57 protein-coding genes and 1 tRNA gene (2 of these 58 running past the window's edge) are annotated in these 54,800 nt (G+C 67.8%); 19 read left to right on the top strand and 39 right to left on the bottom strand.

Annotation, left to right across the window (positions count from 1 at the left end; translation table 11 throughout):
• A protein-coding gene (locus ACFQGD_RS14865; RefSeq protein WP_345398651.1) for a TerC family protein crosses the window boundary here: on the bottom strand, positions 1-487 show its 5' end (the start). It extends 500 nt beyond the left edge of the window; the window shows 487 of its 987 coding nt (coding positions 1-487); its start codon is at positions 485-487; the stop codon falls past the left edge of the window.
• Positions 488-775: 288 nt separating this feature from the next.
• Between ACFQGD_RS14865 and ACFQGD_RS14860 the strand changes: the two genes are divergently transcribed.
• Positions 776-3,703, top strand: a complete 2,928-nt coding sequence (locus ACFQGD_RS14860) for an alpha/beta fold hydrolase (protein ID WP_345398648.1) — start codon at positions 776-778, stop codon at positions 3,701-3,703.
• Positions 3,700-4,704, top strand: coding sequence for an ABC transporter permease (locus ACFQGD_RS14855; protein ID WP_345398645.1), 1,005 nt, complete (start codon positions 3,700-3,702; stop codon positions 4,702-4,704). Before ACFQGD_RS14860 ends, ACFQGD_RS14855 begins: the two co-directional genes overlap by 4 nt.
• Before the next feature lie 82 nt (positions 4,705-4,786).
• Here the strand turns inward: ACFQGD_RS14855 and uvrB are convergent, their stop codons facing one another.
• Positions 4,787-6,946: an excinuclease ABC subunit UvrB gene (gene uvrB / locus ACFQGD_RS14850; RefSeq protein ID WP_345398642.1), complete on the bottom strand. Its 2,160-nt coding sequence runs from the start codon at positions 6,944-6,946 to the stop codon at positions 4,787-4,789.
• A 67-nt stretch (positions 6,947-7,013) separates the two neighbouring features.
• On the opposite strand from uvrB, the gene ACFQGD_RS14845 reads away from it, so the two are divergent.
• Both ACFQGD_RS14845 and ACFQGD_RS14840 read left to right on the top strand, forming a co-directional pair.
• Positions 7,014-7,523 carry a ribonuclease FAU-1 family protein gene (locus ACFQGD_RS14845; RefSeq protein WP_345398639.1) on the top strand — a complete coding sequence of 170 codons (510 nt, stop codon included), beginning with the start codon at positions 7,014-7,016 and terminating at the stop codon, positions 7,521-7,523.
• A 56-nt stretch (positions 7,524-7,579) separates the two neighbouring features.
• On the top strand, positions 7,580-8,380 hold the full coding sequence (locus ACFQGD_RS14840; RefSeq protein WP_345398636.1) for a class I SAM-dependent methyltransferase: 801 nt from the start codon (positions 7,580-7,582) through the stop codon (positions 8,378-8,380).
• Positions 8,381-8,419: 39 nt separating this feature from the next.
• Here the strand turns inward: ACFQGD_RS14840 and ACFQGD_RS14835 are convergent, their stop codons facing one another.
• From ACFQGD_RS14835 to ACFQGD_RS14810, 6 genes are all read right to left on the bottom strand, one after another.
• Positions 8,420-9,127: a DUF6230 family protein gene (locus ACFQGD_RS14835; RefSeq protein WP_345398633.1), complete on the bottom strand. Its 708-nt coding sequence runs from the start codon at positions 9,125-9,127 to the stop codon at positions 8,420-8,422.
• Positions 9,127-9,768, bottom strand: coding sequence for a hypothetical protein (locus ACFQGD_RS14830; protein ID WP_345398631.1), 642 nt, complete (start codon positions 9,766-9,768; stop codon positions 9,127-9,129). Before ACFQGD_RS14830 ends, ACFQGD_RS14835 begins: the two co-directional genes overlap by 1 nt.
• Positions 9,765-10,205: a DUF6114 domain-containing protein gene (locus ACFQGD_RS14825; RefSeq protein ID WP_345398628.1), complete on the bottom strand. Its 441-nt coding sequence runs from the start codon at positions 10,203-10,205 to the stop codon at positions 9,765-9,767. Before ACFQGD_RS14825 ends, ACFQGD_RS14830 begins: the two co-directional genes overlap by 4 nt.
• Before the next feature lie 17 nt (positions 10,206-10,222).
• Positions 10,223-10,960 carry a DUF6230 family protein gene (locus ACFQGD_RS14820; protein WP_345398625.1) on the bottom strand — a complete coding sequence of 246 codons (738 nt, stop codon included), beginning with the start codon at positions 10,958-10,960 and terminating at the stop codon, positions 10,223-10,225.
• Between the two features lie 13 nt (positions 10,961-10,973).
• Entirely contained in the window at positions 10,974-11,468 is a 495-nt protein-coding gene (locus ACFQGD_RS14815; protein WP_345398623.1) for a DUF6114 domain-containing protein, read from the bottom strand.
• 111 nt (positions 11,469-11,579) lie between these two features.
• Positions 11,580-12,224, bottom strand: a complete 645-nt coding sequence (locus ACFQGD_RS14810) for a DUF6230 family protein (protein WP_345398620.1) — start codon at positions 12,222-12,224, stop codon at positions 11,580-11,582.
• A gap of 478 nt (positions 12,225-12,702) precedes the next feature.
• Between ACFQGD_RS14810 and lepB the strand changes: the two genes are divergently transcribed.
• The gene (gene lepB / locus ACFQGD_RS14805; RefSeq protein WP_345398617.1) at positions 12,703-13,317 is read left to right on the top strand and encodes a signal peptidase I; all 615 of its coding nucleotides are present in this window, start codon (positions 12,703-12,705) and stop codon (positions 13,315-13,317) included.
• Positions 13,318-13,378: 61 nt separating this feature from the next.
• Here the strand turns inward: lepB and coaE are convergent, their stop codons facing one another.
• The 3 genes from coaE to rpsA all read right to left on the bottom strand — a co-directional run bounded on the left by coaE (position 13,379) and on the right by rpsA (position 16,649).
• Entirely contained in the window at positions 13,379-14,545 is a 1,167-nt protein-coding gene (gene coaE / locus ACFQGD_RS14800) for a dephospho-CoA kinase (RefSeq protein WP_345398614.1), read from the bottom strand.
• A gap of 171 nt (positions 14,546-14,716) precedes the next feature.
• Positions 14,717-14,932 (bottom strand): hypothetical protein, encoded by a 216-nt coding sequence (locus ACFQGD_RS14795; protein ID WP_345398611.1) that lies wholly within the window; start codon positions 14,930-14,932, stop codon positions 14,717-14,719.
• Between the two features lie 202 nt (positions 14,933-15,134).
• A complete protein-coding gene (gene rpsA, locus ACFQGD_RS14790; protein WP_345398608.1) occupies positions 15,135-16,649 on the bottom strand; it encodes a 30S ribosomal protein S1 in 1,515 nt (504 codons plus the stop codon).
• A 254-nt stretch (positions 16,650-16,903) separates the two neighbouring features.
• Here rpsA and ACFQGD_RS14785 point away from each other — a divergent pair, with 254 nt between their 5' ends.
• Both ACFQGD_RS14785 and ACFQGD_RS14780 read left to right on the top strand, forming a co-directional pair.
• Positions 16,904-17,731, top strand: coding sequence for a class I SAM-dependent methyltransferase (locus ACFQGD_RS14785; protein WP_345398605.1), 828 nt, complete (start codon positions 16,904-16,906; stop codon positions 17,729-17,731).
• Complete coding sequence (locus tag ACFQGD_RS14780) at positions 17,732-18,667, top strand: GNAT family N-acetyltransferase (protein WP_345398602.1); 936 nt, start codon at positions 17,732-17,734, stop codon at positions 18,665-18,667.
• Positions 18,668-18,708: 41 nt separating this feature from the next.
• On the opposite strand, the gene ACFQGD_RS14775 is transcribed toward ACFQGD_RS14780, so the two are convergent.
• Both ACFQGD_RS14775 and polA read right to left on the bottom strand, forming a co-directional pair.
• Positions 18,709-19,275 carry a Rossmann-fold NAD(P)-binding domain-containing protein gene (locus ACFQGD_RS14775; protein WP_345398599.1) on the bottom strand — a complete coding sequence of 189 codons (567 nt, stop codon included), beginning with the start codon at positions 19,273-19,275 and terminating at the stop codon, positions 18,709-18,711.
• Between the two features lie 97 nt (positions 19,276-19,372).
• Entirely contained in the window at positions 19,373-22,069 is a 2,697-nt protein-coding gene (polA, locus tag ACFQGD_RS14770) for a DNA polymerase I (RefSeq protein ID WP_345398597.1), read from the bottom strand.
• A gap of 81 nt (positions 22,070-22,150) precedes the next feature.
• Between polA and ACFQGD_RS14765 the strand changes: the two genes are divergently transcribed.
• Positions 22,151-22,573 (top strand): hotdog fold thioesterase, encoded by a 423-nt coding sequence (locus ACFQGD_RS14765; protein WP_345398594.1) that lies wholly within the window; start codon positions 22,151-22,153, stop codon positions 22,571-22,573.
• 246 nt (positions 22,574-22,819) lie between these two features.
• Positions 22,820-24,082, top strand: a complete 1,263-nt coding sequence (locus ACFQGD_RS14760) for an ABC transporter substrate-binding protein (RefSeq protein WP_345398591.1) — start codon at positions 22,820-22,822, stop codon at positions 24,080-24,082.
• Positions 24,083-24,416: 334 nt separating this feature from the next.
• On the opposite strand, the gene ACFQGD_RS14755 is transcribed toward ACFQGD_RS14760, so the two are convergent.
• The 5 genes from ACFQGD_RS14755 to ACFQGD_RS14735 form a co-directional block, all read right to left on the bottom strand.
• On the bottom strand, positions 24,417-25,208 hold the full coding sequence (locus tag ACFQGD_RS14755; protein ID WP_345398588.1) for an ABC transporter ATP-binding protein: 792 nt from the start codon (positions 25,206-25,208) through the stop codon (positions 24,417-24,419).
• A complete protein-coding gene (locus tag ACFQGD_RS14750; protein ID WP_345398585.1) occupies positions 25,205-26,056 on the bottom strand; it encodes an ABC transporter ATP-binding protein in 852 nt (283 codons plus the stop codon). Before ACFQGD_RS14750 ends, ACFQGD_RS14755 begins: the two co-directional genes overlap by 4 nt.
• Entirely contained in the window at positions 26,046-27,032 is a 987-nt protein-coding gene (locus tag ACFQGD_RS14745) for a branched-chain amino acid ABC transporter permease (RefSeq protein ID WP_345398582.1), read from the bottom strand. Before ACFQGD_RS14745 ends, ACFQGD_RS14750 begins: the two co-directional genes overlap by 11 nt.
• An 8-nt stretch (positions 27,033-27,040) precedes the next feature.
• Complete coding sequence (locus ACFQGD_RS14740; RefSeq protein WP_345398579.1) at positions 27,041-28,423, bottom strand: branched-chain amino acid ABC transporter permease; 1,383 nt, start codon at positions 28,421-28,423, stop codon at positions 27,041-27,043.
• A 254-nt stretch (positions 28,424-28,677) separates the two neighbouring features.
• Positions 28,678-29,292 carry an ANTAR domain-containing response regulator gene (locus ACFQGD_RS14735; protein WP_345398576.1) on the bottom strand — a complete coding sequence of 205 codons (615 nt, stop codon included), beginning with the start codon at positions 29,290-29,292 and terminating at the stop codon, positions 28,678-28,680.
• Positions 29,293-29,460: 168 nt separating this feature from the next.
• Here ACFQGD_RS14735 and ACFQGD_RS14730 point away from each other — a divergent pair.
• A tRNA-Leu gene (locus ACFQGD_RS14730) sits at positions 29,461-29,534 on the top strand.
• 63 nt (positions 29,535-29,597) lie between these two features.
• Here the strand turns inward: ACFQGD_RS14730 and ACFQGD_RS14725 are convergent.
• The 16 genes from ACFQGD_RS14725 to ACFQGD_RS14650 form a co-directional block, all read right to left on the bottom strand.
• Positions 29,598-30,713 (bottom strand): tyrosine-type recombinase/integrase, encoded by a 1,116-nt coding sequence (locus ACFQGD_RS14725; protein ID WP_390221059.1) that lies wholly within the window; start codon positions 30,711-30,713, stop codon positions 29,598-29,600.
• 338 nt (positions 30,714-31,051) lie between these two features.
• A complete protein-coding gene (locus ACFQGD_RS14720) occupies positions 31,052-31,240 on the bottom strand; it encodes a helix-turn-helix transcriptional regulator (RefSeq protein ID WP_345398570.1) in 189 nt (62 codons plus the stop codon).
• 210 nt (positions 31,241-31,450) lie between these two features.
• Positions 31,451-32,776 carry a DUF3987 domain-containing protein gene (locus ACFQGD_RS14715; RefSeq protein ID WP_345398567.1) on the bottom strand — a complete coding sequence of 442 codons (1,326 nt, stop codon included), beginning with the start codon at positions 32,774-32,776 and terminating at the stop codon, positions 31,451-31,453.
• 580 nt (positions 32,777-33,356) lie between these two features.
• Positions 33,357-34,229: a bifunctional DNA primase/polymerase gene (locus ACFQGD_RS14710; protein WP_345398561.1), complete on the bottom strand. Its 873-nt coding sequence runs from the start codon at positions 34,227-34,229 to the stop codon at positions 33,357-33,359.
• A 107-nt stretch (positions 34,230-34,336) separates the two neighbouring features.
• Positions 34,337-34,804, bottom strand: coding sequence for a single-stranded DNA-binding protein (gene ssb, locus ACFQGD_RS14705; RefSeq protein WP_345398558.1), 468 nt, complete (start codon positions 34,802-34,804; stop codon positions 34,337-34,339).
• Entirely contained in the window at positions 34,788-35,081 is a 294-nt protein-coding gene (locus tag ACFQGD_RS14700; protein ID WP_345398555.1) for a hypothetical protein, read from the bottom strand. The genes ssb and ACFQGD_RS14700 overlap by 17 nt, the downstream gene beginning before the upstream one ends.
• Positions 35,082-35,315: 234 nt before the next feature.
• Positions 35,316-37,739, bottom strand: a complete 2,424-nt coding sequence (locus tag ACFQGD_RS14695) for an FtsK/SpoIIIE domain-containing protein (protein ID WP_345398552.1) — start codon at positions 37,737-37,739, stop codon at positions 35,316-35,318.
• Positions 37,736-38,809: a hypothetical protein gene (locus tag ACFQGD_RS14690; RefSeq protein WP_345398549.1), complete on the bottom strand. Its 1,074-nt coding sequence runs from the start codon at positions 38,807-38,809 to the stop codon at positions 37,736-37,738. Before ACFQGD_RS14690 ends, ACFQGD_RS14695 begins: the two co-directional genes overlap by 4 nt.
• Positions 38,806-39,126: a WhiB family transcriptional regulator gene (locus tag ACFQGD_RS14685; RefSeq protein ID WP_345398546.1), complete on the bottom strand. Its 321-nt coding sequence runs from the start codon at positions 39,124-39,126 to the stop codon at positions 38,806-38,808. Before ACFQGD_RS14685 ends, ACFQGD_RS14690 begins: the two co-directional genes overlap by 4 nt.
• Complete coding sequence (locus tag ACFQGD_RS14680; RefSeq protein WP_390183612.1) at positions 39,123-39,458, bottom strand: hypothetical protein; 336 nt, start codon at positions 39,456-39,458, stop codon at positions 39,123-39,125. Before ACFQGD_RS14680 ends, ACFQGD_RS14685 begins: the two co-directional genes overlap by 4 nt.
• Positions 39,458-40,021: an RRQRL motif-containing zinc-binding protein gene (locus tag ACFQGD_RS14675; RefSeq protein WP_345398540.1), complete on the bottom strand. Its 564-nt coding sequence runs from the start codon at positions 40,019-40,021 to the stop codon at positions 39,458-39,460. Before ACFQGD_RS14675 ends, ACFQGD_RS14680 begins: the two co-directional genes overlap by 1 nt.
• Positions 40,021-40,305, bottom strand: coding sequence for a hypothetical protein (locus ACFQGD_RS14670; protein ID WP_345398537.1), 285 nt, complete (start codon positions 40,303-40,305; stop codon positions 40,021-40,023). The genes ACFQGD_RS14675 and ACFQGD_RS14670 overlap by 1 nt, the downstream gene beginning before the upstream one ends.
• Positions 40,305-40,721 (bottom strand): SsgA family sporulation/cell division regulator, encoded by a 417-nt coding sequence (locus ACFQGD_RS14665; protein WP_345398534.1) that lies wholly within the window; start codon positions 40,719-40,721, stop codon positions 40,305-40,307. Before ACFQGD_RS14665 ends, ACFQGD_RS14670 begins: the two co-directional genes overlap by 1 nt.
• On the bottom strand, positions 40,721-41,068 hold the full coding sequence (locus ACFQGD_RS14660; protein WP_345398531.1) for a hypothetical protein: 348 nt from the start codon (positions 41,066-41,068) through the stop codon (positions 40,721-40,723). Before ACFQGD_RS14660 ends, ACFQGD_RS14665 begins: the two co-directional genes overlap by 1 nt.
• Positions 41,065-41,517 carry a hypothetical protein gene (locus ACFQGD_RS14655; protein WP_345398528.1) on the bottom strand — a complete coding sequence of 151 codons (453 nt, stop codon included), beginning with the start codon at positions 41,515-41,517 and terminating at the stop codon, positions 41,065-41,067. The genes ACFQGD_RS14660 and ACFQGD_RS14655 overlap by 4 nt, the downstream gene beginning before the upstream one ends.
• Positions 41,517-41,819 carry a hypothetical protein gene (locus ACFQGD_RS14650; protein ID WP_345398525.1) on the bottom strand — a complete coding sequence of 101 codons (303 nt, stop codon included), beginning with the start codon at positions 41,817-41,819 and terminating at the stop codon, positions 41,517-41,519. The genes ACFQGD_RS14655 and ACFQGD_RS14650 overlap by 1 nt, the downstream gene beginning before the upstream one ends.
• Positions 41,820-41,937: 118 nt before the next feature.
• Between ACFQGD_RS14650 and ACFQGD_RS14645 the strand changes: the two genes are divergently transcribed.
• Positions 41,938-42,291, top strand: a complete 354-nt coding sequence (locus ACFQGD_RS14645; RefSeq protein WP_345398522.1) for a winged helix-turn-helix domain-containing protein — start codon at positions 41,938-41,940, stop codon at positions 42,289-42,291.
• On the opposite strand, the gene ACFQGD_RS14640 is transcribed toward ACFQGD_RS14645, so the two are convergent.
• Positions 42,288-42,488 carry a hypothetical protein gene (locus tag ACFQGD_RS14640; RefSeq protein ID WP_345398520.1) on the bottom strand — a complete coding sequence of 67 codons (201 nt, stop codon included), beginning with the start codon at positions 42,486-42,488 and terminating at the stop codon, positions 42,288-42,290. The genes ACFQGD_RS14645 and ACFQGD_RS14640 overlap by 4 nt on opposite strands.
• Before the next feature lie 193 nt (positions 42,489-42,681).
• On the opposite strand from ACFQGD_RS14640, the gene ACFQGD_RS14635 reads away from it, so the two are divergent.
• The 3 genes from ACFQGD_RS14635 (at position 42,682) to ACFQGD_RS14625 (ending at position 45,418) form a co-directional block, all read left to right on the top strand.
• Positions 42,682-44,292: a transcriptional regulator gene (locus tag ACFQGD_RS14635; protein WP_345398517.1), complete on the top strand. Its 1,611-nt coding sequence runs from the start codon at positions 42,682-42,684 to the stop codon at positions 44,290-44,292.
• Positions 44,293-44,640 carry a signal peptidase I gene (locus tag ACFQGD_RS14630; RefSeq protein ID WP_345398514.1) on the top strand — a complete coding sequence of 116 codons (348 nt, stop codon included), beginning with the start codon at positions 44,293-44,295 and terminating at the stop codon, positions 44,638-44,640.
• 352 nt (positions 44,641-44,992) lie between these two features.
• Positions 44,993-45,418 carry an ATP-binding protein gene (locus ACFQGD_RS14625; RefSeq protein ID WP_345398511.1) on the top strand — a complete coding sequence of 142 codons (426 nt, stop codon included), beginning with the start codon at positions 44,993-44,995 and terminating at the stop codon, positions 45,416-45,418.
• Positions 45,419-45,732: 314 nt separating this feature from the next.
• Here ACFQGD_RS14625 and ACFQGD_RS14620 read toward each other — a convergent pair whose 3' ends face one another.
• Positions 45,733-47,211, bottom strand: coding sequence for a lysyl oxidase family protein (locus ACFQGD_RS14620; protein ID WP_345398508.1), 1,479 nt, complete (start codon positions 47,209-47,211; stop codon positions 45,733-45,735).
• Between the two features lie 251 nt (positions 47,212-47,462).
• Between ACFQGD_RS14620 and ACFQGD_RS14615 the strand changes: the two genes are divergently transcribed.
• Together ACFQGD_RS14615 and ACFQGD_RS14610 are read left to right on the top strand one after the other, a co-directional pair.
• On the top strand, positions 47,463-48,185 hold the full coding sequence (locus ACFQGD_RS14615) for a DUF998 domain-containing protein (RefSeq protein WP_345398505.1): 723 nt from the start codon (positions 47,463-47,465) through the stop codon (positions 48,183-48,185).
• A 338-nt stretch (positions 48,186-48,523) separates the two neighbouring features.
• Positions 48,524-49,270 (top strand): lytic polysaccharide monooxygenase, encoded by a 747-nt coding sequence (locus ACFQGD_RS14610; protein ID WP_345398502.1) that lies wholly within the window; start codon positions 48,524-48,526, stop codon positions 49,268-49,270.
• 48 nt (positions 49,271-49,318) lie between these two features.
• Here ACFQGD_RS14610 and ACFQGD_RS14605 read toward each other — a convergent pair whose 3' ends face one another.
• On the bottom strand, positions 49,319-50,278 hold the full coding sequence (locus ACFQGD_RS14605) for a threonine ammonia-lyase (protein ID WP_345398499.1): 960 nt from the start codon (positions 50,276-50,278) through the stop codon (positions 49,319-49,321).
• 80 nt (positions 50,279-50,358) lie between these two features.
• Between ACFQGD_RS14605 and ACFQGD_RS14600 the strand changes: the two genes are divergently transcribed.
• Entirely contained in the window at positions 50,359-51,255 is an 897-nt protein-coding gene (locus tag ACFQGD_RS14600; RefSeq protein ID WP_345398496.1) for a LysR family transcriptional regulator, read from the top strand.
• A 14-nt stretch (positions 51,256-51,269) separates the two neighbouring features.
• On the opposite strand, the gene ACFQGD_RS14595 is transcribed toward ACFQGD_RS14600, so the two are convergent.
• Positions 51,270-51,950 carry an ABC transporter ATP-binding protein gene (locus ACFQGD_RS14595; RefSeq protein WP_345398493.1) on the bottom strand — a complete coding sequence of 227 codons (681 nt, stop codon included), beginning with the start codon at positions 51,948-51,950 and terminating at the stop codon, positions 51,270-51,272.
• The gene (locus ACFQGD_RS14590; protein WP_345398490.1) at positions 51,947-53,005 is read right to left on the bottom strand and encodes an ABC transporter permease; all 1,059 of its coding nucleotides are present in this window, start codon (positions 53,003-53,005) and stop codon (positions 51,947-51,949) included. Before ACFQGD_RS14590 ends, ACFQGD_RS14595 begins: the two co-directional genes overlap by 4 nt.
• A gap of 133 nt (positions 53,006-53,138) precedes the next feature.
• Here ACFQGD_RS14590 and ACFQGD_RS14585 point away from each other — a divergent pair, with 133 nt between their 5' ends.
• Complete coding sequence (locus ACFQGD_RS14585; protein ID WP_345398487.1) at positions 53,139-54,302, top strand: sensor histidine kinase; 1,164 nt, start codon at positions 53,139-53,141, stop codon at positions 54,300-54,302.
• 35 nt (positions 54,303-54,337) lie between these two features.
• A protein-coding gene (locus ACFQGD_RS14580; RefSeq protein ID WP_345398484.1) for a response regulator transcription factor crosses the window boundary here: on the top strand, positions 54,338-54,800 show its 5' portion. It continues 170 nt past the right edge of the window; only the first 463 of its 633 coding nucleotides appear in the window; its start codon is at positions 54,338-54,340; the stop codon falls past the right edge of the window.

Below are 54,800 nucleotides of genomic sequence, written 5' to 3'. Positions count from 1 at the left end.
GGACGAGGGCGTTCTCGTGATACTCCTCCTGCTCGCCGCCACGCAGCATGCTGATCGACGTCCAAATCAGAACCGCGCCGAAAAGGAAGAACACCCAGACGAACTTCGCGATCAGCGCGGCACCAACCGCGATGAACGCACCGCGCATGATCAACGCGAGCAGGATGCCGATCAGCAGCACCCGGTGCTGGTGGATGCCAGGCACCCGGAACGACGTCATGATCAGCATGAAGATGAACAGGTTGTCGACGCTGAGGGAGTACTCGGTGATGTATCCGGTGAAGAACTCGACGCCGGGATCATGACCCGCGAAGTACCAGACGCCCGCGCCGAACACGACAGCGCATGCGACGTAGAACGCGACCCACCGGGCGGCTTCGCCGGTGGTGACCTCGTGCGGTTTTCGATCGACGATGACCAGGTCAAGCGCGATGAGCGCCAGGAGCCCGCCTACGGTCGCCAGCCACAGCCACAGTGGAACGGTCATGAAGATTTAAGCCTCCGGTGAGCGGTTTACGTAAGCCACTTCGCCGGAGGTCTCTTCCACCAGCGCCGAGACGCTGGCCGGGGTGCCGGGCGCATTTCCCGAGGGGAGCACGCCGAGCTGACGACACCACCGCGAAGGAATACTCCCCTCCACGTACAGCCCCCATAGTGACGGCTGTTGCTCTTCCGCGCCACAGAACGTACCCGGTATCACCGTTACGCCACGAATTAGGTACCGATCTTGGGACTGCTGAGACCTTCTCAGCGGCCGTCACATACGGTCGCGTGCGTGCTCCGAATCGTCCCGCGCCCCCTGGTCCGGCTCGTTCCGCACGGTCGCCGCACCCGCATCGCCGCCGCGGCACTCGCGGTGGTCCTGCTCGGCGCGCTGATTGTGGTGTTCACCACCCCAGGGGAAGACCCACCCTCGGTGATGACGCACGAAGAGTTCATCGAGGTCCCCACGGCACCCGGATCGCCGTCACAAGAGCGACTCGACATCACCCTGTACGTGCCCGACACCGCGCGGGAGACACCGGCGCCCGCGATCCTGCTCCCCCACGGCTTCGGCGGCAGCAAACGCAGCGTCGCTCGCGACGCGCGGGAGCTCGCCGAGCGCGGGTTCGTGGTACTCGCCTACACCGCACGCGGGTTCGGCCGTAGTACCGGCATGATCGCGCTCAACGATCCGGACGCGGAAGTCGCCGACGCGAGCGAACTGCTGGACTATCTGGCCGCGCAACCGACCGTACAGCGCGACGCCGACAACGACCCGCGCGTCGCCGTCACGGGCTCGTCATACGCGGGTGCGTTGGCGCTGTTACTCGCGGGGACTGACGAGCGAGTTGACGCCATCGCGCCGGTGATGACTTACCACGACCTCGGGCAGTCCCTGTTACCGAACGCCGCGCGCCACGGCCGGTTCGAGCCCCGCTCGCCAGCGCGGATGCTCGCCACCGACGACGGCGTGTTCAAGCAGGGCTGGGCGGGTGTGCTGTTCTCCGGCGGCCTCGGCGCGGGTGGCATTGGCCCCACCGCGGATGCCCCCGAGCCAGGTACGGAGGAGGACGACGTCACCACGGCGGATCCCGCCCCTGGGTCCCAAGGCGCCTCCGGCTCCGGGCCGGATGTCGGGCCTGATGCCGCGACTGGTGCACGACCGTGTGGCAGGTTCGCGCCCCAGATCTGCGCGGCGTACAACGACCTGGTGCGCGACGGCGAAGCCAGCGAGCGCACTCTTAGACTGCTCGAGCGCGTCTCTCCCGCATCGGTGACTGATCGGATCGACATACCCGCCCTGTTGGTGCAGGGCGAGCGAGACACGTTGTTCGGGCTGGACCAGGCCGACGCCAACGCCCGCGACATACACGACGCTGGCGGCGAGGTGCGGGTCGTCTGGTACGCGGGCGGGCACGACGGCGGCGGACCAGGCGCGACACTGCGCGCCTCGATCGCGGACTGGCTGGCGTTCCAGCTCGAGGGTCCGCGGCCGCCGAAGGACAACCCGCTGCCCGCGTTCCGCTACGACGTCCAGGGCACGTTCCAGGCGACCCGGGCTCCCTCCGTGCGGGTACTGACCGCTGACCGGTATCCCGGCCTCGACCGGGACGTCCCCGCCGTCGATCAGGAGTCAGTGCGGCTCAGTGGACCGGAGCAGGTGGTGATCAATCCACCCGGTGGGACGCCCGCCGCCATCAGCGGTATCCCCGGTTTCACCGGTCTGGCCGACTCGTCAGCGCGACCGGGGCTACTCAACGTCGATCTGCCCGGTCAGTCCGCGCGGTTCAGCTCCGGCGAGTTCACCGAGCAACTGCTGGTTACCGGGTCGTCGACGATCCGGCTTCAGGTCACGCCGCTGCCGTGGTCCGGGGGTGCCCGCGGCACCGAGGGCACCGGGCCGCTGTTCGTGAAGCTCTACGACATCGGCCCGACAGGGCAGCGCACGCTGCCGGGCAACGCTGTGTCGCCGGTGCGCATCCCTGACCTGCGAGTCGGAGAGACCGTCGAGGTGACGGTGAGTCTTCCGCCGATCGTGCGGCCCGTCCAACCGGGACACCGATTGGAACTCGTGGTGGCGACCACCGATCGCGCCTACACCAACGCGACGCAACCGGCCGCGTACCGGATCGGGTTGGCCGGTTCGGGCGAGCTGGCCGTGCCCGAGGTGTCTGGCGAGGCGACGACATCGGGCTGGCCGGTGTGGCAACTGGCGGGCATCGGCGGCCTCGGGTTGCTTGCCGTCGCGTTGCTGGCGATCACCGCGCTGCGACGGCGGCGGGCGGACGGCGTGGACGAGTCGCTGGCCGACGTCCCGCTCGACATCACGGGGCTCACGAAGTCGTATCCGGGCGGGATCACCGCGGTGTCGGAGCTGTCGTTCCGCGCCGAACGAGGCCAGGTGCTCGGCCTGCTCGGACCGAACGGTGCGGGCAAGACGACCACCCTGCGCATGCTGATGGGCCTCGTCACGCCCACCTCGGGCGAGATGCGTGTGTTCGGGCATCGGGTGCGACCCGGCGCGCCGGTGCTGTCGCGGATCGGGTCCTTTGTGGAGGGACCAGGATTCCTGCCGCACTTGTCCGGCGCGGCGAACCTCCAGCTGTACTGGGACGCCACCGGACGTCCCGCCGACAAGGCGCATGTGGCGGAAGCGCTGGAGATCGCGGGCCTGGGCGACGCGGTACACCGCAAGGTCGGCACGTACAGCCAGGGCATGCGGCAGCGGCTCGCGATCGCGCAGGCGATGCTCGGGCTACCGGAGCTGCTGGTGCTGGACGAACCGACCAACGGGCTCGATCCGCCGCAGATCCACCAGATGCGTGAGGTGCTGCGGCGCTACGCGGCGACGGGACGCACCGTGTTGGTGTCAAGTCACCTGCTCGCCGAGGTGGAGCAGACGTCAACCCACGTTGTGGTGATGCATCGGGGCAAGTTGGTCGCGGACGGTGCGGTCGGCGAGATCGTCGCAGCGGGCGGCGAGGCGAGCTTCGTCGTCGACAAGCCGGACGAGGCCGTGGCCGCGCTCAACGACGTCGACGGCATCTCGGCGGTGCGGGCGGACGGCGACACGGTGCACGCCGACCTCGACGGCCTTCCCCGGTCGACGGCGGTGTCCGCGCTGGTGACGGCCGGTGTCGCGGTGGAGAACGCCGGGCCTCGGCGACGCCTTGAGGATGCGTTTCTGCGGCTGGTGACGTCGGAAGGACAGGAGCAATGAGCTCGGAGAAGGACACGGGCGCCGCGGCGACCGGCGGTGCGGACGCCGCTTCTGGCGGCGAGACGCGTGCCGCGCACGTCGATCACGGCGTGCACACCGACCCGGCGGCGTTGGTGGAGTTCAGCAGCGCCGCCGAGCACGAACACGCCGCGGCCACGCCGTCGGGTGCGGTGACCGGATACGACGCCCGCCGAACGCTGCCGTTCGGCGTTGAGCTGCGCCGCCAGTTCCACCGGCGCCGCACGCATTTGGTGCTCGGTCTCGCGGTCGTCGTGCCGTTGCTGCTGGTGTTGGCGTTCGAGTTGGGCAGCGACGACCCTGACCGGCGCTCCGGCGGGTTCATCGACTTGGCGACGGTCAGCGCGCCGAACTTCGTCGTGGTGACGCTACTGGTGTCCGGATCGTTCCTCCTTCCGATGGTCGTCGCGTTGTTCTTCGGCGACACCGTGGCGAGCGAGGCGTCGTGGTCAAGCCTGAAGTATTTGCTGGCGATCCCGATTCCCCGGCTGCGGTTGTTGCGACAGAAGGCGCTGGTCGCGGGGAGCTTGTCAGTGTTGGCGTTGACGGTGCTGCCTGGCGTCGCGCTGCTCGCGGGCGTGATCTGGTACGGCGCGGACGCCGCGATCAGCCCGACCGGCGAGTCGGCGTCGTTCGGTGTGAGCCTGGTGAACTTACTGCTCGCGGTCGCCTACATCATCGTGCAGTTGAGCTGGGTCGCGGGCGTGGCGATGTTTCTGAGCGTGTCGACCGACGCGCCGCTCGGGGCGGTCGGCGGCGCGGTCCTGGCGACGATCATCTCGCTGATGCTGGACCAGATCACCGCGCTGGAGGACCTGCGAGTCGTGCTTCCGACGCACCACGCGCGGGCATGGACGGATCTGCTCGCCGCCGACGTCGACTGGTCCGCCATGGCTACCGGCGCGTTCACCTCGCTGTGCTACGCCACGCTGTTCGGTGTGCTCGCCGCCCGCGCCTTCGCACGGAAGGACGTGACCAGCTAGCACTCGGCGAATCGCCGGAACCCGGAACACACCGCACCGTAAGTCGGGACTCGCGGCACCAGATCTCGGGACTCGCGGTCGCTTACTCCACGCCGGCGGCGTCCATGCCACGGAGTTCGCGTTTGAGCTCGGCGATCTCGTCGCGCAACCGTGCCGCGAGCTCGAACTGGAGGTCCCGCGCGGCCTGCATCATCTGGTCGGTCATCTGCGCGATGAGGTCAGCCAGCTCAGCACGAGGCATGGACGACGGATCCTGGTTCGTCAGCACGCCCGAACTGCGGACGCCACCGCCCTGCTCCGGCTGCTTGCCACGCGACACGTTCCGCCCGGACCCACCGACCTCGACGGTTTCCTCCGAGTCGTCAGCCTCGGTGTAGACGCGGTCGAGGATGTCGGCGATCTTCTTCCGCAGCGGCTGCGGATCGATGCCGCGCTCGGAGTTGTACGCGATCTGCTTCTCGCGCCTGCGGTTCGTCTCGTCGATGGCGTACCGCATCGAGTCGGTCATCGTGTCCGCGTACATGTGCACCTCGCCGGACACGTTCCGCGCGGCGCGACCGATCGTCTGGATCAAACTCGTGCCGCTGCGCAGGAAGCCTTCCTTGTCGGCGTCGAGGATCGCGACCAGCGACACCTCGGGCAGGTCGAGCCCCTCACGCAGCAGATTGATGCCGACCAGGACGTCGAAGTCACCGGTGCGCAGCTGCCGCAGCAGCTCCACCCGGCGAAGAGTGTCCACTTCGGAGTGCAGGTAGCGCACGCGAATGCCGAGTTCCAGCAAGTAGTCCGTGAGGTCCTCGGCCATCTTCTTGGTCAGCGTGGTGACGAGCACCCGCTCGTCGGCCTCGGCGCGGGTGCGGATCTCGTGCACCAGGTCGTCGATCTGCCCCTTGGTCGGTTTGACCACGACCTTCGGGTCGACCAGCCCGGTCGGGCGGATGACCTGCTCGACGAACTCGCCGCCCGCCTGACCCATCTCGTACGGACCGGGCGTGGCGGACAGGTACACCGTCTGGCCGATGCGATCAGCGAACTCCTCCCAGCGCAGCGGCCGGTTGTCCAGCGCGCTCGGCAGCCGGAAGCCGTGCTCGACCAAGGTGCGCTTACGGGACATGTCGCCCTCGTACATGCCGCCGATCTGCGGCACCGTTACGTGTGACTCGTCGATGACCAGCAGGAAGTCCTCGGGGAAGTAGTCGAGCAGCGTCGCGGGCGCGGTCCCGGCCTCTCGGTCGTCCATGAAGCGCGAGTAGTTCTCGATCCCGGAGCAGAACCCGACCTGACGCATCATCTCGATGTCGTACTGCGTGCGCATCCGCAGCCGCTGCGCCTCGAGCAGCTTGTTCTGCCGCTCCAGCTCGGCGAGGCGCGCCTCCAGCTCGGCCTCGATGTTGCGGATGGCCTTCTCCATCCGCTCGGGGCCGGCGACGTAGTGGGTCGCGGGGAAGATCCGCACCTCATCGAGCTGCTGCACGACCTCACCGGTCAGCGGGTGCAGGTAGTACAGCGAGTCGATCTCGTCGCCGAAGAACTCCACCCGCACGGCCAACTCCTCGTAGGCCGGGATGATCTCGACGGTGTCGCCGCGCACCCGGAACGTGCCCCGAGAGAACGCCAGGTCGTTGCGGGCGTACTGGACGTCGACCAGCGCGCGCAGGAACTCGTCGCGATCCACCTCGTCGCCGACGGCCAGCCGCGCCGACCGGTCGAGGTACGACTGCGGCGTACCTAGGCCGTAAATACAGGACACGCTGGCCACCACGACGACGTCGCGTCGGGAAAGCAGGTTCATCGTGGCGGAGTGCCGCAGCCTCTCGACGTCGTCGTTGATCGACGAGTCCTTCTCGATGTAGGTGTCGGTCTGCGGGACGTACGCCTCGGGCTGGTAATAGTCGTAGTAGCTGACGAAGTACTCGACGGCGTTGTTCGGGAAGAAGTCCCGCAGCTCGTTCGCCATCTGCGCGGCGAGCGTCTTGTTCGGCTCAAGGACCAACGTGGGCCGCTGCACCTGCTCGATCAGCCACGCCGTCGTCGCCGACTTGCCGGTGCCGGTGGCGCCGAGCAGCACGACGTCCTTCTCCCCCGCCTTGAGCCTGCGATCCAGCTCCGTGATGGCCTCGGGCTGGTCACCAGCGGGCTCGTAGTCGCTGACGACCTTGAACCGGCCGTCGGCGCGCGGGATGTCGCTCACGGGCCGGAACTCGGACTGCGCGAGCACGGGGTGTTCGGTTGCGAAAGCCACGTCTCCAGCCTAGGCGCGACCACCGACAGTCTGCCGCGTGCCTGCTCACTGCGGCACCATGAAAGCCATGGCAGCCCATCCGCCCAAGGTAGAGATCTTCGACCTCGACGCCAGGAGCAACACCGATCCGAAGCGGATCCCCCGCGACGTCGAGGAGTTCCGCGTCGAGCCGTTCGGCCTGTACATGGCGCGACCAGCGCCTGGCAGGCGCCAGTTCCACTACATCGAGTCGTGGCTGCTGCCGGAGCAGGGGCTGCGGGTGACCGACTTCTGGTTCAACGAGGGGCACGAGCGGGATCAGGACTTCTACCTCGACGTCGTACGGGTCGAACGCGGCGAGCGGCAGTGGCGCACCCGCGACCTCTACCTGGACATCGTGCTGCGCACCGGCAAGGACGCCACCGTCCTTGACGCCGACGAGCTGCTGGCGGCGAGCCACGCAGGGCTGATCGACGACGCGGACACACTGTTCGCGCTGGAGACGGCGTTCCACACGGTCGACGCCCTGGCCCGGCATGGCCACGACCTGCACCGCTGGCTCACGACGCTCGGCGTCGCGCTGACCTGGCGACGGTGACCACGATTCGGGAAAATCTTCCTACATTCTGAGAGCATTGGTGCTAGCCTCGCCGGATGAGCGAGACAGGCTACGTCCACGGGCACCACGAGTCGGTGCTGCGGTTCCATCGCACGCGCACCGTCCAGGACTCCGCCGCGTACCTGGTGCCGGAGCTGCGCGCCGGAGCGTCCGTGCTGGACGTCGGCTGCGGTCCGGGGTCGATCACGGCAGACATGGCCGAGCTGGTCGCGCACGTGACGGCGGTGGAGACGTCCACGGAGGCGCTGGCCGCCGCCGCGCGGCTGTGCGCCGAGCGGGACCTGCGCAACGTCCGATTCGCGCACGCCGATGTGGCGACGCTGCCGTTCGCCGACAGCGCTTTCGACGTTGTGCACGCCCACCAGGTGTTGCAGCACGTGGCCGACCCGGTGGCGGCGTTGCGGGAGATGCGGCGGGTCTGCGCGCCGGGCGGGGTCGTAGCCGCGCGGGACGCCGACTACGCCGCGATGACCTGGTACCCGGAGTCGCCAGGGATGTCGGACTGGCGGGCGGCGTACCGGCGCGCCGCCCGCGAGGAAGGTGGCGAACCCGACGCCGGACGACGTCTGCTGTCCTGGGCGTTGGACGCCGGGTTCACCGACGTCACGCCGACGACGTCGACCTGGACCTACGCAACGCCGGAGTCCCGCTCCTGGTGGGGCGGGCTGTGGGCGGAGCGTGTCACGCGGTCGCGGTTCGCGGAGACTACCGCGCGGCACGGCCTGGCGACGGCCGCCGATCTGGAGCGAATGGCGGCGGCGTGGCGCGCCTGGGTGAATGAGCCAGGCGGCTGGTTCGCCGTCCTGCATGGGGAGGTGTTGTGCCGGGTGCCATGAAGGGCATCTTACTGGCATCTGGCGCCAGTAAGATGCCCTTCATGGCGACGCCGTCGGCGCCTCAGGCGCGGGACACGACGTCGTTCCTGGCTCCACCGACACGCTCAGCCCTGGCATCTCGAACGGGCCGATGATCTCCATGTCGTACACCGTTCCGGTGATGCGGCTGAACTCCGCGAACGTGGCGTCGATGCCGAATCGGTGCTGAGTCGGGTCGGCTTCAAGGGGGTTGTCGGTATAGCTGCCGTCGGCGTTCTTGACCGTGGTGGTGTCCTCCGCGGTGATGCCGAATTTCACCACGCCGTCGAGCGTGAGGTTGCCCTTGACCTCGAGACCGTCCAGTTCGACGTTACGCGCGTCGATCTCCCACGTCGCGAGATCGCCATCGCCGCCGTGCAGCTTGATGGTGAACGCCTGCCCGGCGACGGTCTGATGCACCGCGACACACAGCTCGTTGAGCTGCCCCTCCGCGAAACCGACCCGCGCGAGCCGGATGTTCTCCACACTGACGGTGCCGTCGTCGGCCCGCACCTTGCGGGGGTTCTCGACGACGCCGAGCGCGAAGTCCACCCCGTAGAGCCCACTGGTGGCGAGTTCGAACGTCCTACCCTGGATGACGACGTGGCTGGCCAGCGCGCCTTGGGCCACGCCGACACCGAGGAGCACCGTGATCAGCAGGGCGGGCAGGCCCAGCACCGCCGACCTGCCCCACCGGGTACCCCCGTACGTGCTGTCGCGCTCCGCCATCACGTGCCGCCCGTCACCCGCAGCGTCGCGTCCGGCAGATACACCGGGTTGTCCCGTTCTCCCGGCACAGGATCGGGGTTGTACGAGGTGATCGCGTAGGCGCTCATCCGCAACCAGCAGCCGGAGATGTCCAGCCCGATGTTGTCCGGCACCCAGGTCCAGGTGAACGCGCAGGTCCCCCACTGGAACTCCAGGTCAGTGCCCCAGACGTCGGTCCACATGTACTCGCCGTTGGCATTGGTGCCGCCCAGTTCGATCGGGCCTGGCGCGGTGATGTCGACACCGTAGTCGGCGCGCGACTCCTGGATGAGGATATGCTCGTCAACGACGAGCCGCTCGAACCGGTAGTGGTTCACCGTTGTGGTCGAACCATCCGCCAGGGTGATCGTGGTGGTACCCAGATCGGTGAAGGAATACGCGTGCCACTCGTAGTCGTCGATGAGCGGATCCTCGTCACCGAAGTAGATCCGGTACGACTGCGGCACCACGCAGAATCCGATGTTCGGGTCCTCGACGCAGTCGGTCTGGGCATGCGCGCGGGCGTCGGTGAGGTCGGGCACGATGGCGGTCGCGCCAAGCACGGTCAGCACCACGAGCCCGGCCAGCACCCGCCACGCGGCGCGACGGCGGGGCAGTCTCACGCGGCGGCCTCCACCGGCGACTCGGTTCCCTCGACCTCGGCGGCGCCACGGTCCTCACGACGTGACCGCTTCGGGCCCCAGCCGAAAATCATCGTCCCGCCCAGCACTCCGAGCAGCGTGCCGACGAGGAACCCGCCGAGGTTGGAGGCGACGAACGCCGCCACCGCGAACACCGTGCCGAGCACCCCACACACCGTGCGCTGCGACGGCGAAAACCACGCCAGCAACGCGAGGCCCATCATGCCGCCGCCGAGCAAGTATCCCGCGATGCCGGACGCGCCAGCGGAGAGCACGACCTCGATCGGCGCGACGGTCAGCCGCATCACCGCCCAGCCGCCGAGCATCAGCCATAGGCCGCCCCAGAACGGCCGCGTGCGCCGAAAGTCGGCGAACCAACGCCATCCCGCCGAGATCCGCTTGGTCATCACGCCAGTCATCAGGCCTCCTCGCTCACTCAGCACGTGCTTTGGCCGAGCTCGACGTTCAGCTTCAACTGCGGCAGGCCGATGCTGCCGATCAGCTCCACCGTGTATGCGGACGCGGTGAGGTCGTCCACCGTGACGGTGCCCGCCTCAAGTCCGAACTCACCCGCCGTGCCGCCGGAGAGCGGTGTGCCCCCCATCTGGACGTCGTCGGCGGACTTGCCGAGGAACATGTCGGCGAACGAGCTGTTCGTGCCGTCGACGGCGGTCGCCTCCAGGATCAGGTCGGACGCGTTGATCTCCGGATCGGTGCCCTCCGGAGTCCCATCCACGACCTCGCCCGCCCGGATTTTGAGCGTGTAGTCCACTCCCGCGATGGACTGGTGCACGTACCCACACAGACCGTCCAATTTGGCCGACTTGAACCCGGCACGGACCATGCCCTCGCTGGCGCCGTCCGCGCCGTCGTCCTTGAGTCGCTCGTGCATGAGTGCCGCGAACCCACCGCCCACGACCTGGTCGGACTTGATGGTGAACGGCTTGTCGACCACCATGAAGTTCGCGGCGAGCAGCCCTTGGGACAGCGCCACACCCATCCCGGCGAGGGCACCGACGGCGGGCAACGCGAGCGCCATGCTGCGTAGCGGTCGTGAGCCGCGCCGAACGTCGTCCCGTGCGGTGCGGCGCATCTCGCGGTTCCAGCCGCCGAGCGCGGCGCCGCCCTTGCGTACGGGCGCGCCGAGCGCGCGCCGCAGCCGTCCTGATTTCACGTGCTGTTTCCCCCTACCCGGCATTAGCGGCCCGTTCCCGCCGGAAGATCCGGCGCAGACGTGGATGTTCCGGCTTCGGACCCCACGCGAAGACCATGCCGCCACCAAGCACTCCGAGCAGCATCCCGACTACGAATCCGCCCAGGTTGGATAGCACGAGAGAAGCGATGGCGAATCCGACGCCAAGCAGGCCGGCGAGTTGCCGCTGCGTCGGGGCGAACAGGCCGAAGCAGGCGAACAACAGCATCCCGCCGCCAAGGATGTAGCCAGACATCCCGCCGACCCCGGCCGCCAGCGTGACCTGCAACGGGGCGAACGTCAGCGACATGATGATCCAGCCACCGATGCCGAGCCAGATCGATCCCCAGAACGGTCGTGTCCTGCGGAACAGTGCGAACCACCGCCAGGCGCGCCGGAGCCTGCCGTGCGCCTCGGCGTGGGTCGTGTCCCGCGGTGTGGTGTCGGCAGGTGTAGCCACCTGCTCGGCGGACGGTGTCGCGGCAGACATGGGTCCTCCGTCGTGATCAGTACAATGAGATGCGCACCAGGTGAGTGGAGTTGCCGGTGTGGGGAGTTGGTGGCAGCCGAGTCGCCGCCACCAACTCCACCTGGGGAATCGTTACGGAACGATGGTGCAGTTGTTCGTTCCCGATTCGATGCCGAGCGCCAGATCGTTGAGCTGGATGCTGCCCGCGATCGTGGTGGCGTAGGCACTGGCGTTCAGCCCGGTCAGGTTCGCCGTCGACGCCTGGAGACCGAAGTTGCCCGCCGTACCGCCGAGCGACTGCGTGCTGGACCCCATCACGACGTCGTCCGCGCTCTTACCGAGCGCCAGTGACGACATCGTCGCGTCGGCTTGCACCGACTCACCGTCGAGGATCAAGTCCCCCGCGTTGATGTCGGCGACGCCGTCGGTCGGGTCGCCCGCGCTGATCCGCAACGTGAACGGCAGCCCGAGGACGTCCTGGTGCACCGCGGCGCACAGGCCGTCCAGGTCCGCCGTCTCGAAGCCGGCCCGTGCCACGGCCTGACCATCAGTGGTGCCGTCCGCGTTGTCCTTCGTGACGTCATCCATGATCGCGCCGAACCCGGAGCCGTTCAGTCCGGCGGACTGAATCTGGAACGGCTGATTGTTGACGTTGAAGGAGGCCGCGAGCAGCCCCTTCGCGATAGCGAGACCAAGCGCCACGATGGCTACCGCGGCGATGGCGAAGACGGCTGAGAATCTGCCCCAGCGCGTCCTGCCGATGGTCATATCACTCATCTAGTACCTCCCGTGTTGGTATGACCAGCGCGCATGTCGCCAGTCAGTGGGAACGACCACCTGCCGTGCCCCGGCGGGCTCGACGACCCAATCCGCGCTCTGAACTCAGGTCGCCTCGCCGTACTCCGGGTAACGGCATGCGGCTCGACGGAGAGTGACACGCACCACCGAACAATGCAATAGACGCATTAACTTAACATTTCGCACAAATTGTCGTCTGCGTCACAGTTTGTTACTGACGACTAGGTACATCATACGATCGTGTAAACGGGCCGGAGCTCGTCATGATCCAGCTCAACGGCCATCACACTGTCGAGTTACATCCTGCCCGGCTCGGTACGATCGTCACAGAGAGTTAGAGGTTACTATTTGATAACGAACCGTATCTTCTCGGCGAAACGGTCGTTGGCACCCGGCCAACCTGCCCTGTTGACGCTCGGTAAACTCGATGAGGCCGTCATCGAGACAAGGATCGCCAGTGGCAGAGCGTGACACCACTCCCGCGCGCCTCACTCCCGCGCGTGTCCTGTTGGTCGCCGTCCTCGCGATCGTGGTGACACTCGGCGTCGCCGTTCTGATCGCCGCCGTGCTGTCCTTTCACGTCAAAGGCACCAGCATGACTCCCACGTTGTCCGACGGTGATCGCATTCTCGTCGACCCATTCTCCGACGGGTCCGACGTCGGACGCTTCGAGATCGTGGCCCTCCGTCACGACAACGCGCGCATCGTCAAGCGTGTCATTGGCCTGCCCGGCGATGAGGTCCGCATCGATCCGGTCGACGACGGAGCGGAGGTGTTCGTCCGGCCTCGTGATGCCGACGGCTGGCAGCGCGTGGCGGCCCCAGTCTGGCGGGACAACTGGGGCGACGTTCGCCGCTGCTGCGGCAGCGATGGCACCTCGGGCGCACAACGCAGGGCGGTAGTGCCGGACGGCAGCTACTTCGTACTCGGTGACAATCCGGCGATCTCCGACGACTCCCGCATCTACGGCTGGGTGAGGTCGGACGACGTCGGCCAGATCCTGCTGCGGGTTTACCCGCTGGAGCGCGTCGGCGGTGTGTCCGGCGACTTCCGGCTGGTGCCCGCGGGGTGAGGTGCCGTGAAGGGCATCTTCCTGGCACCGGACGCCAGGAAGATGCCCTTCACGGCAGCGCTTATGGCGTCCAGCCGGTCTCAGCGGCCCAACGCTCCGCCTTCGCGGTGACGTCGTTCAGCCACGTTTGCTTCGCCTCGGCGTAGCGGGGGTGGTCGGCGCCGGAGACACCCGCGTGCTCGCGTTTGATGCGCGCGTACTCCGCCCTAGCGTCGCTGTCCGCGCGCAGCCAGTCGCGTAGCAGCAGCGCACGCCGCGCCGACGGGTTGTCATCGGCCAAGACCCGCAATGCCACCGGCCGCCCCGGATCGGCGCCACCGTGCCACACGACGTCCTGAGCACGGGACACGGCGTCAGGAGCAGGGGACATGGCGGGTGGGAAACCCGCGTCGGCGAGGAGCGGGCCGAGCGTGTCGACGTCGTCGGCGGAGCGGACGGCGAGCTGGAGGTCGATGACGTCGCGGGCGGGCACGTCGGGCACGGCGGTCGCGCCGATGTGATCCGCGCGCGTTACCCGCTCCCCTGCCACCAGCCGGATCCGGTCCAGTGCGCGCCGCGCCGCGTCCAGCCACGCCGGGTCATGCTCCACCAGCTCCCGGTTCCATGGCGCGGGACGACGCAGCCGCACGTTCGCTTCGAACGGCACCAGCCGCTCGGACCACAGCGTGTCGACCTCCGTTCGGACCATCTCCGGCGAGCCGCTGTTGTCCAACCAGACGTCGGCCACCGCACGACGTCGCTGCTCGTCGGCCTGCGCCGCGATGCGAGCTCGGGCGTCGGCCTCCGGCATGCCACGTGACTCGGCCAACCGACGCACTCGGACGTCCGCGGGCGCGTTCACGATCAACACCAGGTGATACGACGGCGCCAGGTGGTTCTCCACCAGCAGCGGCACGTCGTGCACCACGATGGCGTCCTCCGGGGCGCCGCTCAGGAGTTCGGCCGTGCGTTCCCCGACGAGCGGATGCACGATGCCGTTCAGCCTGCCACGGGCCGCCTCGTCGTTGAAGACGCGCTCCGCCATCGCGGGGCGGTCCAGCGAACCGTCCTCGGCCAGCACCTCGTCACCGAACTCCGCGACGATCGCGGCGAGCCCCGGCGTGCCCGGTTCGACCACCTCGCGCGCGATGGCGTCGGCATCGATGAGGAGCGCACCGTGTTCCTCGAGTCTGCTCGCTACCGTCGATTTGCCAGCCCCGATGCCCCCAGTCAGTCCCACGCGCAGCATGCCGCCATTCAAGCAGCCGCCACACGGGTCGACACCGCCACCCCAGCAGCGTGACGGGCCACTCGGTGGCCCGCACTCGCGTCCCCCACGAGTGCGGGCCAACCGGGGAGCGCCGGTCGTGCCGCGTTCAACAGCCGCAGGCGTGTGCCCCCACACGCCATCGCGACCGTGCTACGCGGACGCGGCCGATGCCAAGACGCGCTCGTGCGCGGTCGACGCACGAGTCCTGCGGCGCAGCCCAGCAAGGCTGTGCTTGGCAGGGACCAGTAGCGCAGCGAACCAGCTGCGCCGGAACTCCGCGAGCGCCTCGGCCACCGGACGATGTTCGACGCAGTGCACAAGCCCCGGCGTCCCGAGCCGGTGCCTCCCGATGTGCTTTGCTTGCATCGGTCCTCCATGTGGGCGATTGACTGCCGACAAACAGTACGCACAGATGTGAGTCAAGACATGCAGACACGCGGCGTGTCACCCTACAGTTCGATAACGGCCCTAATCGGGGCATGTTCGTCGAGCGGATGCGCGTGTCGTCTGGACATAGCAGAAGGCCCACCGCGCATGAAACGCGACGGGCCTTCCCAAAGCCTACGGCTTACTGACCGCCGGAGAGCTTCTCCCGCAGCGCGGCGAGCTGCGCGTCGCTGGCGAGCGTGCCGCTGGAACCGGCGGAACCGGTACTGCTGTAGTTCTGCTCGCCACCGGAGGAGGTGGTCTGCCCCTCGTTCGGGTCAGGCGCACCAGCGCCGGTCGCAGCGGCCTCCGCGTTGGCCTTGATGGCCTCGGCGACCTGCTTCATGTGCTTCTCGTAGCGCACGTGAGCCTCGGCGTACTGCTTCTCCCACTCCTCACGCTGCTTCTCGTAGCCTTCCTGCCACTCCTGCGTGTCGGGGTCGAAGCCCTCGGGGTAGATGTAGTTGCCCTGCTCGTCGTACTCGGCGACCATGCCGTACTGCGTCGGGTCGAAGTCGGCGTCCGGGGTGAAGCCCTCGTTGGCCTGCTTCAGCGACAGCGAGATGCGGCGACGCTCAAGGTCGATGTCGATGACCTTGACCATGACCTCGCCGTTGACCTGAACGACCTGCTCCGGCAGCTCGACGTGGCGCTCGGCGAGCTCGGAGATGTGCACCAGGCCCTCGATGCCGTCCTCGACGCGGACGAACGCGCCGAACGGCACCAACTTGGTGACCTTGCCCGGCACGATCTGGCCGATGGCGTGGGTGCGAGCGAACTGACGCCACGGGTCTTCCTGCGTCGCCTTCAGCGACAGCGACACGCGCTCGCGGTCCATGTCGACGTCGAGCACCTCGACGGTGACCTCGTCGCCGACCTGCACGACCTCGCTCGGGTGGTCGATGTGCTTCCAGGACAACTCGGAGACGTGCACCAGACCGTCAACGCCGCCGAGGTCGACGAACGCGCCGAAGTTGACGATGGAGGACACGACGCCCTTGCGGACCTGCCCCTTGGCGAGCGCGTTGAGGAACTCGCTGCGTACCTCGGACTGGGTCTGCTCGAGGTAAGCGCGACGGGACAGCACCACGTTGTTGCGGTTCTTGTCCAGTTCGATGATCTTGGCTTCGAGCTCACGGCCGACGTACGGCTGCAGGTCACGCACGCGGCGCATCTCCACCAGCGAGGCTGGCAGGAAGCCACGAAGGCCGATGTCGAGGATGAGCCCACCCTTGACGACCTCGATGACCGTCCCGGAGACGGGCTCGTCCTTCTCCTTGAGCTCCTCGATGGTGCCCCATGCGCGCTCGTACTGGGCGCGCTTCTTGGAGAGGATCAGCCGGCCTTCCTTGTCCTCCTTCTGGAGAACGAGAGCCTCGACCTCATCGCCGACGGTGACAACCTCTGCCGGGTCGACATCGTGCTTGATGGACAGTTCTCGCGAGGGGATGACGCCCTCGGTCTTGTAGCCGATGTCGAGCAGGACCTCGTCCCGATCGACCTTGACGATGGTGCCTTCAACGATATCGCCGTCGTTGAAGTACTTGATCGTCTTGTCGATGGCGGCGAGGAAGTCTTCCTCCGACCCGATGTCATTGACGGCGACTTGAGTGAGCTGCGCGGTCGCAGTCGGGGCGGTGGTGGTGTCGGTGGACATTAGGTGGGTGGCTCCGGTAATGGATTGTTGTGGGTTGGACACGTTCTCAGTTCTGCACGCGCGGTGGTGGCCAAGCGGTAGAGTGCGAACGTCCGGACGCGGATGGTCGCCGACATCACCGCAAACGGTGCGCGACCCGACCCCAGCGGATCTTGACTGGGCGCAAGGCAGCGCAAACCCACTGCGCTAGATGCATCCTACGCGGCCGTTTCGCAGCAGCACAAACCAGGGTCCCACCCCCGAGCAGGAGGACAGTGACAGCGCAGCCATCGGGAACGACATCCGCAGGTGTGGCGCGGGTGGCACACCGCGCCGTCGGCTCGGCGGAGGCCGAGGCCGCCAACCGCGCATCCTGGGATGCCGACGCCGACGACTACCACGCCGAACACGGCGATTTCCTCGGCGACGCCGACTTCGTGTGGTGCCCCGAAGGACTTACCGAGCAGGCGGCGAGACTGCTTGAAGACGTCGATGGCACCGACGTCCTCGAGATCGGGTGCGGATCGGCACCGTGCGCGCGCTGGCTGCTCACGCGGGGCGCGCGGGTCGTCGGCGTCGATCTCTCCGAGGGCATGCTCACGCACGGTGTCGCGGCCAACGCCCGGACCGGTCTGCACCCCGCGCTGCTGCGAGCCAACGCCGAACGGCTACCGCTGGCGGATAGCGGCTTCGACGTCGCGTGCTCGGCGTTCGGCGCGGTGCCGTTCGTCCCGTCGCTGGACGCGGTGTTCGGCGAGGTGCACCGGGTGCTGCGGCCCGGCGGACGGTGGGTCTTCGCCGTCACTCACCCAATGCGGTGGATCTTTCCGGACGATCCCGGCCCAGCCGGATTGACCGTTACCCAGTCATACTTCGATCGGACGCCATACGTCGAGGTCGACGACGCGGATAGCGCCAGCTACGTCGAGTATCACCGCACGCTCGGCGACTACATCCGCGCGCTGCGCGCCGCGGGGTTCACACTGGACGACCTGATCGAACCGGAGTGGCCCGACGGCCACACTCGGGTGTGGGGGCAGTGGAGCCCGCTGCGCGGCAAGCTGTTCCCGGGGACCGCGATCTTCCGCTGCCGGAGAGACTGAATGGAACACCTCGCCGACGCCCAGGCGCGGCGGTGGGCGGAACTCGACCCCGCGCTACCGGTGCCCGCCCCGCTGGCGGACCCGACCATCACCGCACGACTGCCGGATGGCGACGCCGTGGAGTGCGGTGTCTACCACGCCGTCTACGACACCAACACGGTGCAGAGCCTCTGGATGCCACGCGTGGTGTGGGAGGCGACTCCGCTGCTTGGCGACACCGGCGCCGAGGGAATGGCGGCGGCGCTCGACGGACTGCGCCGCTGGTTCGACGCCGAGGTGGCGGCCGAGGAGTTGTCGGGCACCGACACGGCGGTGGAGCTGTACTGGCCGAGCAGGGACGTCGACGTCGCGCCCGCGCTGTTTCGGCACGGGTTCGTGCCACTGAGCGTGCTGGCGGTGCGCGCTCACCGCCAGAGCGCCGGAACATCCCCTGCGTCGGACAGTGTCGCCGTGCGCGGGGCGACACTGTCCGATCTAGACGAACTTGTGGCGTTGCAACATGAGGAGCTGAGCTACTCACTGCGCGTGATCGGCGGGACGATGCGGGACAACGCCACCGAACTGATCACGACGAGCATGCGGCGATCGGTGTACTTCAGCGGCCGCGTGCTGCTCGCGGAATCGGACGGAGTCGCGGTCGGCGCCGCCGATTGCGGTGTGGCCCGGGCAGCGCGAGGTACCTGGATTCAGCACCGGTTGCCCCCAGGACAGTGGGGCTACATCGGCACGCTGTCCGTGTCGTCCGACGCGCGAGGCACGGGAGTGGGCACCGCGCTGGTCGACGCTGCCCATCAGATACTCGACGCCGACACCGAGCGCGGCGTGTTCCTGTTCTACGACTTGGCCAACCCCCTGTCGGCGGTGTTCTGGCCGCGCAAGGGGTATCGCCCGCTTTGGACGAAGTGGGTGTGCAAGCCCGCCGCGCTGCTGCGGTGAACGACGCTTTTCGCCGCTCCCAACGCGGTGAAAAGCGTCAATCAGTGCACCGGGCGTGGGGCGGTCTCCCCGACGTGGTGTTCGGTGCGCGGACGGTCCGTGAGCGCCCTGCGAACGGCGACCAACACGCCGTCGACGATCTCCGCGTGGGTGAGCCAGCGGGTACTGGTGCCCTCCCGCACGTAGCCCAGCACGACGCGTTGCGTCGGATGCCCGGACAACGCGGGCTCGAGTTCCCTTGACGGCACCGACCTGCCATGGACCTCTACCACCGGCGCGTCCTCGGTAAGTAAGCCTGCGACCTCGTTCAGAACCGGCACCCGGTACGTCGAGTGCACCCAGGACACCAGCAGGTCGGCGGGCCCGCCCAGCGCACGAGCCGCGTCCTGGGCGAGCCGCTCAGGGCGCTCCCAACGCGCCTCGACCCAACGCACCCGACCGCGCGACGCGCCAGCGGCGTCGGCGGCATCGTCGGCGTCGTCATCCACCGGGATCGGGCAGTACCTCCTGCTCGGCACCACGACATGCCAGCCCTGCCCCGCGAGCCACCCAGACACCCCGGACAGCATGCCGGTACCACCGAGAACCAGCGCTCGATGAGAGGACATAACGAAACGGTACCGGCGCACGGCCCCGCGTCGTAGCCGCTTGTCGCCCGATAGGCGGCACGCCGCGGCCGAGGTCACCTGGCTGGCGGGGAGCCAGTCAGTGCGCCGCGTCGTTCCACGACCGGCCGTAGCCGACCGACACCTCCAGCGGCACCGCCAGCTCGTAGGCCGCGCCCATTTCCTTGCGGACCAGGGGCTCGAGGACGTCACGCTCGCCCTCGGCCACTTCGATCACCAGCTCATCGTGCACCTGCAGCAGCACCCGGCTGCGCAGTTGCTCGGCGGCGAGAGCCTTGTGGACCTTGAGCATCGCCACCTTGATGATGTCGGCGGCGCTGCCCTGGATCGGTGCGTTGAGCGCCATCCGCTCGGCCATCTCACGGCGCTGCCGGTTGTCGCTGGCCAGGTCGGGCAGGTAGCGACGCCGCCCGAAGATCGTCTCGGTGTAGCCGACCTTGCCCGCCTCGACGACGACCGACTGCAGGTAGTCGCGCACTCCCCCGAACCGGGCGAAGTACTCGTCCATCAGCTCGCGCGCCTCGCCGGTGGAGATCCGCAGCTGCTGCGACAGCCCGTACGCCGACAGCCCGTACGCCAGGCCGTAGTTCATCGCCTTGATCTTGGCGCGCTGCTCCCCCGACACGTCCTCGGGCTCGACGCCGAACACTCGCGCCGCCGTCGCCGCGTGGAAGTCGAAGCCGGACTGGAACGCCTCGATCAGCTCGGCATCCTCCGACAGGTGCGCCATGATCCGCATCTCGATCTGGCTGTAGTCGGCGGTCATCAGCTCGGCGTAGCCATCGCCGACGACGAAGGCGTCGCGGATGCGACGTCCTTCCTCGGTGCGGATCGGAATGTTCTGCAGGTTCGGCTCGGTCGACGACAGCCTGCCGGTGGCCGCGACGGTCTGCTGCAACGTCGTGTGAATCCGCCCGTCGGCGGCGACCGACCGCAGCAGGCCCTCCACGGTCACCTTCAACCGCATCGCGTCCCGGTGTTCCAGCAGGTGCTGCAGGAACGGATGCTCGGTCTTCTCGTACAACGTCTGGAGCGCGTCGGCGTCGGTCGTGTAGCCGGTCTTGGTGCGCTTCGTCTTCGGCATCTGCAGCTCGTCGAACAGCACCACCTGCAGCTGCTTCGGCGAGCCGAGGTTGATTTGCTTGCCGATGACGGCGTAGGCCTCCTCGGCCGCGCGCTTGACTCGGTCGCCGTAGTGCGCCTCCAGCGCCGTGAGCTGCTCGACGTCGACCGCGATGCCCGCCGACTCCAGCTCGTCGATCACCAGGAACAGCGGCATTTCCATGGTGTCGAGCAGGTTCGTGGCACCGATCGCGGCGACCTCATCGTGCAGCACGGACGCCAGCTCGGCGATGGCGCGTGCCTTCAGCAGCTCGGCCGCGATCAGCTGATCCTCGCCATCGCCCTCGTCAAGTAGTGACAGCTGCCCATCGCCGCTGTCGGAGCGCAGCTCCCTGCCGAGGTAGCGCAGCACCAGGTCGTCCAGCGAGAACGACCGCTGCCCCGGTCGCACCAGGTACGCCGCCAGCTCGGTGTCGGAGGACAGTCCGGCGACACGCCAGCCACGCGCGCGGAACGCGTGCAGCGCCGTCTTGCACGCGTGGCTGACTTTGGTCGCGTCCGCGTCGGCGAGCCAGTCGGCGAGCGCCTGCTCGTCAGCGGGAGTCAACTCGGTGACGTCGAGGTAGCAGCCCTCGCCATCGGGTGCGGCGAGCGCCAGTGAGACCACGTCGGCGGTGATCGACGCTCCGGTGGTGCGCGCCGCGAACGCCGTCGCTTCGGTTCCCCGGGCGTGCTCGGTCAGCCACCCCGCGAGCGCGCCCGGCTCGACCTTGCCGCCACGCACGTCGAAGCCCTGGTCGGCCTCGGGCTCCGCGCTGCTCAGGGACTCGAACAGGCGGTCCCGCAGCACCCGGAACTCCAGCTCGTCGAACAGCCGGTGCACCGCGTCGCGGTCCCAGGTGCGCAACGCGAGGTCGGCCGGCGTCGACTCCAGATCGACGTCACGCACCAGCTCGGTGAGCTGCCGGTTCAGCAGCACGCTCTCGATGTGGGCACGGAGCGCGTCACCCACCTTGCCCTTGACCTCGTCGACGCGGTCGACGAGCTCTCCGAGCGAGCCATACTGGGCGATCCACTTGGTCGCGGTCTTCTCCCCGACGCCAGGGATGCCAGGGAGATTGTCCGACGGGTCGCCGCGCAGCGCGGCGAAGTCCGGGTACTGCTCAGGAGACAGCCCGTATTTGGCTTGGACGGCGGCCGGGTCGAAGCGCATCAGATCGGACACCCCCTTGCGCGGGTACAGCACCGTGACCTCGTCGCACACCAGCTGCAACGCATCCCTGTCGCCAGTACAGATCAGCACGTCGTAGGACAGCTCGCGCGCCTGGGTGGCCAGCGTGGCGATGATGTCGTCGGCCTCGTACCCCTCTTTTCGCAGGACAGGGATGTTGAGCACCTCGAGGATGTCAGTGATCAGCGAGACCTGGCCCTTGAAATCATCCGGTGTCGTGGTGCGGGTGGCCTTGTAATCAGCGAACGCCTCGGAGCGGAACGTCTTGCGCGAGACGTCGAACGCGACCGCGAGGTGTGTCGGCTGCTCGTCACGCAGCAGGTTGATCAGCATCGAGGTGAACCCGAAGACCGCGTTCGTGACCTGCCCCGTGGTGGTACGGAACCGGTCGGCGGGCACCGCGTAGAAGGCGCGGTAGGCCATGGAGTGTCCGTCGATGAGGAGCAGGCGCGGCTTGGTACTGGTGTTCTCGGTAGGGCTCACGGCCGCGAGTCTAGGCTGGAGGACCGACACCCTGACGAGTGTGTCCCGTGGAGGAGGAACCAGACGTTGACCGAGCCGAGCATGAGCAACTTGATCGCCGACTACACCATCGACCCCGCCTTCGTTGACCAGCAACTCAACGACAAGCTCGGCCTCGTCATCACCGAGGCCGCCCCGGAACGCGTTGTGGCGACCATGCCGGTCAAGGGCAACCTGCAGCCATACGGGCTGCTCCACGGCGGGGCGAACGCCGCGCTCGCGGAAACGCTGGGCTCGATCTCCGCCGCACTCAACGCGGGTGAGGGCAGGCTGGCGCTCGGCCTTGAGCTCTCGTGCACCCACCACAGGGGCGTGCGCAGTGGCCTCGTCACCGGCGTCGCGACGCCGGTGCATGTCGGCAGGGGCACGATCACCAGCGAGATCATCATCACGGACGAATCAGGCAAGCGTTCCTGCACCGCGCGGCTCACCTGCGTCGTGCGTGACGCACCATCCGGCGGTTAAAACATGCCGGTAACGGCGCTGTGAGATATCCTTTGGTGATCTTGACAAGCTAGCGACAACACCACCCGAAAGGGCTTCAGTAGCCCAGTTGGCCTCGATTCAGATCACGAAGCGACAACGAGATTTCGCGGTGACTCATTGTCGCTTGCGCGCAAAATACAGTGCGCTAGGTTCCCAGCCACATCAAACGTGTGGGGACGACCTACGCGGTCGAAGAAGCACGTAGGCGTATCGAGGAGACAAACTATGGCTCGATCCAAGTCCCTCTTGAAGGGCATCGCGCTCGCGGGAGCCGCCAGCCTGGCGCTCACCGCATGCGCGTCTGACGACGACACCGGTGGCGGCGGTGACGGCGGCAACGGCGGCGGCACGTTGAAACTGGGTTACGTCCTGCCGGAGACCGGTCAGCTCGCATTTCTTGGTGACCCGCAGATCGCGGCGACCGAGTTCGCCATCGAACGGATCAACGAAGCGGGCGGTGTCCTCGGCAACGACGTTCCCGCTGTCGTCGGTCGTGACGAGGCTGGCCAGGAAGCGATCGCCGTGCAGTCGGCGGACCAGGTGCTCGGCGAGGACGTCAGCGCCGTGATCGGCGCCGCGGCGTCCGGCATGTCGCTTGCGATCATCGACAAGATCACTGGATCGGGCGTCGTGCAGTGCTCCGGCTCGAACACCGCGCCGACGTTCACCGACTACGACGACGGTGGCTTCTACTTCCGCACCGCGCCGAGCGACGTGCTGCAGGGGCCGGTCCTCGCCGAGACGATCGTCGGCGATGGCCACAGCAGCGTCGCGCTCGTCGCCCGTGCCGACGACTACGGCAAGGGCCTCATGGACGCGACGGCACAGGCACTCGAGGAGAACGGCGCCACGGTCGAGCTCACCGAGACCTACGACCCGAAGGCGACCAACTTCGAGCCGGTCGTGCAGAAGATCAAGCAGGCCAACGCCGACGCCGCCGTGGTGATCGGCTTCGAGGAGGCCACTCAGATCCTGCAGGGCATGATCGAGGCGGGTATCGGCCCGGACAACAAGGGCGTGTACGGCGCGGACGGTCTGCGCAACACCGACCTGGCCAACCTGGTCTCCAAGGGCGCGCCCGGCAAGCTGTCCGGCATGAAGGGCACCGCTCCGGCTTCGGCGGACAGCCAGGAGTTCAACGAGGCACTGCAGGAGTTCAAGCCTGACCTCGAAGAGCTCCAGTTCGCGCCGCAGGTCTACGACTGCGTCGTCACCATCGCGCTGGCCGCGGAGCAAGCGGGCAGCGCCGACCCGGGTGACTTCGCACCGGAGATGAACGGCGTCACCAAGGACGGCGAGAAGTGCACCGACTTCGAGGAGTGCAAGCAGCTGATCGCCGACGGCACCGACATCGACTACGACGGCAAGAGCGGTCCGCTGGACTTCAGCGAAGCGGGCGAGCCGGGCCAGGCGTCGATCGAGGTGTACGGCTACAACGACGAGGGTGAGCTCGAGACCCTGGACACCAAGACGAGCACGCTGGAGTAAGCGGCGCGCTTAACCGCACGGCGTATGGGGCTGGTCCGCTAGCGGGCCAGCCCCATACGTGTGTTCGGGGATTGGCGTCCCGCCGCCGGTACGCTAAGACGTCTTGCCGCCAGGATCCGGCCGCCAGAGCTCGGTCCGGCGCGGTTCCCGAGAAGTTGATCGCCTCTACTCGCGGTGTTGCGCGAGTATGTCCGGTTTTGTCCGGTTCGGCGAACAACAACGCGAGTAGACGTGATCAACTTCCAGTGGGCAGCCTGCCGGTCGGCAGATGGTCCCCCGCACAGCAGAACGGTCGGGACCGACGACGTCGATCCCGACCGTTCGTAGCGTGACGTCAGGCCACCTTGGCGAGCGTGCCCAGGTAGGTCTCGATCACCTTCTGGTCGTGCAGCAGCTCCTGACCAGTGCCCGAGTGGGCGTTGCGGCCCTGGTCGAGCACGTAGCCGTGGTCGCAGATCTGCAGGCAACGCCGGGCGTTCTGCTCGACCATGACGATCGACACACCGGTCTCGTTGATCTTCTTGACCTGCTCGAACACCTGGTCCTGCAGCGCGGGCGAGAGCCCGGCGGACGGCTCGTCGAGGAACAGGATCTCCGGCTCGGCCATCAGTACCCTGCCCATAGCGAGCATCTGCCGCTCACCACCGGACATCGAGCCCGCGCGCTGCTTGCGCCGCTCGGCGAGGCGCGGGAACAGCCCCGCGACCCACTCGAACCGGCGCTCGAACTCCTTGGGTTTCAGGAACGTGCCCATCCGCAGGTTCTCCTCGACCGTGAGGGTCGCGAAGACGTTGTCCCGCTGCGGCACGTACCCGATTCCCTTCGCCACCAGGGTGTGAGCGGAGGCATTGGTGATGTCATCACCCCGGGCACGCACCGAGCCAGAACGGATCGGCACCAGGCCGAACATCGCCTTGACCAGCGTCGACTTCCCGGCGCCATTCGGGCCGATGATGCCGACGATCTCGTTGGGGGTGAGTTCGAGGTTGCAGCCGTTGAGGACGTTGATCTCGGGCAGGTAGCCCGCGACGATCTCCTCCGCGACCAGGATCGGCGGCTCCTTCGCGGCGGGTGCCTCACCCTGCTGCGACGAACCGCCAGTCGGTGTCGGTTCCTCTGTGCTCATGATGTCTCCTCCGCCGGTGCCGTCCCGTGCTCCTTGCCGAGGTAGGCGTCGATGACGGCACGGTTGGCGCCGATCTCGTTCGGCCGCCCCTCGGCGATGATCTCGCCTTCGGCAAGGCAGACGATCCAGTCGCTGATGCCCATCACCATGTCCATGTCGTGCTCGACGAAGCACACGGTCATGCCCTCGTCGCGCAGGTCGATGATGTGCTGCAGCAGGGACTGCACCAACGCGGGGTTCACACCCGCCATCGGCTCGTCCAACATGATCATCTTGGGCTGCACCATCAGGGCGCGGGCCATCTCAAGCAGCTTGCGCTGACCACCCGAGAGGGTGCCCGCGAAGGCGTCCTTGAGGTGGATGAGCTTGAACCGTTCGAGCAGTTCCTCAGCGCGAGCCGTGTTCGCCTTCTCCTGACCGCCCCACACCGGGCGCAGCAGCGCGTTGAACATCCGCTCACCGCGCTGCTCCGTGGCGCCGAGCAGCATGTTCTCCAGCACCGTCAGCCGCGCGAGCGCCTTGGTGAGCTGGAAGGTCCGCACCATGCCGTGCCGGGCGACCCGGTAGGCGGACATCCGCGACATCTCGTCGCCGTCGAACCGCCACCTCCCGGATCCGGCGCGGTCGAACCCGGTCAACAGGTTGAAGAACGTCGTCTTCCCCGCCCCGTTCGGGCCGATCAGCGCGGTGATCGCACCCCGCTGCACCTCGAGGTGGCCGACGTTGACCGCGTGCAGGCCACCGAACCGACGGGTGACGCCGTCGGCGACCAGGATCGGGTCTGGCTTGGCGACGCCGGGTTCCGCGACGACGCCGTCGAATGCGCTTGTCTTCACGTCATCGGGCATCGAGCACCATCTCTTCCCTACGACCCAGGATTCCTTGCGGCCGGTACACCATCAAGAGCAGCAGGCCAAGTCCGACCAGCGAGAGTCGGATGGCACCGATGTCTCCCGGGTCGAGGAACGGGAGAAGACCCTCGGCGATCATCGACCGCAACAGCGCGTCGAATCCGATCACGATGAACCAGAACAACACGGCCCCGAGCACTGGTCCGAACACACGACCAGCACCACCCAGCACGAGCAGGGTGTAGAGGAAGAATGTGACGACGGGGTCGAAGCTGTTCGCGCTGGCGGATTGGGTGTTGATGACCATCACCATGCCGCCGAGCGCACCGATGACACCGCCCAGGATCAGGGCTTGCATCTTGTACCAGTACACGTTCTTGCCGAGGCTGCGCGCCGCTTCCTCGTCCTCGCGGATCGAGCGGATGATACGGCCCCACGGGCTGTGGATCAGCAGGTAGACGAAGATGACGCCAAGGGCGACCAAGCCCCAGCCGACGATCATGATCCACAGGTCAGGCGCCCCGAACGTCAGCGGACCCAGCTCGTAACGGTCCGGTGGGAACGGGTTGAGGTCGTAGAACTCATCCGCGAACTGCTGGAGTCCGTAGACGCCGCCGGTGACCGGCTCGGCGTAGCTCGACATGTAGAACAGACGTAAGATTTCGCCTGCCGCGATCGTGGCGATCGCGAGGTAGTCCGAGCGCAGCCGCAGTGTTGGAAAACCGAGGATCAGCGCGAGCACGATGGCGCAGATGATGCCAACGAGCACGCCGACCCACATCGACCAGCCGAGGATCGATACCGAGATGGCGATGCCGTAGCCGCCGACGAGCATGAAGCCGACCTGACCGAAGTTCAGCAGGCCGGTGTAACCGAAATGAATGTTGAGGCCGATCGCCGCGAGGGCGTACGAGGCCGCGACAGGTCCGATCGCGGCGGTAACCGCGGTTGTCAGGATCGCTGCGAAGTCCATGGTCTACCTCACCCGACCCTTTCTTTTCGGCCGAGAATGCCTTGTGGTCGGAAGAGCAACACGATGATCAACACCAGCAACGCCCACGCGTTCTGCAGCTCGGCCGGGAACCACAGGGTCGAGAGGTGCGAGACGATGCCGACGACGAAACTGCCGACCATGGCGCCGTACGCGCTGCCTAGGCCGCCGAGGATGATGCCGGCGAACATCAGCAGCAACAGCTTGAAGCCCATCTCCCAGTGCACGACCTGCGCCAGACCGAAAAGCACGCCACCAAGCGCCGCGAGGCCGCCACCCAGGACCCAGACCACCATGATGACCTGGTTGACGTTGATGCCGGACGACGAGGCGAGGTCGCGGTTGTCCGAGACGGCGCGAATCGCGGTGCCGATTCTGGTCCGCTGCAGCATGAACGCCACACCGAGCAGCACGGCCACCGAGATGAGGACGATCGACAGGTCTCGCGGCGTGATCGAGAACAGGCCGAGATCCCAGCTCTGCTGGAGGTTGAAGTCGATGTAGGACTCCGGGCGCGACCCCTGCAAGGCCAGGATGATGTGCCGGAGGAACAGGGCGAGGCCAATCGAGATGATGAACAGGTTGATTCGGCCGGTACCGCGGTTCCGCAACGGTCGCCATAGCCCGCGTTCCAGGACCCCGCCGAGGAGGCCACCCGCGAGGACGGCGAGCACGGCCGCGAGGATGAGCGGCATTCCAGGACCGACGACGTGGAAGAACAACGCGACCACAGCGCCGAAGGTGACCAGCTCGCCGTGCGCGAAGTTGATGAGCCGGGTGGTGCCGAACACCAGCGAGAGGCCGATCGCGCTGATGGCGATGACGGCACCGTATTGGATGCCGTTCACCAGCGTCTGGATGAACCGGTCGAAGAACGACGCGCCCGCCGCGGGGGCGACTCCGGTCTCACCTGGTGTTGGCTCGTCGGTATCAGCGGGTGGCGCCGGCGTCTCCTCGGCTTCTTGGCCGTCCGAGCCGCCCGGCGCGACCTGCTCGCCTTCTTCCACCAAGGGCAAGATCACCGGCTGGGCATCACCCTCGTCGACGGTGACCTCGACGACTTCGCCGCCGCGTTCCCTGGGCACAACGCCGTCCGGCAGCGTAGCGAGGTCGAGTTCCACCTGGTACGTGCCAGGTTCGGGAACCTCGATCCGCCAGGCGCCGTCAGCGTCGGTCGACGTGCTGCCGACCTCGGCGCCGTCCTGGGTGACCGAGATGGAGACGCCCTTCACGGGATCACCACCTGGATCACGGACGGTGCCGTGCACCGACTCCCCGTCCTGCGCCGCGGCCGATGCGGTTGGCAGCATGATCGCGAAAACGATCATGACCAACACACCGAGCGCACGCGCAAGCATGCTTCGTGTAGTCACAGACAGGTCCTGTCTCCAGTGGTCCATTTGATGGACGGCGGATCACTCCATCCATCGATCATCACGTTTCCGGTCGCTGAACGTAACTGGACTACCCCCTATTGCCCAGCAACTGCGGCAGCATGTTTCCACATCGTGACCGTTTAGCCGGGGACCACCCCATAAGCGATCGACCGATCGAGTTGATCTCTCGCGTCCCGCCGCCTACACGCGCCGTGACCAGCGGTCACGGCGCCTCGTCATGGCGGGAAGGGCTACTGCCCGATGCTCTCGACGACAGCTTCCGCGACGGCCTTCATGGTCGTTCTGCGGTCCATCGCGGTTCGCTGGATCCAGCGGAAGGCGTCCGGTTCCGTGAGCCCCTGACTGGTCATCAACAGCCCCTTGGCCCTGTCGATGACCTTGCGGGTCTCCAACCGGTCGGCCAGCCCGGCGACTTCGGCCTCCAGCGCCTGCAGTTCCGAGAACCGGCTGACCGCGAGCTCGATGGCGGGAACCAAGTCGCGTTTGGCGAAGGGCTTGACCAGATAGGCCATGGTGCCCGCGTCGCGCGCGCGCATGACGAGGTCGCGCTGGCTGAACGCGGTCAGGATGACGACGGGAGCGATCCGGTCACCGGTGATCTTCGCGGCGGCGTCGATACCGTCCATCTTGGGCATCTTGACGTCCAGGATGACGAGATCGGGACGCAACTCCTCCGCCATCGAGACGGCCTGCTCACCATCGGCGGCTTCACCGACCACCGCGTAGCCCTCCTCGCGGAGCATCTCAACGAGATCGAGCCGGATCAGGGCCTCGTCCTCGGCGACGAGCACGCGACGCCGAGCCGTCTCGTCGACCTGCTCTTGCGCGGCAGCCGGTTCTGTCACCGGGTCCTCCTGCGTACCTGATCGAGTGCGATGGCTACCGGGCAAGACTACCGGCAGCGCGCCCACCACGCGGAACGGTCTTCACCAAGAGTGACCCACCCCGCACCGGCTGCCCCGACCTGGTTCTCGGCTGGTGACGGCCATCGCGTAAAGTCAGGACCACACCCGGCCCCCGTAGCCCAATTGGCAGAGGCAGCGGATTCAAAACCCGTCCAGTGTGAGTTCGAGTCTCACCGGGGGCACCCCCAAAACACCCGCTGACCGGCCCCTTCACCAGCACCAACGGTGAAGGGGCCGGTCGCGTCTTACCCGGAACTACCCGGCTCTGTGCGGCTGTCCCCGGCGTTCTGCGGCCCATTCGCGGCCCCGCTGTCCTCGCTGTCGAGCCCGAGAGCCTCACCGATACGCGCGAGTGCCGTCGACTCCTGGCCAGCGATGACCTTCGCGTAGACCTGATGGAGAACCGCCACCGAGTGACCCGCCCACTCCGCGATCTGTGTGGACGGGACACCTGCCGCTAGCCAGGTCGATACGCACGCATGGCGCAAGTCATACGGTCGTCGCGCAAGCACCGATACGTACTCATCTGCCGACAGCGCGGCTTTGCGTGCGCGGTCCCAGACGCGCGCGATGGTTGATTCCGCGAGGTCGCCTCCGGTGAGGTTGCGGAACAGACGGCCGTCCGCGGCCGTACCGAACTTCTCAAGGTGTTGGTGCAGCAAGGCTGTCAACGGAGGCGGACACGGCACCGATCGGACCTCACCGACGCCACGCTGCTTCAGTTGACGGCGGTCTCGCCGCTGCCCGGAGTCTGTCCACGCTCCCCCGGCGATCGGCGCCGTCTGCGAGAGCAACAGTTTGCCCCAACCAACTTCCGGCAGGTCAAGATCCTGTTTGGACAGCATCGCCGCTTCTTCCGGCCGCAGAGCGGAGTAGTACATGGCGGCGAAGAACGCGACAAGTCTCGGCCCCGACGATCGGCGAGGCTGACCGGGCATCTGCTGCGCCTCGACGCCAGCGAGAAGTTCGCTTGCTTGGCGAGGGTTGATGACAACGCGCGTGTCGATAGCCCTGACCTGTTTGGGAGCCGTCCACTTGACCTTCGCCAACCGGTTCTCAGCCACCAGGCCTTGCTCCACTCCGTACTCGACAGCGTTGTATATGACTGCCCTTTTTCTGGAGAACGTCTTGGCGGCTGCTGGCTTGCCGTCCATCTTCACGGCGAGTTGGTCAAGCACCAGTCGCAACCTTGCCGGATCATCGAGCCGACTCACCGGCTCTGTGTTCGAGGCGAGCCACTTCAGCGCTCGCTCGACGTCCGCTGGCTTCGCGGTGGCACGACGCCTGGGGTTGAACGCCCACCCCGTCATCGCCCGTCGCAGCACCCGATCGGCGGGGCGTCCACGATCAGTCGCGAGCATCGCGAAAGTGGCTGACGCAAGCGCGTCCGCATTCCCCGACCGGGACTTCGCCGCCGCGCGAGGCCACTTCATATCCACATAGCTTTGGGCGAACTCGAACCAGCTCTGGTCGTTCAACTCGCGACTCATAGAAACTGGCAGCCCGTCGGCAACACGAAACGCCTCTCCGCGATTCTGTGCAGCCACGAGTTGCGAGCGGAAGCTGTCCGCGAGGGCCTTCGTCGCGAAAGTCTTCGATCGCAGAGACGAATCCACTACCCAACGCACTTGATAGGACTTCCGGCTGCGACGCTGCTTGGTGCGTACAGCCCAGATCTTGACGTCAAAGGTCGCTTTCATCAGGCGGCGTCCTCCAGGGTGTCCTCCCAGCGTTCGAGATCAATGCGGCGAATGCGGAGCTGGCCGTTGGGCAGCTTGATGCAGCGCGGTGCGCGTCCTTTGGCGCGCCAGTCATCCCAGGTAGATCGAGCTATGCCGTACTCGGTAAGGAATTCGGTGACGGTGAGGTACCGGCGTTGGGTAGCCATCTGTGCGTGCGCTCCTTGGCGTGGTGACGGTGGGTGATGGCTGCGTATGGCACTGGTCTGCCCTCCTCTGGGTTGGCGGGTACGGGGGCGCGAACTTGGCGAACTTACGAACTTAGGCGCTGACCTGGGATTTTGTTGTGAGCTAAGTTCGCCAGCGGCGAACTTAGGGTTTGGTGTTTGCGCTGGTCACGGGCTAAGTTCGTAAGTTCGCTATGTTCGCGGGGTCTGGGCGGTGTAGACCTCGGTGGGTCGGCCGCCGCGCCCGTCGACGCGGGGACGACTACTGCGAGTAATGCGCCCGGTGTCGATGAGCTGCTCCAGTAGGGCGTTGATATCGGCGGCCTTCTTCTTCCCGGCGAAGAATCCGGTCGTGATGTCTTTGCGGGTGCGGCCCTGCTCCCCTGCCTCGGCGATCCAGGCCAGTAGCCGCGCCGGGGTCTGGGTGTCGGTGAACACGGCGCGCGCGGTAGCAATGGAGTAGCGCACCAACGCAGCGGCCGCGGTCAGGTGGTTAGGTTTGATGGCGTCGGAGAAGTCGAGCGCGGCGTGGATCGCGGCGATCCGTAGGCAGTTCGGCGCGGCACGCGCGATGAACTGTTCCACCGGTCCGTCGTCGCCGTGATCGCGCCCAAACTCCACATAGAGCCGTCGCCACAACTGCGATGCCGCGGTGGTGAAGCCGATGGTGTCAAGGCTCGCCCCGGCGATGAGCCGGTCAGCCAAGCTGGTGCCCAACTCGGTCATGGTGTCGGCGTCGACGGCCCCACCTTCGGGCAGGAACTTCGAGCGCGCCACGGCCAGGGGTAGGAACCGGTTATAGGTGCCGCCCGCCATGTCGGAGGCCGAGACTTTGTCGCGGAACTCGCGCGGACTGATGTGGGCGAGTAAGCCGACGTGCGAGCTGGGCGCGATGCGCGCGTTGACCGACAGGGTGGACAGGTCCCCGCCTTCCCACGCGGCCCGCAGCGTGGCGGACAGGCTGTTGCCCTCGCGGCGCATCCGGTTCATCACCGCGGCCCACTCGGGCTCAAGCATCAGCAGCCGCCGGTCTCCCGCGGGGAGCCTGCCCGGGGTGGTGTCGCTGTCGTCGTCGACGAACATCGCCGCGAGCCCTTCGCCGGAGGTCAGCCCGGAGCGGACGTTGCGGGACACGAAGTCCGGATCGGCCGCGCGCAGCAACCGCCGCGCCGACGACCACGACGTGCCCTTGCGCCCCGCCGAGGTGCGCCCGACGATGAGCGGCCACACCAGCAGCGGGTGTGGATCATCCCCGGCACGCACGTGCGGGTCCTGGCCCAGGCGGACACCGGCGGCGCACAGCAGCGACGCCAGGATCGCCAACGGATCGGCCTCGGTGTGCGGCTCCACCGCCTCGACCAGCGTGCCCAGGTAGCAGTCGAACACGGCCGGGTCCACGGTCGGCAACGCCGCGCGGGCACGGGCGACCTCGGCGATCGCCTCGGCTTCATCCGGGCTGGCGTCGTCGGGCACGGCGGGTTCGTCCACGACCCGCAGCGGGCGGGCAGCATGGTTCATCAGGCGATCTCCCGGATGTCGTGATGGCGCAGGTGTCGTGATGCGGCAAAGCCAGCGCGAGCGGCCATCGCACGGCCGCTGGCCCCTATCTGAATTGGGAAATTTTGATTGAATGTCCGTATGACCATTGCTGCCTTCGTAATCGCCTGCCTGTCAGCACTCGGGACACTCGGCGCGGTGTGGTACGCGCGCCGAGCGGTAGCAGAGGCCCGGCGTTCCGCCGACGCAGCGAAGGACGTCGCTGACATCGAGCGCGCTCGACGCGCCGACGAAGTGGCCGAAGCCGATCGGCAGCGCGTGAAGTTCCGGCTGTTGCACCGCACCAAAGATTCGTACGTTCTGCGAAACGCTGGGACGGATTCGGCATACGGCGTCCACGTCGATACAGGCGGGCTCGGCGTACCCGGCGAGATCACGCACTTTGACGAGTTCGGCGCAGACGAAGAACAGCCATTCATACTGTCGAGGTCACTAGGGCAAGGGCCCGTGCATGTGGTGGTCGCGTGGCACATGCGACCAGATCGTTCCGATTCCCCACAGACAGCGAAGTTGCTGCCGTAAGCATTCTCGGGCGGATTCATTAGGCGGCGTCCTTTCGGCGGGAACCGCGGCGGGGGCGGGACTGTCCTGCGGTGAGTCCGGCGCGGATCACGCGGGCGATCTCGCGCGGGGTGCAGTCACAGTCACCGGTCATCAGCGCTTGCGCGGCGTCGGTGAGCGCGTGGCTAGCCGTCGCGGTGTCGAGCAGTCCCGCCCCGACGAGCTGGCCTAGGTTGTAGGCGGCGTTCGACAGGATGCGGTTGTGCTGACCCGGCGCGGCGGTGCGCACCCGCTCGGCTTCCCGGGCCACCGCGGTCGCGGCGTAGCCGGTCACCGTGGCCACCGGCGTCACAGAACGCGGAGAGATCGCCGTAGAGCGCCGTTCGCACAGCGCTAGGAGTAGCCAGCCGGGCAGCTCGACCGGGTCGGTGTCGTCGGCGAGTTCGTAGCCACCGCCCGGCACCAGACTGCCGGGTGCCACCACGTATCCGCCCCCAGCGCGGGTATCGACGTGCCGAGCGAGATCGCCTTGAGTGTTGCGCAGACACACCCCCGCCGGGGCGGTGAAGTACAAGTGCCGCCCACCGCTCGGCGTCGTCACGGTCCACGTGTCCGGCACCGTGACGCCCCGGTCGGCGGCCAGCCGCGCGAGCTGCCCAGCACCGTCCGGGCCGTCGCCCTCGTTGGTGTCGAGATCAACCACCACCAGCCGGGAGGGGCCGGTGGCGATGCCGATGTTGAACGCACCGGCCCGCCAGCAGCGGGTGATGCGCCCGGGGTCGACGGTGGCGCGCTGCTCCCACCGCGCGATCGCGGGTGGCTTCTTGCTGCCGGGGGTGAGCGGGAAGACGTGCCAGCCGCGGGCCGCGAGGTGCTGCGCCCACTCGGTGAGGTGGTCGCGCTGGGTTCCCATCAGACGAGAGTCCTTCCGGTGATCCGAACGAGCAGACAACGAAACGTTGGGGGCGGTGCTGCCGGGACCGACCACAGGGTGACGGTCGGTCCGGCAGCACGGGGCGGTTAGAACGGTGGTTCGTCCGCCACCGGCGCACCACCGGCCGCGGTGGGTGCGCTGGCCCACGGGTCGACACCGGCCGGTGACGCCGCACCCGCCGCGGTCGTGCGGGTGGCCTTGGTGATGGTGGCGGTGGCCCACCGCAGCGAGGGGCCGATCTCGGTGACGTCGACCTCGAACAACTGCCGTTTCTCGCCCTCGGGGGTGGTCCACTCCCGTTGCCGCAGGCGGCCGGTGAGCAGCACCCGCGCCCCCTTGCTCAGGCTGTTGGTGAGGTTCTCGGCGGCGTCCTTCCACAGTGAGCAGCGCAGGAACGTCGCCCCGGCGTCCTCCCACTCGCCCGCCTCGCGGTTGAAGCGGCGGTCGTTGGCCGCGACGGTGAAGTTGGCGACCGCGTGCCCGTTCGGGGTGAACCGCAGCTCGGGGTCGGCAACCAGCGTTCCGGTGATGGTGATGTCAGGCAGACCAGCCATTGGTGTCCTTCCGGTCGGTGTCGGCGGTGGGCGCGTTCGGCGGGTGCGCGAGCATGCGGGCAAGCACCCGCGCGCACACGTCGGCCATGGTCGCGGCAGTCAAGCGGTAGGTCTCGTTCGGCGGCGCACCGCGGAACCCGGCTATGACGACCTCGGCGAGGGCGTCCTTGATGTCTTCGGCGACCCCGGCGTTGACCCAGGCTTCCGGGTCGGTGGGGTCCGGCACCGTGCCGTAGACGGTGGCCGCGGGGCGTTCAACGTGGTTGTGGGTGTCCATCCGCTCTCCTTCCATTTGATTACTGTTGGTGACTGTTTTTGGGCGCAGTCGGCCGTAGCGAGCACTGGTGTTCGGTGTCGCTAGGCGGTGTTTGTGGCGTGTGACCTGCGGATGCGTGGGGCCGACGCTAGGGTCTAGCGTCCTGCTCACACCGGGTACGGGACGCTAGCGGGGATGCTAGGTCTAGCGTCTGGTCACGCTAGGCGAGCACCGATTGCCCGCACCCCATGGTGGTTACGCTGGGTGCTCACCACCTCCGGTCTCGGTGGTGCGGCGGGTGCGGTGGGCGGCGTTACGGATGTCGTCGGCGAGCACGCCGCGCCGGTTCGCGGTGCGGCCGTCGGGCAGCTTGCCATGGACCTGCATGGTGTCGACGCCGAACGGTTTCAGGGCGGCGGCGAGCTGGTTGGCTTTGCCGCGCGGGTCCTGGGTGGCCCACTCGCCGTAGACCTCGGGGCGCAGCTCGGCGAGCCGGTCCACGATGGTCTCGGACCACACCTTCGTTTCGCCGGGGCGCAGCACCGCGGCCACGTCGGCGATCAGCGACACCGCGGCACGCCGGTCGGCCTCGGTGGTCTCGCCCGCGGCGTGCCCGGTCAACGTGCCCGCCCGCTGGCGCAGTGCGTGGGCGCGGGCCACGATCTTCTCGGCGGCCTGGTTGTCCAGATAGGCGGACCTGGCGATTTGGGGGTCATCACTAGCGCCGACGAGGTAGCCGATGCCCTTGTCCTTGGCGGTGAACGTGGTCGCCCGGATGCCGTTCTTGTAGCTGGACGTGCCGAGCACCATGTCGTTCTCGGTCTGGCCCATCACCCGCAGGCAAAACCGGATACCCACGTTCGCGCTGACACCCGTGGGCAACGAGTCTTTGTCGGGGCGTTGGGTGGCCAGGATCAGGATCACACCGAGTGCGCGGCCGCGTTTGATGATCGCGGTGCACAGCTCGGCGGCCTCCTTGCCGAACTCCGGGTGCGCGAACAGCTCTTGGCACTCATCGATCGCCACGACCAGCGGGAACAGCCCCAGGCTGCGCCGTGCCGCGAGTTCCGGCGTGACCTTGTTCTCGGGGCAGACCTCGCGCGGCAGGTTCGCGATCGTCTTCGCCCGCCGCTCTAGGTCCTTGTGGACTTCACGCAGGCTGTGCAGGCAGTTCTCGATCGTGCCGTCGTCCGGGCCGGAGCCGTAGTGGTGCGCGATGGTCTCGAACGGCGACAGGTCACCGGACCCTTTGAGTTCGTAGAGCCGCAGTTGCGCGGAGGCATCCAGCGCCGCGGCCAGCACCAGGACCCGCAGGGCGAAGGTTTTGCCCGCGCCAGGCATCGCGCCGATGAGTAGGTTGGCGAACATCAGCACCACCGTCACGAGTCGTCCGCGTTGGTCGAAGCCGAACGGCACGGGCTGGAACAGATCAGCACTGCCGTGCTTGGCGAGCGGCCACGGCTTCGGCTTGGCCTTCGACAGGTCCTCATCCCCGACCCACAGCACCAACCGGCCTTCGTGCGCGGAGGGGTCGCCTTCGGGCCAGACGCAGCCGAGCGGGCGACGCAGACCTGATGCCAGGGCTTTGCGGCGGTCCATGATGTCGCCGACGTGCACGCCCAGCGGCAGGTCGACGTCGGCGCGCCAGCCGGGACCTTCGCGGGTGATCGGCGCGGCGAACCCGATGCGCTTGCCCTTCGCCAGGTGTTGGTTGATGGCAGCCAGCCCGAGCGAGCCGAGCGCCGCGGTCACGGCGTCGCTGGTCAGCTTCGTGACCTGCTGTTTCACCACCGCGGGACCGACCACCGGCTTATCCGGGATACGCCCCGCCGCCCCCAGAGCGGCGACCGCGGCGGCGAGCGTGGCGAGCTGGACCAGCAGATCGCCGGACAGCCACACCAGCACCCCCACGCCCGCCAGCGCCAGCAGGGCGAGCATCACCACCGTGAGCCGCTTGCGCACGTGGGCGTCGCGCTGCTGCACCAGCTTCAAGTAGTGCTGCGGGTCGCGAGCGGCCACGGCCTCACTGCGCAGCGGTTTGCCCTCGGTGTCGAACACCCACCGATACGTCGCCGCGACCGTGCGGGCGGTGCCGCGAGGTGAGTGCGCAACCAGCTTCCCGGCATAGAGCGGGGTCCGCACCGCGTGATACGCCCCCGTATGCGCCAGATTCGCCACCCACCACCGGGTGCGCTGGGCGATCTCTTCGCGGGAGCGCACCCACGCCGGAACCACCGCGTGCCGCTCCCCTGACGGGCCAGCGGGGACGGCGGAGTCGGGCGGATCCACCGGCACCGACTTCGCACCCTCACCATCGTCGGCGTCGTCAGGCTCGGTGCTGTCGTCCACGATTTCGGCGTCGAACACCCGCGGCTCGACCTCGGTGCCCGGCACGGTGTCGGGCGCGGTGTCGGGGTTCGGGCGCATGGTCGGGATGTCGTCCGGGGTGGCGGCGGAGTCGGGGCGCAGCACGTACAGCGACCCGTCGTCGCGGCGTTCGGTCGACACCTCACCGTCGCGCGGTGAACGCTCACCGGACGCGCCACGCTCGGGATCACGGCCCGGCGCGGGCGACGGTTCATGGTCGGGCTCGGGGGTGTGTTCAGCGGGGGTGTTCACAGATGCGGGTCCTTCCCGTTCATCAACCGGGTACTCGGGGTGTTCGGGCTGGGTGCTCATGCGGCGGTCCTCTCCTGTGTGGCGTCGACACCCTCACCAGCCGCCACAGCCGCGGCGGTCGGCGCCTTGTCGGCGGATGTCGGTGCGGTGTCGGTGGTTGTGAGTTCGGTACGCAGCTCGGTCGCCAACGCGGACGACAGGCCGCGGGAACAGCCGGTGACCTGCCGAATCCACGCCGGGGTGACCTCCACACCCGGTGTCCAGCGGGCGCGCGCCACCGCGAGGTAGTCAGCGCGACTCCTGCGCCTGGCCGCGGTGCGCGGCTTCCGGCGCGTGCTGGCCGATCGCGTCCGCGGCGCGGCCGTCGACGTGCCGGCGGTGGCAGTGGTCGACGTCGGTGCGGTGGTGTCGTGAACCCCTGCCGCGGCGTTCACGTCCGCGCCGGTGGCGTCGGTCGCGGTCGTGTTCACCGCACCGTCCGCCGTGGTGTTCGCAGCGCCCTCGGCGGTGGCGTTCGCGGCGGTGTTCGTGCTGCCGTGCGCGCGGGGTGTGGCGGCGCGTGTGACGGATTCGGTGAGCCGGTCGCGTAGTACCGGGGCGGCCTCGGACGCGAGGAACACCAGTGCCGGGGGAACCGAGTGCAGCACGATCCCCGCGACGTCGAGCTTGGCCCAGGATTGCCAGGTGTTCATCACGTAGGTGGCGGCGAAGGCGAACCACTTGGTGCGCCGGATCCACGGGCCGGTGTCGACCTGCCAGCGGGCGGTGACCTGCTCGGCGCGCAGCACCGCCACCAGCACGATCGACACCATCGGGTCCAGCAGCCACGCGGCCAGCCACGGCAGCGACCACGACACCGCCCCAGCGGCGGCGAACTGCTGCACGTTGACCATCGTGAACGCCAGCCCGAGCGCGATGCCGAGCCACATCAGCACGTCGATCTGGGTGCGCACCCGCTCGACCCGCAGCGCGACGACGTCGGGGTGTTCGGAGAACGCCCGCACCTCGGCGGCCTCGGCCGCGTCCTGCGCCAATCGCTGCGCGCGGGACAGCGGCACATGGTGTGCGTCCCGCGCCGTCGACGTCGACGCGGCCGGGGCGGTCGTTGTGATCGCGTTGTGTGTGCTCATGCTGCGGCCTCCCCCGCGGTCTCCTGTCGTTGCTGCTGGCGGTGCAGTCGGCGGCGTTCCCGGTACGAGGTGCCGCCCCAGATGCCGACCCGCTCGCCGTTCTCCAGCGCCCACGCCAAACACTCGGCACGCACCGGACAGCCCGCGCAGATCTGCTTGGCCGCCCGGGTGCTGCCGCCCTTCTCGGGAAAGAACGCCTCCGGATCGGTCTGCGCACACACCGCATCGACCGTCCACGCGGGCGGTATCGGCAACCGCGGTGTCGCGTCGACCGCGCCGAGCCGGTGGCCGCGGATCATGCGAAGCTCAACCGTCATCGCCGGACACCTCCCCGCCGACGCCACACCTCGGCGTCATCCGTCGTCGTAGTTGTGGTCAGGCGCATCAGCGACGCGCCCGCGAACAACGCCGGGAGCCCCAACGCGACCGCAACCGCGGTCACCGACCCGCCGAACTGGGCGGTGACGATCCACTGGACGGCGACGATCACCCCCGCGGTGACCAGCACCCGGAACACCGCCCCGGCGGCGTGCCCGACAGTGCGGACGCCGCGCGCGGTCCGCCGGGCCTCCCGACGGAGCGCGTTCACCGTGGCCAGCACGCCGATCCCGGCCAGCACCGCCACCACCGTCATCACCTGCGGATCCATCACGCAGCCACCCCCTCGCGCTCGACCTCAGCCGGGGCCGGGTGCAGCGGCACCACCGACGCAACCGCGACGTTGACGTCGGCGTCGTGGTCGTAGGCGTCGGGATCGATCGGGGTGCCGATCAGGTAGTCGTGCAGGTAGTCATCCGGCGCGAGCATCCCGATCCGGTAGCGGCACGACTCGCACGTGCGGTGCGCCCGCGGCAGCTCCACGTGCGCATCGGTGCCACATTCGCGGCAGGTGCGCCGCGCCGCCAGGGCTTTATCGAGCGCGACTCGGCGGGCCGGGGTCATCGGCCGCACCGGTTTCGCCCGCTCGATCAGGAACAGCTCGGCGAGCACCTGCCGGTAGCTGGCGCGGTGGCGGAAGTACAGCAGCGCGACCGGGTCCTGCCCACCAGGACGCAACCCCAACTTGCGGAGCTGGCGGCGGGTGGCGAGCTTGTCCCGCGGGCCGATCCCCCACGACAGCAACACAATGCCGTCGCGGGTGCCGCGGGTGTACTCCTGCCACTCCGACCACGGCACCGGCCGTAGCTGCCACGGATATTGACGCTTACCCATCACGCCTCACCCCCACGGCCGCGCTCGGCGTTCTCCGCAGCGGCCATGAGCGCGCCCGCGACCTCGCGAGCGACTTCCGGGGAGAAGTAGGCGGTGACCTCCGGATACGTCGGCTCGACGGCGTCCACCACTCGCAGAGCGACGGTGGCCGGAGCGCCCTGCCCGGCCGGGACGCCGATCAGGCGCAGGTCGTCGTCAAACACGCCGCGAAACAGCCACTCCGGGCCGCCCGGCCCGATGATGTGCGGTTCGGGCACCGTCACGTGCACAACACGTCCACGCATCACGCCACCCCCAGCCGGGCCAGCTCGTCGTCCCAGTCGATGCGGGCGGATTCGTCGCCGCGCGGCACCAGCCGTTCGGTTGCCGCGATCGCCTCGGCGAGGTCGTCACGGACGAAGAACAGCGCCGCGCGGCCAGTCGGGCTGGACAGCTCCATCCGTATCCGCCGCGGCCCCGGCAGCATGCGCACGTCACCGAGCCCCGCCGGGCCAGTCAGGCCGTCGGTGAGCAGGTCGCGGGCGATGGACCACACCACCAGGCCGCCGTTGGCATCGGTGAAGGCCAGCTCGACCGCGTACGGATCGGCCGGGGTGTAGTGCCACTGCACCGACACCCGGCCTAGCGAGCGCACCGACGCCGTGGCGGGATCGATGAACAGATGAGCAAGTAGCTTGCGTGTCACCGTGCGAGCGGTCATCAGCGACCACCCCCACCAGCAACAGCGGATACGCAGGTGGTCAGCACCGGGGGTGCGCCTACCATGAGAAGCCTCCTCGAATCGTCATCAAATGGCGTGGGGAGCCCCGGCCCGGCGGTGGTGTTCTTGGCGGAAACGGCCGCCGGGCCAGGGACAGAAAGCAGACGGGCGGCATGCCGATGGGCCTCGAGCGCCAGCCCGCGGGCACCGGCCGTACCTTCGGCGGCCAGGTGCTCCATGAGGATCGCTTTGCGCTCATACCAGGCGGCCACCACCACCGCGGGCGCGTTGGCCGCGGGCCGGGACAAGTGCAGCCGGGTCATCTCCCGCAACGTCGACGCGCTCACGGCCGATCACCACCCGGTCGGACATGGGACAGGCAGTCGACCCGGCTTCGCGCCCGATCGAGGTAGCTGCCCAGTTCCTCGGCGATGTCGACGGCCAACCGCAGCTCGGCAGCCGCCTCGGTGGCCGACGTCGCGGCCAGCTGGCGGGACCGTTCGGCATCGCCACGCTCGCGGTCGTGGCGCACCGTCGGATCGGCCGCCACCCTGCGCGCCCAGCTCGCGAGCTGGCGGCAGAGCTGCACCTCACGGTGCGCCGCCGTCGCCAGCGAGCCGAGTACGCCGGCACCGTGCGGGGCCTCAGCCAGCGCGCCAACCTGCGGCATCGTGGCGTGGTTCAGATACCGCACCAGTTCCGCCAGCGCGACGGCCGCCGACTCGATCCGCTCCGCGGTGTGCGGGCCATCTACCGGCCAGTGCGCCTCGACAACGTCCAGTCCGTATAGCGACATCAGGCGGCCTCCCCCGGCAGCTCCACACCGGACAGCCGCGTCGGCAACGCCCGCAACACCTCACGATCAGCCCGTCGACGTGCCCGACGCGCCCGAACCTGATCCGTCGCAACACGACTGATCCGCACCGACTCGGCGCGCTCATCACACGCCAAGTCCCGATCGGCTTCCTCGAGCAGCGCATCAATGCGCGCGATCTCTGCGGCCATGTCTTCCTCCCTCTGAACAGCGCAAACAACGTCATCGCCCAACGCGGCCAGCGCCTCACTGGCCACCGGGTCGGTGATCCTGACGGACTTCATGTGCCTCCTGTCGATGTCGTACTGACACAGTGCAATATAGATCAGTATGCGTCAGTTTGACACTAGTGCGATCGGGTGATGTAGGTCAGATTGAGTCAGTTCAGCTATGCTGACCTGCGTGGATACGGGGAAAGTCGGGATGCCGTCCTACGAGCGCGTGGCCGAGTCCATCCGCGAGCGGATACGCAGCGGGGACCTGAAGCCGGACGACAAGCTGCCCGGCAATCGAGACTTGGCCGAGCAATACAACGTCGCCCTCGGCACAGCGCAGAAAGCGCTGCGCGCGTTGCAGGACAGCGGCTGGGTGACCGCTACGCCCTCGGTCGGTGTGTTCGTCAACGAGCCGCCCGACGAGGCTGCGGAGGCGGCGACACTTGAGTCGGTCGTCCGCCAGGTCGCCGAGCTGCGCGCGACGGTCGACGACCTCGCCCAGCGTGTGCAAAGGGTTGAGAATGGCAACCGCCCCGATTAGCTCGCAAGCTTGTGCAGAAACGCCGCGAGTCCGTCGATCACGCTTTCGCCACCATCGATTAGCGACTGCACCCAGCTCGCCGAGTCCTGCGGGTGTTTCACCACCACGAGCAGTACCGCGATCACGACGGCGAAGCCGATCAGCTTCGGCAGCACCCCGCCACCCGTGGACATCGGGATCATGTTCTTTCCAGCCATGGTTACCTCCCACGTCGTTCGACGTCTCGCCGTATCGGCCCCCGGTTTCTCCGGTTCGCTGTGACGTCGTGTTCATGCCTCTAATTCAAGCCGTTGCGGCGCTGACCAGGGATGACCTCGCAGTGCCCGCACAGTGCCCTGGTAGTGCCCTCGGCTTGCGCGCCACCCGCACGCTGGCCAGAGGGGAGGCGGCATGGAGGTAGTCGACGTCTGGACAGGGCAGCGAGCGAACGCCTTGCAACGTGCGCTGCGCTTCACCAACGAGGCCTTCGCCGAACGCCTCGGCGTCAACCTGCGGACCGTCGCGAAGTGGCACGCCAAGCCGGACGTGCAACTCAGCCCAGAGATGCAGGAAGCACTCGACACCGTGCTGTTCGGCGCAACCGAGCAGGCCAAAGCACGGTTCGGCCTGATGATGACGGCAGGCACGGCCACCGATCCCGACCGCAACGGCGAGACAAGCACCGCGAAAGACAAGGACCTGATCGCCGCCGAACAGCGACTCAACTCCGACGCGCACATCGCGGCCGCGCTCGAATGGCTCGACGCATCCGCAGGGTGGGCACCCGGTACGGCACGCAAGCGCGTCGCTGCCGAAGTCGTCCAGCTCGACGCGAGCGAGCTGGGCGACCGCACCCGTAGCCGCGGCCGGGTCCAGCGCGCCGACGTCGCCGCCGCGTTGAGCGCGTTCTACGGCACACCCATGGACGGACATGGCACCTACCGAGCCACCTACGGCGACGGCCGCGAGGTCGCAACCAGCGTCCTCACGCATGCCGACTGGCTCGATATCGCGTGCCCGCTACAGCCAGACAGCGACCGAGCTGCCCTCGTGGGCAGCACCAGCTCCGAACCTCTCCCCCTCGATGACGTCAGCATCGACGGCGCGGTGCGGCGCACCGCCGAGACCTTGGGTTTGAACACCACCATGGTCGACGCGCCGCTGTACCGCCTAATTGACGTCGACGTCGGCAAGCAGCGCATCGGCGGCGCGTTCGGGCTGACGTCGTTCGTGCAGTACGCGCTGACGATGGACCTGCTCGAAGCCGAGCTAGTCGACGCGCTCGCCGCCGGTCGCGAGCCGTCGGCGGATACGCTGCCACTCCGTACCCGCCTCATGCCGGACACAGCATCGGTTCTCGACACGCGCAATCGGATGTGTGCCGGGGGCGCGCTCGCGCTCACCGCGATCGCGCGCCCGCCGTCCGGCCGCCGCACCCAGCCCGACTACCTGCTCCTGGTGCAGGAACGCGGTGGGAAGGTACTCAACGCCGCGAGCCGCCTGGCCGTGATCCCCAAGTGCTTCCACGGCCCCCTTACCGACTACAGCGACGACACCCAGATCGGGTCGACGTTGCGGCGCGAGCTGGAAGAAGAACTGTTCGGCCGCGACGACGTGGACAGCACGGTGACGTCCTCGCAGCGCCACGCCGACCCCATGCACGCCAGCCGCCTGTCACAGCCGATGGCATGGCTCGCGGCACACGATGGAACCGACCACTGGCAGATGGAGTGCACCGGCTTCGGCCTCAACCTGGTTAGCGGCAACTTCGAGTTCGCCAGCCTGATCGTGATCCACGATGAGACGTTCTGGACCACGTACGGTGGTGACATCGCCGCGAACTGGGAATCGGAAAGCCTGCGCCGATACTCCAGCCGCGACCGTAACTTACTCGAAGACCTCATCGGCGATCGCGCGTGGAGCAATGAAGGACTCTTCGCGCTACTCCAAGGACTCAGGCGACTCGCGCAGGTCGGCGGCAGCCGGGTCGACGTGCCCGCGATTGAATGGGAGGTTCGATAGATGGGCAGCTGGTACAGCGGCAACGCCGCCGACGATGGCGCGAACACGCGCGGATGGATACTCGGCCACTTCCTCGACCCATCCGCCGGGGAACGCTCGACCAAAGACCTTGAAGTCAAGTGGGGCATCCACCCGGCCGGTGATCAGCGGGCCGAGTGGGTCACCGGCGACCAGCGCACCACCCTTGTCCTGCTAGTTCAAGGTCATTTCCACGTCAGGTTCCGCGAAGGTGACGCCGCACTGACCAGGCAGGGCGATTACCTCGTCTGGGGACCCGGAACCGACCACTCCTGGCGCGCGACCGAGGATTCAGTCGTAGTAACAGTGCGGTGGCCCTCATTGCCATAGCGATCGGTTGGGTTGGATCGATTCGGCGCGCTCAAAATGCAGCGTTGAGCCTGCTCGCACAGTTGTCTGATCATTACGAGTGCGTCCTGATGCATCCGCGCGATCTGCTCGTGCGCCTCCCGCGTTGCCACATCCCATTGCCGGTACACGTCACCGTGATAGACCACGCGCGTCACCTGCCTGTCCCGGCTGCTCGACTCACCCCGCGCGCGAACGTTACTCTCCGACAAGGCCAAGTTCGCCTACGGAATCGAGTTGCCTCGACTTGCTGACCCGCATCCTCTCTTACTCGGGTTTCACTGCAATCTGAGACAGCAGTTTCGTCCACTCGGCTGACGGGTATGCGCTGTAGATGTGTACCTGGGAGAGCGACACGTTGTCGTGCGGCCCGGAGGGATGCTTCGCACCGGTGGCGGGCTGGCCGCAGCTGGGACAGGTACGCGCAGGTGTGCGGGCATTCCTGCACGGTGTCGCGCCGGATCGGGTGGCGGACGCGATTCAAGTCGTTGACGAGCTGACATCGAACGCGGCGCGGCACGGGCGCCCACCGATTCGGCTGCACCTTTCGCGGCACGACAACGGACAGACATTGCTGGTCACTGTGTCCGACGGCTCACCGCAGCCGCCAGAGCCGGTTGCGGTGGCGTCACCAGCCGCGATGCCGAAACACTTCGGGATGCGGATGGTTGACGCATTAAGCACGGTCTGGGGTGTTTTGACCTCCGCAGACGGCAAGATGGTCTGGGCTGAACTGCCGCTGGCAGAACAAGCCCCGTAGCGCACCACGGATCCGTTGGCCTGCACGCAGAGAAGTGCGCTGCGCGGTCTATACGCGGCCCGAACGCCCGACCAAAGCGCGCACACGCAGGTCACGCCCAGGTTCGTGACTCCCTTCAAAACCCGTCCAGTGTGAGTTCGAGTCTCACCGGGGGCACTCTCCATACCAGCACTGACCGGCCTTTCCACCAGCACCAACGGTGACGGCCGGTCGCGTACGTTCCGGTGGTGTCAGGCGGCCAACGGCCGCAGGCCAGTGCTGTGGTCTATTCGTTCGCTCAAATTCAAGGCCAACGACATCCCCGAGCCAATCGCCTAACAACCGCTCCGCGAGGGATCTGCCGTGTACGGGGGCACGCAGACCGTGCGGGCACCTGACCTGCCCTTGAGGACGACTTTTCGCAGCGTCACGTTGTTACTGGTGTCCGTTTCGAACAGCCGTCCGCCTGGGTTCGCGGTGACCTCGACGTAGTAGGTGCCGTTAGGCACGTTCGTGATGTTGAACGCCTGTCCGGCGACTCCCTGGTAGTAGGTGTCGCCCCAACCGATGGGCAGCACCTGCCGCACCCACATCGCGTCCTCCCATCCGCATGCGGTGTCGTAGCCGGGTCGCCACTCCGCATCAGGGAGGGCGAGCGCGATCGAGTCGGTCGGCACGATGCAGAAGGACTGCTTGTGGCTGCGCACCGCGGCCGTGCGGGAGTCGTCAAGTAGCCGGTAGCGGGCGAAGTCGGTGAAGTGCCAGTGGTTGTGACCTCGCTTCCGGTGGAAGTGCATGGTGCCGACACGGGCCCGTGCCACCACCTCGTCGCCCCGGTAGAAGTACTGGTAGGCGTCCATGACGTCCTCGCCCTGCCTGCGGAACCCCTCCACGTCCAGTCGCGATGTGCCACCCACCCATACGTTGGCGGCGAAGCGAAGCAGGTCGCGGCCCCGGACATGGGCCGCGCGGATGCCCCACGCCGGCAGCGACGCGAGGTCGGGCAGGTTGCGAGAAGGAGCGCGCTTCACGGTGCGCACTCTGGGATGCTTGGGCAACTGCCCCTCACCGGCCGCCGTCGACTGGCCCACATGCGACACGGCCATACCCTCGGACGAGCCGCTGCGCGTCCTGACAGTGACGGCCACAGACGCCCTCGCGTCTTTCGGGGCGATCTGGAAGAGATCGACATAGCGTCGCGCGATCGACACCGTGACCCTGTAGCGGCCGTCCGGTCCACGGAACCGCACTCCGCCGTAGTCAAGCACTCGTGTCGCCCAGCCCTCGTCGATGCCCCACACGTGCGAGAACGCGAAGTGATGCAGCCAGCAGCCGTACGGGAATCTCGGATTGTCCGGCCCCTCGGGCGCGGCGCGCTGTGGCTCGTAGCTGTTGGGGCAGAACGTTCGCAGCGGCGTGCGCTTGACGAGGTCACCGTCGGCATTTCGGACCGTGACACGCACAAAGCGAGCGAGACCGTCCCTGGCGACGATGTCGCCAGGGAGCGCCCGTTCCTGAGCCACCTCGTTGCGGCCTGCCGCGATGACCTGCGTGATCCGGTACTTCTCGTCGTAGTCAGCGCGCGCCACGCGGACGTCGAACGTGCCGTTCACCGGTGTCGCCCACACCCTGGGATCCACTCGGATCCAGGCACCCGCACTGCGTCGGTTAACGGTCTGCTCCGTCTGCGTCTGAATGAGACGCAGCGATGGCGGTGTCGGCGCCGCCTGTGCGGGTGCTACCAGCAGCACCCCGAGCATCCCCACCACGAGCGCCACCGCGCCCCATCTGCCCACACCGCGTTTCCTGGACATGACCCACCCTCCCGCCGATCCACGGCCGTGCGCATCGCACGCCGTGAACGCGCTCGCACAGCATGACAGCCCGCGTACAAGACGTATCCCTGTTGCGCGGATTCGTTACCCGGCGACAGCTAGGACCACACGCTTGTCGCAACGGCAATCGCCCGGCATGCCACGGGAAACGCGCTCAGCCGTGCAAGGCCGACGTGCCCGCCGCCGCGTGGTGCCGCCACCGTCGGACGCGCGGTACCGTGGACAACGGCATGGGAACGGACGGCGTCGGCGCGCGGCGATGGCGAATCGCGCACGTGGGTGGACTCTGCGCATTCGCGCTGGGGGTGGCGCTGCTCCTTGCCCTGCATGTGCTGCCGCCGACCAGCGATATCAGCCCGATCCGGCGCACGATCAGCGAATACGCGCACACGGATGGCAAGTGGTTGTTCGATCTGGCGGTCTTACTCATCGCCGTTGGCTCGGCGGCGACCTTCGCCGAGATCGCCCGCCGCAAGCTCGCGGGGTGGGTGACGGTCGCGCTAGGCGCGCTCTGGACCAGCAGCCTGCTGGTGATCGTGATGTTCACTAAGACGGACTGGTCGGTCGGTCCGAGCATCGGAGGCACGATCCACCGCTACGCCAGCCTGGCCGCATTTCTCTCGCTGCCGGCGGCCGTGCTGCTGGCCGCACACGTGGTGTTCCCCGTGTCGCTCGCGTGGCGGTGGCTGGCACGCGGGCTGAGCATCTTCTCGCTCACATCATTCAGCACGATCGGCTTCGCGATCATCTACATGGCCAATGGCGGACCGCCGTGGTGGGAGTTCCTGCCACTCGGCCTGGTCGAGCGACTGGTCGCGGGTAGCGCCGTCGCCGCACTCGTCGTGCTTCTCGTCGGGCTCGGCCGGTCCCCGGCGTCCGGGGGCGCAGAGGCACGCGACGCCGACGCGGACGGTCGCCGCGCTTTGGGTACCAACTTCACGCGGTCCGTGTAGCGGTTAGGCGGTAACCGCGGAAATCGTACGACACTTGGCCGAGTACCACGCGGCTGTCCGAGCCAACGATTCCGCTGACCAGCCCACGTCGAACGTTGTGCGCATCCCATCGCCGTTGCCAGGCAAGAAATCACGAAATATTCTTTTCTATTGGCAAGCGCGCACCGGATCGCCTCAGATCAGCGGCGTAATCACGGACTGCTGATGCGCCTTGTCCGAGGGCGGAACCTGTTGGGCCATCGTCCGCAACGGACCACGACGTGCCGCACCTCGTTCCCATTTCCCTAGCACCAACCTGCCCGCTGACGGAAATGCGGAAGTTTCACGAAGGAGTTGGCATGAATCTGAAACAGAAACTCGCGATCGGCGCCGCTTGTGTCGGCGTCACTCCGATCATCGTGGTCGCATTACCCGCGGGCGTCGCCAACGCGCACGGCTACGTGTCCTCGCCGCCGAGTAGGCAGGCGCAGTGCGCGGAGGGAACCGTGCCCTGCGGCCCGATCAAGTGGGAACCGCAGAGCGTGGAGGGCCCGAAGGGCTTGCGTAGTTGTAGCGGCGGCAACGCCGAGTTCGCCGAACTGGACGACGACAGCAAGGCGTGGCAGGCGACCCCGGTTGACAACTCGGTGACCTTCAAATGGACATTCACCGCGCGGCACGTCACGGCCAACTACCAGTATTTCCTGAACGGCACCAAGATCGCCGAGTTCGACGGCGGCAACCAGCAGCCGCCACCGACCATCTCGCACGACGTCGACCTCGGCGACGTGAGCGGGCGACAGAAAGTGCTCGCGGTGTGGAACATCGGTGACACCGGCAACGCCTTCTACGCCTGCATCGATCTCGACGTCAACGGCGGCGGTGGGGATCCTGACCCCGAGCCAACCACGACGACCGCGCCGCCACCGCCGACCACCACCACGACCACGTCTCCGCCCAGCGAGGGCACCTGGGAGGCGGGCACGGCGTACGAGGTGGGTAGCGAGGTGACGTACAACGGCGTCACCTACCGGTGCAGGCAGGCACACACCGCCCTTGCTGGTTGGGAACCGGATCGCACTCCGGCGCTGTGGGAGGAAGTCTGAGTTCGTTGCGGCGCACGCGGTTCGGCGTTCAGTCGTCGCGGGCGCGGGTCACGGCATCCCCGACATCGTCCGTAGCTCGCGCTCGCTGGCGTTCGCTCCGGTGCAGATCACCGCGACGCGTTTGCCCGTGAACCGCTCGGCGTTGGCGAGCAGCGCCGCCAACGCCGACGCGCCCGCACCTTCCGCGAGTGTGTGCGCGTCGCGGAGCAGCAGCCACTGCGCCTCGGCGATCGCGTCGTCGTCGACGAGCACGAAATCCGCCAGCCGTTCCCGCATGATGTGTTGCGTCAGCTCGAAACCGGTGCCGGTCGCGAGTCCTTCCACGACGGTCTGATTCGGACGGTGGACGACCTCGCCCGCACGCCACGAGTCATGGGCGGCAGGCGATGCCGCCGACTGCACGGCGACGATCTCGCAGTCCGGCGCCACCGCGTCGGCGACCACGCATGCCGCGGCGGCGCCGCTACCTCCGCCAACCGGGACGATCACCGCATCGAGGTCAGGGGCCTGTTCGAACACCTCAAGGTAGAGCGTGCCGACACCCGTGATCAGCTCCGGCTCGTTCGCGGCGCTGACCAACCGCGCTCCTCGCTCCCGCGCCAGCTTCTCCGCACATTCGCGGGCATCCTCCAGCGTGGTACCGAACTCCACGAGCTCCGCACCGAGCGCGCGCACGGCGTTCGCTTTGGCCGAGTTCGGGTTCGTCGGCATCACGATCGTGCAGGGTGCGCCGAACCTCGACGACGCATACGCCAGCGACTGCGCGTGGTTCCCGGTGGAGTACCCAACAACGCCGCACTCGCGTTCGACGGTCGGCATCTGGCCGAGCAGGGTCAGTCCACCACGGACCTTGAACGCGCCGACAGGCTGCGTGTTCTCGTGCTTGACCAGCACGTCGACACCTGTGCTTGCCGTCAGCGCGGGATACGGCCACATCGGTGTCCGAGGCAGGATCGGGTCGATCAGTGTCCGAGCGCGCAGCACATCGGTCATCGTGGGAATTCGCATGACCCTACGCTGGCAGGACCCGACACATAGGTCCAATAGATGCTTTTTCAAGAAGCATCTATATCATCTATCATTATCAAGTGGACCTCACCCGGCTCCAAGTGCTCGTCGCCGTCGCCCGCACCGGCTCGGTGACCGCGGCGGCTGAGGAACTGCACTACGCACAGCCGTCGATCAGCCACCACCTCGCGCGGCTCGAGGCCGAGGTCGGCGTGCCGCTGGTGCAACGCGCGGGCAGGGGCATCCGGCTCACCGACGCCGGTACAGTTCTGGTCAGCCGAGCGGAGGAGATCCTCGGCCGGGTGGCCGCCACCCGCGACGAGATCGCCGCCTTCGCGGGTCTCCGCGCGGGCCGGGTGCGGCTGGCGGCATTTCCGTCCGCACTCGCCACGCTGGTCCCGCCCGCTGCCGCGCGATTCGGCGAGCGACACCCCGACCTGGGACTCGGCCTGACCGAGTCCGAGCCACCGGAGTCGATCACAGCGCTGCGCAGCGGCGACATCGACGTTGCCCTGCTGTTCGCGCACGCCGATTCGGACCCGCCGCCCAACGACATCACGGTCACCGCACTGTTCGATGAGCCCCTGTACCTGGTGACAGCGGCGGACAACGACCCGAACAGCCGACACGACGGCCTGCGCGGCTATGCGAACGCACGCTGGATCGCAGGGTGCGAGCGGTGCCGCGCACACCTGCTGAAGTCGTGCCAGGCAGCCGGGTTCGTGCCGAGTATCGCGTTCGAAACCGACGACTATGTCGCGGCGCAGGCGCTCGTCGCCGCGGGACTTGGCGTCACCACCCTGCCTGGCCTCGCGTTGCTCGCGCACCGGAACACGGACGTGCGCGTGGATCAGCTTCCTGGCGAGTTCCGGCGGGTCGTGGCGGCCACCTACGGTAAGCCGCCCGCACCGCTGCCGGTGCAAGCCCTGCTCACCGCGTTGACCGACACCGCCATCCGACCAGGGTTTCCCGACTGACCCGGCCCGAGGCGTCACGCCCGCACGAGCGTGCGCAGCCTGCCATCGGTCATCTCCGTGACCCGGTCCGCGATGCCGATGTGCGCCCGGTCGTGCGTCACCAGCACCGTCGCGGTGCCGCGCTCGACCGTCAGCTCGGCGAGCAGGTCGAGAACCGCTTCACCACGCTGCCGGTCAAGGGCGCTGGTGGGTTCATCCACCAACAGCACGGCGGGTTCATTGACCAGTGCCCGGGCGATGGTGACCCGCTGCCGTTGCCCCCCGGAGAGTTGATACGGACGCCGATGGGCCTGATCGGCGAGCCCAACCGAGGCGAGCAGTTCACGAGCGCGATCCCGCATCGCGCTCGGCTTGCGACCGTCCAGGTCCGCCATCACTTGCAACTGCTCCAGTGCCGTCAGCGACGGCACCAGGTTCGGCTGCTGGAAGATGATGCCGATGTCGCGCCGACGCAGCACCGCACGCTCGGCTGGGCTGAGCCGCGTCGTCTCGTGTCCCGCGACGACGACCCGGCCGCTGTCCGGTGTGATGAGCGTCGCCGCGACCGCGAGCAGGCTGGACTTGCCGGAACCGGACGGTCCCACGACCGCGGTCAGCCTGCCAGCGGGAACGTCAAGGGACACGCCGTCGAGCGCGGTGAGACGTCCCATGCCATCTGGATACGTCAGGGTCACGTCGTCAAGAAGAAGGGTCATCGCGCGCTCCCTAGTGCATCGAGGGGATCAACGGTGGTGATCCGCCGAATGGGCAGGGCGGCGCCAATCACGCCGAGTAGAATCACAACCCCCGCCGGTAGTGCGATGGTCGTCGCGTCGAGCACGAACGGGACGTCGCTGCCCCGCACGACGGCTCCGATCGCGGCGGCGAGCGCCATACCCACTCCCGTGCCGGCCAGGAGCAGCAGCAGGGCTTGCCCGAGCGCGTCGCGCAGCAAGTACCCGGTGGACGCGCCCAACGCCTTGAGTACCGCGATGTCGCCGCCGCGCTGCACGGTCCACACGGTGAAGAAGGCCCCAATCACCAGCGCCGAGATCGCGAACAGGAACCCGCGCATAAGCTGCAGCGAACCGTTCTCCGCCTGGTACGAGCCAATCATCGTCAGCGCGTCGTCCACCGTCAGCGTCCGGGTGCCCGCTGCCGCGTCACCCGCCGCGAGATCCGCACCATCCGTTCGCAACGCGACCACTGACGCCGCATCGCCGGGGCCGAGCCGCTGCCAGGCGGACAACGACGTCCACACCACCGGCAAGTGGCTGTACGCATCCTCGCCACCGACGTCGGAAATGTGCAGGTCAAGCCCGCCGACACGGAGGACGTCGCCGACGCGCACGTCCAGCTCCGCCGCCAGCGGTGCGGACACCACGCTCCCGTCCACCAGAGACGCGGGCGCGAACGGCGCGGCGGGGTCGATGCCGAACGCCGCCACGGCGACGGCGCGATCGCCGGCGATCGCGTCGAGCGTGCGAATACCCACCGGCTCGGCGGAGGTCACGCCTGGCCGCTCACGCCACGTCAGCCAGGCGGACTCGGACAGGGACGACGTCGTGAACGACGGCTGCTGCCCGCCTGGCGGCGCGGCGAACGCGACGTGGTCCGCACCGAGACCGGTGATCGCGGACGTGTTCGCCCTGCCGAGCCCGGACGTCAGCCCGGACAACAAGCCGATCAGCATTGTGATCAGCACCACGACGACGCCAATGAGCGCGAATCGTCCCTTGGCGAAGCGCAGGTCTCTGAGTGCGACAAACATGGGTCCACCCTGCGTCGCCGAGCACCGACGCACATCGCACCGGAGGACACGGTCGCCGCGTCGAAGGGCGGAGGCCACATTCAACATTTCGATTGACCATGGACGCGCGCCGCCTGCCTACGCTGGACACGACATGTATCCACGTTCGTTCTCTCCCGTGCTGCGCATGCTGCGGCTGTGCCTGCACCTACTGATGGCGGTGCTGCTGGTGCTGGTCGCCGTGCGCGCGCTGCTCGGCGGACCCGGCAGCGCGACGGCAGCCGGTGTCGTCACCGCCAGCGTCACGATGGCCGTCGTGTACGGCGCGGGGCCGCTGCTACCTCGTGTCCGGGAATCGCGCGGCGCGGCGGCGACGTGGCTCGGGGCGCTCGGCGCGGTCTGGCTGGCACTGCTCATGCTCACCCCAGACGGGGTGTGGCTGGCGTTCCCGCTGTTCTTCCTGCACCTACACCTGCTGCCAGCCCGGTGGGGCCTGCCAGCCGTCGTGCTCACCACGGCCGCCGCGATCGGCGCGGCTCCATTCCACGGCCAGGCGTTCGGGCCAGGCACGGTCATCGGGCCGATGCTCGGCGCCGCCGTCGCCGTCGCGACCGTGCTGGGCTATCAGGCACTGCATCGGGAGAACGAACGGCGTCGCGAGCTGATCGAGGAACTGATCACCACCCGCGCGGAACTGGCCGACGCCGAACGCACCGCGGGCACCCTGGCCGAACGTGAGCGCATCGCCCGTGAGATTCACGATACGGTCGCCCAGGGACTGTCCAGCATCCAGCTTCTGCTGCGGGCGGCCGAACGCGCCGTGCCGCCGGACTCCTCTGCCCTACCGCACATCCAGCAGGCGCGCACCGCAGCGCAGGACAACCTCACCGAAGTACGCCACGTCGTGCGTGCCCTCACCCCACCCGATCTGGCGGACAATTCGCTCCCCGCCGCGCTGGAACGGCTTTGCACCAGCGTCCCTGACGCGCCCGACGCCCCCACGACGCACTTCTCGCTCAGCGGCACACCCGTCACACTGCCGATGGACTACGAGGTCGCACTGCTCCGCATCGCCCAATCCGCTATCGGCAACACGGTGCGGCACGCCCATGCCCACCACGCCGAGCTGACCCTGAGCTACATGGACACCGCTGTCGCATTGGACGTCGTGGACAACGGCAACGGTTTCGACCCCACGACGATCCCAGCGCATAGCGACGACGGCGGGCTGGGCCTCGCCGCGATGCGCGCCCGCGCCGAGTCGCTTGGCGGCACCGTCGTGGTCGAGTCGAGCCCCGGGCGTGGGACCGCGCTGTAGGTCACGCTGCCCCTGCCCACCAGCACGGAGCCGTCATGAGTGTTCGCCTGCTGCTCGCCGATGATCACCCCGTAGTGCGGGCGGGCTTGCGCGCGGTACTGGACGCCGAGCCGGACTTCGAGATCGTCGATGAGGTCGCCACGGCGGAGGACGCCGTCGCACGCACCGCCGCCGACGGCATCGACGTCGTCCTGATGGACTTGCGGTTCGGCGACGGCATGGATGGCTCAGCGGCGACCGCGACTATCACCGCACGGGCGGACGCGCCGCAGGTGCTTGTGCTCACGACATACGACACTGACGCGGACATCCTCGCCGCCGTCGAGGCGGGCGCGGCTGGCTACCTACTCAAGGACGCGCCGCCGGAGGAGCTGGCCGCCGCCGTACGCACGGCGGCGGCCGGTCGTTCCGCCCTGGCGCCCGCTGTCGCCAACCGACTCATGGCACGGATGCGCAGTCCGGGTACTACGTTGAGTCGTCGCGAACTCGACGTGCTAC

The organism is Haloechinothrix salitolerans (assembly GCF_042662605.1).
Lineage (GTDB): Bacteria > Actinomycetota > Actinomycetes > Mycobacteriales > Pseudonocardiaceae > Haloechinothrix_A > Haloechinothrix_A salitolerans.
Note: the sequence above shows the minus strand (reverse complement) of the source record. Positions and strands in the feature narration are given on the sequence as shown.

What these genes read in the sequence shown, in the direction of transcription:
- ACFQGD_RS14760 (WP_345398591.1), top strand. Translation starts at nt 22,820, where the DNA reads ATGGCTCGATCCAAGTCCCTCTTGAAGGGCATCGCGCTCGCGGGAGCC.
- ACFQGD_RS14680 (WP_390183612.1), bottom strand. Translation starts at nt 39,458, where the DNA reads ATGGATCCGCAGGTGATGACGGTGGTGGCGGTGCTGGCCGGGATCGGC.
- ACFQGD_RS14615 (WP_345398505.1), top strand. Translation starts at nt 47,463, where the DNA reads ATGGGAACGGACGGCGTCGGCGCGCGGCGATGGCGAATCGCGCACGTG.
- ACFQGD_RS14665 (WP_345398534.1), bottom strand. Translation starts at nt 40,721, where the DNA reads ATGACCGCTCGCACGGTGACACGCAAGCTACTTGCTCATCTGTTCATC.
- ACFQGD_RS14675 (WP_345398540.1), bottom strand. Translation starts at nt 40,021, where the DNA reads ATGGGTAAGCGTCAATATCCGTGGCAGCTACGGCCGGTGCCGTGGTCG.
- ACFQGD_RS14810 (WP_345398620.1), bottom strand. Translation starts at nt 12,224, where the DNA reads ATGAGTGATATGACCATCGGCAGGACGCGCTGGGGCAGATTCTCAGCC.
- ACFQGD_RS14610 (WP_345398502.1), top strand. Translation starts at nt 48,524, where the DNA reads ATGAATCTGAAACAGAAACTCGCGATCGGCGCCGCTTGTGTCGGCGTC.
- ACFQGD_RS14700 (WP_345398555.1), bottom strand. Translation starts at nt 35,081, where the DNA reads ATGGACACCCACAACCACGTTGAACGCCCCGCGGCCACCGTCTACGGC.
- ACFQGD_RS14595 (WP_345398493.1), bottom strand. Translation starts at nt 51,950, where the DNA reads ATGACCCTTCTTCTTGACGACGTGACCCTGACGTATCCAGATGGCATG.
- ACFQGD_RS14605 (WP_345398499.1), bottom strand. Translation starts at nt 50,278, where the DNA reads ATGCGAATTCCCACGATGACCGATGTGCTGCGCGCTCGGACACTGATC.
- ACFQGD_RS14725 (WP_390221059.1), bottom strand. Translation starts at nt 30,713, where the DNA reads ATGCTCGCGACTGATCGTGGACGCCCCGCCGATCGGGTGCTGCGACGG.
- ACFQGD_RS14670 (WP_345398537.1), bottom strand. Translation starts at nt 40,305, where the DNA reads ATGCGTGGACGTGTTGTGCACGTGACGGTGCCCGAACCGCACATCATC.
- ACFQGD_RS14745 (WP_345398582.1), bottom strand. Translation starts at nt 27,032, where the DNA reads ATGGACTTCGCAGCGATCCTGACAACCGCGGTTACCGCCGCGATCGGA.
- ACFQGD_RS14765 (WP_345398594.1), top strand. Translation starts at nt 22,151, where the DNA reads ATGAGCAACTTGATCGCCGACTACACCATCGACCCCGCCTTCGTTGAC.
- ACFQGD_RS14630 (WP_345398514.1), top strand. Translation starts at nt 44,293, where the DNA reads ATGGGCAGCTGGTACAGCGGCAACGCCGCCGACGATGGCGCGAACACG.
- rpsA (WP_345398608.1), bottom strand. Translation starts at nt 16,649, where the DNA reads ATGTCCACCGACACCACCACCGCCCCGACTGCGACCGCGCAGCTCACT.
- ACFQGD_RS14835 (WP_345398633.1), bottom strand. Translation starts at nt 9,127, where the DNA reads ATGGCGGAGCGCGACAGCACGTACGGGGGTACCCGGTGGGGCAGGTCG.
- ACFQGD_RS14755 (WP_345398588.1), bottom strand. Translation starts at nt 25,208, where the DNA reads ATGAGCACAGAGGAACCGACACCGACTGGCGGTTCGTCGCAGCAGGGT.
- ACFQGD_RS14695 (WP_345398552.1), bottom strand. Translation starts at nt 37,739, where the DNA reads ATGAGCACCCAGCCCGAACACCCCGAGTACCCGGTTGATGAACGGGAA.
- ACFQGD_RS14845 (WP_345398639.1), top strand. Translation starts at nt 7,014, where the DNA reads ATGGCAGCCCATCCGCCCAAGGTAGAGATCTTCGACCTCGACGCCAGG.
- ACFQGD_RS14585 (WP_345398487.1), top strand. Translation starts at nt 53,139, where the DNA reads ATGTATCCACGTTCGTTCTCTCCCGTGCTGCGCATGCTGCGGCTGTGC.
- ACFQGD_RS14720 (WP_345398570.1), bottom strand. Translation starts at nt 31,240, where the DNA reads ATGGCTACCCAACGCCGGTACCTCACCGTCACCGAATTCCTTACCGAG.
- ACFQGD_RS14635 (WP_345398517.1), top strand. Translation starts at nt 42,682, where the DNA reads ATGGAGGTAGTCGACGTCTGGACAGGGCAGCGAGCGAACGCCTTGCAA.
- ACFQGD_RS14795 (WP_345398611.1), bottom strand. Translation starts at nt 14,932, where the DNA reads ATGCAAGCAAAGCACATCGGGAGGCACCGGCTCGGGACGCCGGGGCTT.
- ACFQGD_RS14620 (WP_345398508.1), bottom strand. Translation starts at nt 47,211, where the DNA reads ATGTCCAGGAAACGCGGTGTGGGCAGATGGGGCGCGGTGGCGCTCGTG.
- ACFQGD_RS14840 (WP_345398636.1), top strand. Translation starts at nt 7,580, where the DNA reads ATGAGCGAGACAGGCTACGTCCACGGGCACCACGAGTCGGTGCTGCGG.
- ACFQGD_RS14780 (WP_345398602.1), top strand. Translation starts at nt 17,732, where the DNA reads ATGGAACACCTCGCCGACGCCCAGGCGCGGCGGTGGGCGGAACTCGAC.
- ssb (WP_345398558.1), bottom strand. Translation starts at nt 34,804, where the DNA reads ATGGCTGGTCTGCCTGACATCACCATCACCGGAACGCTGGTTGCCGAC.
- ACFQGD_RS14815 (WP_345398623.1), bottom strand. Translation starts at nt 11,468, where the DNA reads ATGTCTGCCGCGACACCGTCCGCCGAGCAGGTGGCTACACCTGCCGAC.
- ACFQGD_RS14855 (WP_345398645.1), top strand. Translation starts at nt 3,700, where the DNA reads ATGAGCTCGGAGAAGGACACGGGCGCCGCGGCGACCGGCGGTGCGGAC.
- ACFQGD_RS14715 (WP_345398567.1), bottom strand. Translation starts at nt 32,776, where the DNA reads ATGAACCATGCTGCCCGCCCGCTGCGGGTCGTGGACGAACCCGCCGTG.
- ACFQGD_RS14750 (WP_345398585.1), bottom strand. Translation starts at nt 26,056, where the DNA reads ATGCCCGATGACGTGAAGACAAGCGCATTCGACGGCGTCGTCGCGGAA.
- ACFQGD_RS14690 (WP_345398549.1), bottom strand. Translation starts at nt 38,809, where the DNA reads ATGAGCACACACAACGCGATCACAACGACCGCCCCGGCCGCGTCGACG.
- ACFQGD_RS14710 (WP_345398561.1), bottom strand. Translation starts at nt 34,229, where the DNA reads ATGGGAACCCAGCGCGACCACCTCACCGAGTGGGCGCAGCACCTCGCG.
- coaE (WP_345398614.1), bottom strand. Translation starts at nt 14,545, where the DNA reads ATGCTGCGCGTGGGACTGACTGGGGGCATCGGGGCTGGCAAATCGACG.
- ACFQGD_RS14685 (WP_345398546.1), bottom strand. Translation starts at nt 39,126, where the DNA reads ATGACGGTTGAGCTTCGCATGATCCGCGGCCACCGGCTCGGCGCGGTC.
- ACFQGD_RS14590 (WP_345398490.1), bottom strand. Translation starts at nt 53,005, where the DNA reads ATGTTTGTCGCACTCAGAGACCTGCGCTTCGCCAAGGGACGATTCGCG.
- ACFQGD_RS14655 (WP_345398528.1), bottom strand. Translation starts at nt 41,517, where the DNA reads ATGTCGCTATACGGACTGGACGTTGTCGAGGCGCACTGGCCGGTAGAT.
- ACFQGD_RS14640 (WP_345398520.1), bottom strand. Translation starts at nt 42,488, where the DNA reads ATGGCTGGAAAGAACATGATCCCGATGTCCACGGGTGGCGGGGTGCTG.
- ACFQGD_RS14825 (WP_345398628.1), bottom strand. Translation starts at nt 10,205, where the DNA reads ATGACTGGCGTGATGACCAAGCGGATCTCGGCGGGATGGCGTTGGTTC.
- ACFQGD_RS14625 (WP_345398511.1), top strand. Translation starts at nt 44,993, where the DNA reads ATGTGTACCTGGGAGAGCGACACGTTGTCGTGCGGCCCGGAGGGATGC.
- ACFQGD_RS14650 (WP_345398525.1), bottom strand. Translation starts at nt 41,819, where the DNA reads ATGAAGTCCGTCAGGATCACCGACCCGGTGGCCAGTGAGGCGCTGGCC.
- ACFQGD_RS14775 (WP_345398599.1), bottom strand. Translation starts at nt 19,275, where the DNA reads ATGTCCTCTCATCGAGCGCTGGTTCTCGGTGGTACCGGCATGCTGTCC.